Below are 57,671 nucleotides of genomic sequence, written 5' to 3' on the forward strand. Positions count from 1 at the left end.
CTGGCGGTCGTGCTGGGCGAGCTTGCCGGAGGACAGCAGGGGCGCGGTGTGGTCGTCGTAGCCGCACAGGCCGGTCGGGCCGTCGTGGTCGGCCGGGCCGTGGAAGGGCACCTCCAGGCGGCCGCGCACCTCGGCGGCAGCGGCCTGGGTCACCCGGCTGTCCGTGCCCGCGTACGCCTCGGCGCGCAGGACGGCGCGGCGCCGCTGGGCCTTCCAATCCTGGTCGACCTGCTCGGCGACCTCCATCACCTGGGTGACCGGCACGCCCAGTTCGCCAGCGATCTCGGCGACCTCCACGGGCCACGCCTGGGCCACGGCGTCCTTGGCGGCGTCTAGGTCGTGGTGGAACCCGACCTTGCCGTCGCGGCGCTCAGCGTAGGGGGCCCAGGCGGCGTAGCGGCCGCGGCGCATGCGGGCGCCCTCATCGTGGACGGTGCCCAGAAAGGTGCCGCCGCGGACGACGGCCCAGCGCGCGGCGCCGTCCGGCTCCAGGCGCACTGTGTCCGGGTCCAGGGCGGCGGCCATGCGCTCCAGAACCTCGGTGGGCTCGGCGGTCACCACTGCGATGTGCTCAGCCATGGGGGCGTCGTCCAGGCCGGTGCGGCGGGCGAGGCGGGCGGCCTGGTCAGCCTGCCACCGGTACTCGCTGCCGTCGCCCTGGCTGATGATGTTGCGGACGGACACCCAGTGGTAGCGGGCGCGGGCGCCGTGGCCGGTGCGGAACGTCCAGGCGATACGCTCGCCGTCCGGCAGGTCGACCGGCTGGAAGGCGTGGGCGGTGGCGTGGCTGGCCAGGACGAGCGTCCGGGCAGCGACCTCGGTCACCAGCTCCTGACGGCACGCCTGGTCGTCCTGGTCGGCGTGGTGAAGGACGTGGGGGGCGACCAGGTCGGCGCCCCCGTCGTCCCAGCGCACGGCCTGGTAGGCGTAGGGGGCGGCGCCGTCCGCCATGCCAAACGTGGTGCCGGTGCGCTCGCTGTCCTTGGTGCGCATGACCACCCGGGTGCCGTCCGCGTAGTAGGTCAGCTCCGGGTCGAACATGGTCGCGGCCATGACGGTGTCGGCATCCAGGGGGCGCACGCGCCGCTCGATGTCGGCGACCTTGGCGGCCTGGTCGTCCTCCGCCGGGGCGGCTGGGGCCTGCTCGGCGGCGTCGGCGGCGGGGGCCTCGGTTTCGGCCGGCGGCTCGGCGGCCAGGACCTCCACGGCGCGCTTGCAGGGACCGCACGCCTTGCGGTCGGCGGCCTCCTGGGCGGTCAGCTCCCGGGACACCAGTCGACCGCAGCCGATGGTGTGGGAGTGGGGGGAGGCGTCCTTGCGGACGTAGTGCACGGCCTTGCCATTGCCGACCTGGGCGGGGGCGGTGGTGATCGCAGACATGGCGCAGTTCTCCTGGTGGGTAGTGAAAGCAAAGGGGTGCAGGGCGCGCATGGTTCGTGGGGCGCGCGGGCCAGAAGCGCTTGCGGCGAGGCGCCCTCGGGCGACCTCCTAGGCCACGCGCGCCCCGCGATTTCGGTGTTCGGGGTCAGTCGGTGAGGTCGACGGCGAGGTCCGCGCCTTCGTCGAAGGCGCAGAAGCCCGGCGAGAGCGCCGAGCGCGGCTCGAAGGGTTCTCTTTGTGGTTACCGTCTTTATCTTTGAGCGCCTGGTTTTACCGCCTCATCAAGCTCGAAGCGCGCAATGCCTTCGGCTTCAGGAACCGAGCCAACCAGCGCCTGCGCTCACGCTGTGCGACCACTCGTCGCAACCGACGGGAGGCGCACCCCCACTCGTCGGTATCCGGCGGCGGGGCAGCGCGATGGCTGGTGCGCGTGCCGGTGCGTGGCCGGAGTCCGGGCACGCCTCAGCCGGGGCTAGACAGGAGCCGAGGCCGGTTTCACGCCTCCTCGGCGTCCCAGGCCGTGCGCGGTGCGGAACGGCGCGGGCATGTCCCAGGACCCATCGGTCCTGGGGTGCACGACGCCAGCGGCAGTGAGCTCTTCGAGGAGGTCGTGGTAGCGGGCCAGGTGCCGCATGCCGCTGGGGTACGGGTCCGCCGTGCGGGAGCCGAGACGGCGAAGACGGTCTGGCAGGCGCGCGCGGTCCCACTGGGCGATGACCTGGTCGGAGTCGATCGGCAGCGGCTGCCCGGCCAGCGGAGCGAGCGCCGCCCGCACCCACGGCATGGCTTGCTCAACCTCTGCGGCGCGCGCACGCGCTCCCTCCGGCACGCCCCGGCGGATGTCCTGGTGGTGAAGGGCGCGCGGGTGGTCGGGGTGATCGTCCAGGGCGTGGCGCACGGCCTGCCTCAGTGCGATGAGGAACGGGCGCGGGCTGAGTCCGCCGACGCCGTCCTGGAGATACGTGAGCATGAACCGGTACGAGGAGCCCCTGCGGGCGGTCGTGCCCATGTACGGGTCCGCGATCATGGTGAAGAGGCGTTCCTGCGCGGCGGGATCGGAGGTCAGCTGCTCGGGGGCGCTGAAGCGGCCGTCGGGGGTTAGCCCCCAGCCCGGGGTCAGAGAACGGAAGGCGGCGGCACCCTCACTGGGGTGGTTCGCCAGGAGGTGGAAGAACAACCCGTAGAGGTGCGTTCCGGTCACCTGGCCCCAGTGGTCCGGCGTGCTCCAGTTCAAGTCGGCCGTACGCAGAGCACGTCGGGCCTCGGACGTGAGCGCCCACAGGGCCGCGTCGAGGGTGTCGGGGCGGAGGAAGACCTTCGCCCTCACGCGCGGCCCGAGGCGGGCCAGGTCGGCAGCGAGCTGGAGGACTCCGGAGGCGAGGCGATCCGTAGTGCGCTGATCGGGGTGGAGCCGGTCCAGGCTGTCGAAGACAACCAGATCAGTGCGGCCCTGCGAGTTCAGGTCGGCCACGGCCTGGCGCAGGGCGTCGGGGTTACGCAGCAGCCACTGCACGCGGTCGCGCCAGCTGGGCAGGTGTGTGAGGTCGCATACGCCCAGGGCGATCAGGGCGACAGCGGTCCACACCGTCACGGGGCGGATTCCTTCGCCGAGCAGTGCCTCCAGCTCCGGCGCGGCCGGATAGCCGTCGCTGTCTCCTGTGGCTCCGTGGGCAGAGATCACCCGGGTATCTGCCAGGCGCGGCATCTTCAAGTCATGGGCGGCTGCCGCACGGAGGTCAGGGTCGGTCAGGACCCGGGTCCACAACGTCTTGCCGACTCCGGGACCGCCGCGGACCACGCTGCTGTCGATGAACAGCGCGGGGCGGCAGCCGGGCGTGTAGAGCATGGAGGTCGGCAGTGTGGCGGCGTCGCGGGTCAGCGCTGTGGTGAGCGCGTCATGTATGAGCGTGCGCAACTGGCCGGGGGTGGGGAGCGTCATCACAGGGTCCTTCCAGTAGGGGCGTGCGGCAGGCGGGCGTGGTGGTCGCCAGCGGGCGATCAGTCGAGATCCGTCTCGGACAGCCATTGGGAGCAGCCCTCCCGCAAGAACCAGCCGCGCACGTGGCGTCGTCAACCTGGGGTGCCGCATCCCGTGTCAGTCGCGGGTGCGTTGTGAAGTCAGTCGTCGTTGGTGGCGGGCGGGATCAGTACGACTGTTTCGCCGCCTTGGTCGACCCATTCGACGCGACCGGTCTGCTTCTTCAGTTCCACAGCTGCGGCATACAGGTCGTCCGGGGTCACGTGGAGAGTGGTCATGGGCGCGGCCATGCGTCTCCTTCAAGGGTGGTTGTCACTGGCACACCGGCGCCGGATTTCCCGTCCCTGGTGGGCCCCGATTCCGGCGGATTCTCCGGCGCCGGATTTTCATGCGCTGGTGGCTCGCCCTGAAGCTCCGGGTCATCGCACACCACCTGCTCGTGCCGGAAGGTGCCCTTGTCGGTGGGCTCCCTGGTCCGCTTCAGGTAGCCGAACTCCTCCAACGGCGGTCTGGGTGGTCTCGTATCCGGCCTCTTCGAGGTGGTGGTTGAGCTGGGTTGACCAAGTGCTGCAGGTTATGGGTCGTGCGAGCGCTGTCAGTCCTTGCTCTCCTCTTCGCCGGCCTTGCCGATCTCTTCGTCGATGTACGCCGAGAGAAACTTGCTCGACAGCGGGTCGAAGCCGTGCCGCTCTGACCAGCGCTTGAGGTATTCGACGGGCTCAGCGTTGCCGGGTTCGTCACGCACCTTGCCGATGGCCTCGGCGATCCACTTGAGGGTGTCCGTGCCGGGCCACTCCGGCGAGGTGCCCAGGCCGAGCGCGATCGCGTCGAGCACGTCGGTGTCAGTGAGGGGCGTGCTGGCCCCGCGGCTGTTCGCGCGGGAGAGCGGCTGCTCGTGGTCCGGGATGAAGCCCATGGCGAGGAGCACGCTCTCGGGCAGCTTGTAGGCGGCCCAGATCGCCTCGGTTGCGTCCGTGGGGGTGCCGCCGCTGGAGAGCCCGCCGGAGATGTAGAGCCTGTAGTCGGCGACCGTGAGGAATGTCGTCTCCCGGGAGTCGAGGGCCTCTTCGAGGTTGTTGATGATGACGAGACCGGCACGCCGGGCGTACTCGATGAGTACTTCGCCGTTCTCGTCGACGAGGTCGGACTCGCCGTCCAGATCCGGCAGCAGCTCCTCCAGTTCAGCCTCAGGCTCGTCGAAGGTGAAGAGCGAGGCGTCTGTGATCTCTTCGAGCAGCTGACGGCCTCGGTCGAAGTTCGGCGGTTCGGTGCTTTCGGCCGGGAAGGCGATGGTGGCGGTGAGCATGCTCGCGCCCATGATGATCTGCTCCTTCAGGATGGGGGAATTAGTGGGTCGGATCAGTCCTGGATCCAGCCGAGGACGTCGTCGACGTCCTGGTCGCAGCTGGCCTTGATCGCCTGGCGCAGGGTCGCGCCGGGGTTCTCGAGGTAGTGCAGCGCGGCGCTGTCGATGAGGTTGGCCGTGTCAGTACCTGCTCGTTCTCGAGCGCGAGATCGCTCACGTCGTTGGCGGCTCGGCTCACGGCGTCGCTGATACGCTCCTGGAAGAAGTCCTTCGTGCTGGCTGAGCCGTAGAGGCCGTCGCTGAGGGACCATCCGGCGCCCCCGTGCCCTACCCCTCCTCCGGCGAACGCGGCGGGCTTACTGTCGTGCGCGGCGCACGTCGCTGGGACGAGGTCCGCACGATCAGCTCCGTCGGTATCACCTGTTCGACGGGGTGGTCGGACTCCACTCCCTCGATGGCGTCGATGAGGGGCTGGACCACCGCCGTGCCGATCCGGCGCGGCTTGAGGGAGAGCGTGGTGACGGACGGCTCGGTGTTCGCGTACACGGCGGACTCGCTGCAGCAGACCAGAAGCAGGTCGTCCGGCACGCGCAGGCCGTAGCGGCGGGCGGCGGCGAGCAGATCGGTGCCGTTCGGGTCGAACAGTCCGTAGACGGCGTCGGGGCGATCGGGCCGGGCCAGCAGCCGGTCGGCGGCGACGGCGCCCGCGCACGGGTCGTGGGCGGGGTAGGCCTCGTAGACCGGGTCCTGTCCGACGCGCTCGCACCAATGCAGATAGGTGGTCGTGGACAGATGGGTGTACGTGTCGGTCGTGGTCCCCGTGAGGAGTCCGATCCGGCGGGCGCCCGCGTCGGCCAGGTGGTCGAGGATGCCGAGCACGGCGGCCTCGTGGTCGTTGTCGACCCAGGCGGTAACCGGGAGCGAGCCGGCCGGGCGGCCGTCGGATACGACCGGCAGACCCTGCCGGACCAGTTCGCTGACGACCGGGTCCTGGTCGGACGGGTCGATGACGACCGTGCCGTCGAGGGCAACGTTCGACCACACGTCGTGGCGCGAGGTCGCGGGGAGGATCACGAGGGCGTAGCCGCGGGCGAGCGCGGCGGAGGTGGCCGCGCGGGCCATCTCCGCGAAGTACGCGAACTCAGTGAAGGTGAACGGCTCGTCCCCGTACGTCGTCACGGTCAGGCCGATAAGACCCGACTTGCCGGTACGGAGTGTGCGGGCCGCGGCCGAGGGCCGGTAGCCCAGCCGGTCGGCGACCTCGCGGACATGGCGCCGGGTGGCGTCCGGGAGCCGGCCCTTGCCGTTGAGGGCGTCGGAGACGGTCGTGATGGAGACGCCGGCAGCGGCGGCCACGTCTCTGATCCCCGCCCGCCCGGGTCGACTGCCTCGGCGTGAGGTTTCCGCGCGGCTCACCTGGTGCTTCCCTGCGTGCGGGTCGTCCGAGGCCATGAGTTTGCTCCTGCTGTGTGTCGGGGTGGTCAGTACTTCTTGCGCCGGCGCGTGAGACGCCAGCGGTAGAGGGGGCTCGGCACGCGGTTGGACTTCCGCCGGTTGTGCCGACGGCAGAGCAACTGGCCGTTCCACAGTTCAGTCGGCCCGCCACGGCTCCAGGGGTGTATGTGATCGCCCTCGGTCCCCGGTGCCGGGCACCGGAACCAGAGGGGCGGCTTGTCCTCGCACCGGCCGTTGGCCTGGCGGATGAGCTGCTGCTTCTGGGACCAGCTGAAAAGCCGGGTGGGGTCCCGCCAGCGCCGCTTACGGCCAACGCCGGCGGCGAGGCACAGGATGCCGAGCGCAGCGACGGCCAGGCAGGCGAGCAGCACAGTCGAATCTGGCTGCATGGCGCTCAGTGCGGGTCGTTGCCGAAGGAGATCAGCTCACGCCTGGTCGCCCAGAACAGGTCCTCGGAGTCGATGACCGTGACAAGACAGGCCTTGCCGAGGCAAAGATTGGCCCTTCGGGGCTCACGATGCTCTGCGCCGATGTCGGGCTCGGAGACGACGCAGTACTTGGGCATGGTCGAAGGCTGCTTTCTGTACAGGAACGCGTGAGCCGGACAGCGAACCGCCGAGGAGACCGGAGTGGCTCCTCGGCGGTTCGGATGGGACGTCCTCAGAAGTCGATGGAGTACCTCGGGGGACGGCGCAGGGTCACCGAGGCAGCGCTCAAGTCCTTCTTGTCGACGGGCGACTTGTCGTCCTCGTCGCGGAGGTCGGTGAGCGTGAAGGCACCATCCGGGAGCTGGTAGCCGTCCTCGGACGGAACGGCGTCGCGCATGCGGAACTGCAGCCCGGTGCCGGTGTCCCAGTCGTTGATGGTCTGCAGGCTGTCGCTGTCGAACAGATCGACACGGCCATCGAAGACGTCGGTGTCGCCGTTCTTCCAGGTGATGTGGGCCTCGATCCGCAAGCCGGCGTGCTCGCTGCGCTTGATGTTCAGGTCACCGATCACCTCAGCGAACGACCCGCCCAGGCGCAGCTCGAAGGCGATCGCCCGCAGGTGGTCGAAGTTGATGTCGTACTTCCGGGAGAAGTCGACGATCTCGGCCACCTGCTTCTCGGCCGCTCCGGGCACCTGGTCGCGCATGTAGGTGGCCACCGTCTCGGGATCGGGGTAGGCGAAGCGCATGTGGTAGTGGAAGCGGCCGGGGCGGTTGAGCATGTAGTCGTTGACGCGGTGCAGCTCGTTGACCGACAGGACGTAGAGGCGCTTCGTCGTGCTCAGCCCGTCGAACAGGCTCAGAAACTGGTTCTGCGACTCGTCGTCCTCGTTGGAGAAGATCTTCTCGAACTCGTCGAAGACGACGACGACTTCACCCAGTTCGTCGAGGAAGGCGGCCAGCCCCGGCGTGTCGTGCTGCACGAGCACGGTGGGCAGGTGGTGTGCCTCGCGCATCCGCTCGGCGAGCAGGCGGAGCATGAGGCTCTTACCCATGCCCTTGTCGCCGGACAGGATGACGCCGAGCGAACGGTCCATGGCGGAGTAGCCGGTGACGATCCGCTGTACACGGGAGGCGTGGCTGCCGTAGACGGTCTCTTCGCCAGATGCCAGCGGCTCCGTCTGGCGCAGGCTGTAGCCGGTCATCTTCGAGAAGGCGATCGTGTAGGTGGCCACGGGCAGATCAGCGAAGGTCTGCACGGAGTCCCCGTAGAGGCGGAATTCCCCGCTGGAGGCGACGATCGTGGATGCGGGCATGAAAACTTCTCGCTTTCGCGGGAGTATGTGGGTAAAGATGGCGGCGGGGCAGCGGCACTCAGCAGATCGGAAGCCCGCTGTTGTCCGGGGGGTATAGGGAGGTTCCCCAGGGAGCTGTGCAGCTCGGCGATGCGGCCCTGGTGGGCGCCGAGTGCGACGTCGACGAAGCTCTGGGAGCGGCCCGGTCGCTCAACCGCTGGACGGTGCCGTCGGTGAAGTAGTTCTTCATCAAGTAGGAGCGGTCGATCACGAGCTAGACGGCGGCGCGGTCGCCGAGGCCGTCGCTTTTGCGGAGGCTGCTGCGCGCCGCTCGTGTGACATGACGGCGCGGATCTCCCTGCGCCGGGCCCGTTGCGGGCGTGCGGGGCGGTGCTTGGCTCAGTGGGTCAGAAGATCGTCGAGGAAGCTGTCGATGTCGACGAATTCGGACTCCCGGCCTGCGGGGACGACCTCGAATGTCTTGGCGAGCCATGCCTTGACGGAAGGTGCCGGTCCTTCAAGGCGGGCGTATCCGTCGGGGGATTCCAGTTCGATGCTGAGGCAGCGGTTCTGGTGAGGACCGATCGGAGTGATCTTCACGTCACCGATGCCAGCGGGTGCGGTGAGGCCCTGGTCGAGCAGTTCCCGGGCGAACGTCCACGGGACCACCTTGTCGGGCGTGACGTCAAAGGAGAACTGCACCGCGTAGGGGTCGGTGTCCTTGTAGTACAGCCGCACGGGGACGAAGACACGCGTGTTCGGGCCAGCCACGAGCGTCATGCGGATCTTCAGTTCCAGGCCGGGAAAGTCCATGGGGGGATTCCTGTTCTTCGGCGGGAAAGCGTGGTGGAGTCGGGCGGCGGGAGGCAACGCCCGGCGATACTCGAACACCGCCGTCCCGCCTAGGTCGCTGTGCGGGAGGGAGACATGGCGGGTGCGGCGTGCTGCGCCTGGCGTTCTGCCAGGGCGTTGACGGCGAAAAGGACCTCGCCGTGGAGGGCCCACTGGTCGAGGTAGCGCCAGGCTTCGGCGAGGCTCTCGACGAGCGATTCCTCGTACGCATTCGTGTTTGTCTCCGGAGTGGACCGCCGCGCCGTGCACCGGGTCCATGTTGTGGCCGATCACGATGCGCTTGGGCTCGCCGTCGCGGTAGAGGATCAGCGCCAAGTCGAGGTCGATGTCCTTCTGCCCACCGCCCAGGTTGATCTTGCCGCCGGTCTTGAGCGCGAGCTTGCGGGCGAAGCCGGACTGCTTGGCGGTCTTTCGGTCCCAGGCCGCGCCGAACACCAGCTTGGTCACGCCGTCGAGCGACGAGTCGACACCCTTGCGGAAGTTGATGGTCATTGTTCGAACTCCTTCTTGAAAATCGCTTGTTGCGGAACACGGAGGCCCCTGTTCTGATCATGACGATCTGGAACATGGGCCTCGCTGCGTCTTACTGCTCTTCGTCGCCGGGCGAGGATCCGTCCCTGCGGCATGGGGTGGTGGCGGCGGTTGGTCAGACCGCCGCAGTGACCGCGGAGCTGTCGTCGGCGCTGTCGGGGGCAGCGCTGTCGTTGTCGTCCAGGAGGTCCGGATCGATGCCTAAGGCGCGAGCGGCGTTCCTCTTGTCGCGCTCGGTCAGAGCCGTCACGATCTGCTCGTAACTGCTCTGGATCGGCGGGTTCTTCACGGTGCCGTAGCCGAGTACGTACTGGCTCTTCATGGCACGGGTGAAGGCGACATAGAACATCCGCTTGGCGTCTTGGGTCATCTTCGTGTCCTCCCTGTAGAGGACGACAGCGTTGTCGAATTCGAGACCCTTGGCACCGTGGATCGTCGAAACGACCAGGTCGGCCTTGGACTCGAGGTTCTTCCGCTTGCGCTCCTGGTTCTTCTGCTTGTTGATGTTCAGCTTCTGCTGGTTCCGCTGAATCTCGAAGGAGAGCAGGTTGTCGCGCAGCCGATCGAAGAACGCCTTGTGCGTGAGCGTGCCCTGGTGGCAGAGCGTGACCCAGCCGTTGATGGTCGCGCTGTTCTCGATCCACCACTCGGAGATCGTGCGCAGGATCGCCTTCTCAACGTTGGCGTTGGCAGCGTTCTTCGTCAGCTTGTCCATGTTGTCCTTGATCCCCTGGGAGACCACGAACGCGGCGTTGGCCGGCGGTGCCTGCAGGACGTCGTTCCAGAAGAACTTGATGTACTTCGAGAAGATGTCCGTGGCGTAGACCCGATCGCTGACCAGAGAGGCGACGCGGCGGTCCGGGTAGCGCTTTTCGAGCACATCCTGGATCAAGGACACCTCGCGGCGCGAGTAGGCCAGGAAGGCCAGTTGCTCGCCCCGGTCCAGGCACTTGTCCACGTAATCGGGGATGACCGTGTTGCGCACGATCGCTTGCAGGTCCTGGGTGACGAACCCGGTGAGTCTGGCCACCTCGCGGTACTCCAGGGTGACCTTCTCCTGGAACGAGTCGGCCGTGGGCATGGCGAGCGAGTTCGCCTGCAGCTGGATGTTGGCGAACTGGTTGGTCTCCAGTCCGCCGAGCACGACGTTCGCGAAGTCCAGGATCTCCTGGTTGCTCCGGTAGTTCGTCGTGAGCTTGAAGGTCGCGAAGACCCCCGAGCCCTCCAGCGTGTTGAGCGCGCGCGGGTTCGCTGAGCGGAACTCGTACAGCGTCTGCGAGGCATCGCCGACGATGAACAGGGACTGAGCGTGCTTGGTGATGTACTTCAGCACGTAGATGAACTCAAACACGCTGTTGTCCTGCACCTCGTCGATGATGAGGTACTTCGACTGCACGTGGGCCGGCTCGGCCATGTCGTCGATCTTCTGGTAGCAGATGATGATCTGCAGCTCCAGCGACGTCTGCTCGATGCGGTCGAGCAGGGCGATTACCTCGTCGAAGTGGCTCTCGACGAAGGTGTTCAGGGCCGTGAAGGCGCCGGTCCTGTTCTGGTCGACCTCCAGCAGGCGGTGGCGGAACGTCGCCGCGAACTGGCTGTTCGGGTAGAAGATGTCGATCGAGTTGATGATGGTGTCGATCGCCGAGACCTTGTGCCTCGGGTGGTTCATCGAGTAGATGTCGATGATCATCTTGGCGATCGTCATCGAGCCGACGTCCGGGTTCTTCTCCGTGATGTTGTCGGCAGCGGCATTGGTGAACGAGAGCACCGTGATGTCCGAGGCGGGGACGCCGCAGGCTTCGAGGTACTTGATCCGTTCGAGGATCACGGTCGACTTGCCGGTGCCGGCTCCCGCCTGCGTCATCACCAGCGGCTCGTGCGTGGTGAGCGCGTCGAGCTGCTGCTTGGACAGGTGGGGCGGCAGATTCGGAGGCGTGGCCGGCTGCGCAGGCACGATCAGCTGAGGCTTCATCTGCTCCAGGTGGTCGAGCGTGTGGTTCATGAGCAGGCTGAGGTTCTGCTTCGACAGCTTCGTGGCGATCTGGCCGGAGAAGGTCGCATCCAGCTGCTTGTGGATCTGGCGGTAGGCCTCCAGCGGGACGTTGTAGTTCTCCAGGTAGCGCAGCTGGACGGCGAGCATGTTCAACTGCTGCTCCGTCGGGCCCGCGGGCATGTCCTGGATGTAGCGGCAGACCTCGTCGGCAATCGCCTCGGAGTCCCAGATCTGGGCCAGGCGCGTGATGCGCTCGTAGATCGAGTACTGGCGCATCCACTCGTCGAACTCATCGCCGAGGTTGGGGGCCGTCAGGCCGGCGGATGTGAGCACGTCCTGGACGTAGTCACGGGCGTTCTCCAGCGGGCTGGTGTCCCACTGCAGGAAGACGGCGGCGGCGTGGTTGCCGTAGCCGACCGAGCGCGGGACGGCGGTCGCGTACTCCGGCTCGGGCAGCCCCTTCTTGAAGAAGTACAGCTCCATCCGGTACTGGATGACGAGGTCGCGCGTGGACTTGCCGCCGGACTTGTCCTCGTAGAACACGAGGGCCTGCGGGGTCATGTCGAAGACGACGTCCCAGTCGTCGAACCGGCTGGACGAAGTGTCCACAGCGAAGCGGTCGTCGGCGTGCGGGCTCGGCAGGGTGAAGGACCCGCCGGCGTTCAGGGCGCGGCGCGTGATCGGCGCGAGCGGGATCGACGTCGTGGTGATGTCGTGCTGCGTCGAGCTCTGCTTGACCTCGATGTCGGTGGCCATGGCGTAGGCGGTGTTGGTGGCAGTGTTGATCGGCCGCAGGGACTCGTTGAGCAGGCCGATCTTCTTGCCGTTGCCGGTGAGCTTCGAGGAGAAGAACTTCGGGTCGACGGCCTTCTGAGCAACGGCATTGGCCGAGAAGTCGAGGTCATCAAGCAGGACAGGCATGTCGTTGCCTTTCTTCGGCGGGTCGAGAGGTGGATTGAGAGAAGGCATGGATCATGTCGCATAGCAATTCCGACAAGGGGTGAATAGTCAGTCGAATGCTCGAAGGTGAGCGAAAAGCGCAGCGACAGGGCTGGGTCATGGGCGCAGGTACGAACACGGGCGGGGCTCTCGTCAGCCGACGAGCCCCGCCCGTATTCCTCTCAACCCACCCGTCAGGGGCCGTTAGGCCCCTGAATCCGGGGTATGTGGCGAAGCCACGCCCCGGACACCGCGCGCTACCCAGGCGCGCGGTCGTTCATCAGCGGCAGCTCACCTCACTTCGAGGTCGAGTCCGGGCGCCGGTCGGGACCATCGACGGCAGCATCGCCAGCATCGAGATCCCAGGGACAGGCCGTGACGAGGGATCCAGCGGGATCGACCTCGATCAGGCCAAGCATGAGGCCCAGTTCGCGGAGTTCATCGGTGCTCCGGACATGGGTGGTGAGGTTCGCTCGGGCCGCGGCAGAGAGCTCCATGGCTCGCTTTCGGTGCTCTTGGAGCAGAGGTGCGGGGAGCATGGTGGACATGGCTGTCCCCCTTTCTGAGCAATGAGGGCGTGGGGGTGAGGTACGCCGAGCGCTCCTGTTCCGACAACATCCGGAACAGGAGCGCTCGGTGTGATGTGGACGGCTGCTCAGTCGTCCGACGGGGATGCCGAGGCTGTGCCGCCGGGCTGGGCAGCGAGCAGGTAGTCCTCGATCCAGGTGCGAACAGCCTTGCGCGCCGGTCGCGCACCTTGGGAGTCCACGTAGGTGGTCTCTTCGATGGCTCGCAGTTCGTCGTCGGGCATCGACGCGGGCAGCGCCTGGGCCAGCCGCGGCTTGGCCTCGACGATCCGTTCACGCTGCCGCTCGTAGTCGGCGGCCATGATCTGCTGGTAGGTCTGACGGTCGATGGGGTTGAACCCCACGACCAGTGAGAACCGGCCCAGCAGCTCGGCGTCGAAGAACTGCTCCAGTGCTTTGTTGAGGCTCTGGTTCGAGATGGTCTTCCGGTTGTTGCCGAAGCCGATCATCTTGCCGTCGAGCGAATCACGGGCGGCGTTGGTCGTGCAGATGACCAGGGCCTTGGAGAAGTCCAGCATCTTGCCATGGGCGTTGCGGATGTAGCCTTCGTCGAACGCCGAGAGGAACAGGCGTTGCACGGCCTTGTCGGCCTTCTCGAACTCGTCGAGCAGGATCACCCGGTGGGGGTTGGACTCCAGCGTGTCGAACGGGAGCTCCTGGTTGGAGTCCGATCCGACATAGCCGGGAGGTGAGCCGATGATCTTCGACGTCGACCACTCGCTGTGGAATTCGGTCATGTTGAGGATGATCGGCTCGGTGCCGGTCGTTTCCTCAGCGATGATCTTGACTGCCTCGGTCTTACCCACACCCGAGGCCCCGGCGAACAGCCACGTCGTGGGCGTCTTCGTCGGGAACAGGCCGAGCTCTTCGCGGGCCAGACGGTCCGTGAGTTTGGCGAGCACATCGTCCTGGCCCTGCAGGCGGCTGGTGAGCGTGGCGCTCAGCGCGGCGACGTCGAGGTCCTTGCGCTGGGCGTTTCCGGTCATCAGGCGCTTGGCCACATCGAGCACACGGGTGCTCGTCAGCGGCACCTGCGGGATGGACCGCAAGGTCTGCGCGAGTGCCGTGTCGCCGGCGACCTCGGCCTGGACGATGAGCTTCTTCTGCTCCAGGACCCGGTCAGCCATCGCCCGGTCGAGCAGGGTGATGGCGTTGTCCGGCCGGTGCTGGCCAGCCCGGGAGTTCGCTTCGGCGATCTGCACCACCGAGGCCAGGACGTCGTCGGAGACCCCGATCTGGTGGCGGTAGTGCGCCATGAGGCCGGGCCGGACGGTGGTCATCACAGCCAGCGTCTGCTCCACGCTCAGCTCGTCGACGATGAGCCGGGTGAAGCGACGGGCGAAGGCCGGGTCCTCGTCGAAGGCCCGAGACTCGGTGCTGGTGGTCGCGCCGATGACGGACATGTCGCCGCGGGCCAGGGCCGGCTTGAGGATCTGCGAGATCTTGCGGCCGACGGCGTCGCCATGACTGCCGGATCCGCCGGTGATCTGGTGGATCTCGTCCATGAACAGGATGGCCTTGTTCTTGGGGTCCGAGGCGAACTCGACGATCGCCTTGACCTTCTCCTCCAGCGAGCCGACGATGCCTGTCCCGGCGATGATGTTGGTGATGGGCAGCTCGTAGATCGTGTAGTCCTTGAGCTGGTCGGGAATGAGGGCGTCGCCGAGCGCGATGCGCCGTGCGATGTCCTCGACGATCTTCGTCTTGCCGACGCCGGCGGAACCGACCAACAGAGCGTTGGGCTTGGTCTTGCTGATGACGACCGAGAGGACCTGCCCGATGAGCGTGTCACGGAACATGGTCGGATCGGCGTTCTTGAACTTCTCGTTGTAGTCGACGAGGAGCTCCTTGACGTCATCGGCGCTGCCAGCGCTGGACGGCAGTCCCCCGGACGGGAACTGCGGAGGGAAGCTGCCGCCACCGCCGTTGCCCTTGTCGTCGTCGGAGCCGCCGGGTGTGAAGTTGCTGAGACCCACCGGGTCCTCCTTCGGTGCAGGTCGCTCGGCGTGGTGGCGCGCTGGGTGGATGCGCCACGGTGTCCCGAGCAGGGATATGGATGAGTGAGAGGGAAAGTCAGGGGTCGTCAAAAGCCGCACTGCTCTTGACGGTTTTCGAGGAGCGGCATGGTCAGCTGACCTCGATATCGCCTGGCACGGTGGTGGGCGCAGGCTTGGTGAGCGCGGCGGCAACCTCTTCGAAAGCGGCGACCGCCTTGCGAAGATCAGCGACGATCTCCGCGGCGATGTCGGCCGGGTCTCCGAGTTCTTCCGCGTCCTGGGCGGGGATGCCGCGCGTAGGCCAGAGCGTGGGCCGTGCGTCGGCCGGACGGGTGGCAGGAATGGTGACGAGAACGGTGTCGACGGTCGTCCCGGACTGGGCGAACGCCCGGGCCGGAAGTGCTTCGACGAGACCACCGCGCTGTTCCACGAGCTTTCGGAAGGCTGTGGTGCTGCCGGTCTGTTCAGTGACGGTCCACGACATGACGGACACCAGCAGCCCGTCCGGCTTCAGGAACCGCAGGGCATGGGTGACATGGGCCATGTCGGTGCCGCGGGTGAACGGGGGGTTCATCAGCACCCGGTCGTAGCTAGGGTTGGCGGGGGTGGTGAGGAAGTCAGCGACCTGCACCCTGCGCGCCACATGCGTATCGGACAGGACGGTGGCGTATCCGGGGTCCCGTTCGATGCAGTCCACGATCGCACCGCGGGCTGCTGCGGCTGTGGCTATGGCACCGGAGCCCGCAGACGGTTCCAACACGGTCATGCCGGGCTCAAGGGCGGCCAGAGCGATGAGCTGGTCGACAACGGGTTCGGGTGTGGGGAAGTACTGAGCAAGGGTGCGTTTCTCCCCCAGGGTCATGACCTCACCGGTGGCAAGCACTGGGGCGAGCGCCTCGGCGGCGTGGACGGGGAAGAGGTGCGCACCCTCGGTCTTCGTCCATCGACCGCCGACCGCTTCGAGGACCTCGTTGACGCGCTGGTACAGGGCGGGAGTCAAGCGGGGGCCGACGAGCATCAGGCGATGGTCATCAGTCTTGGTACGGCCTGACAGGGCTGCCAGCACATCCGTGGGGATTCGCATCGGAGGTTCCTTGAGTGCGAGTTGCTCGGTGTGATGGATGAGAGAGAAAGGCAGGGTCGCCAGGAGCGGTGCCGGCCAGGGGGGTTGGTCGCACGGCACCGCTCCTGGCGGTTCTTGGGGGGCGCAGGGTCAGACGACCATGCCGAGGAGCCTCTGCCGGATGCTCGGGTCGATGTGCTGCATCGAGTGGGCGTAGCGTTTGGCCAGGTCAACCATGGACGACCAGTCCATGGCGGAGCACGGTGCGTAGTACAGGTTCATGGGGTGGTCCTGACGCGTGGACGGCGGCAGCCAGTCGAAGTCGGTGACCATGAGCGAGAGCCTGCGCTGGCGCACGCGGCTGGCGTTGATGTACTGCCAGATCTGCGTGTACTCGGTTCCGCCCGACACCTTCGGGATCCTGCGGAACTCCTTCCAGATCTGAGCCGTCGACTTGTTCTCCGTGCGCAGCATCACCTCCTGGGACAGGAAGTGGCTGAACGAGTTGAAGTACAGGTTGATGTTGAGCTTCTTGGCGATCCGGATGAGCATCATGACCGCCTCCTGGTAGTTCTCCTCGGAGATCGAACCGGAGGTGTCGATGTAGATGTGCAGGTCGGGCATGTACTGCACCGAGGTGATCCGGCCGGGCTTGTTGAAGTCGTCCGGATTCCGGCGGCTGGCCTTGAGGAAGGTCGCCTTCGTCGTGCGGAAGATGTTCTGCGACTTGTTGACCTTGCCCATCCGGCGCAGCACACGGGTGATGTCCTTGAACAGGTCGAGCTTGCTCGGCGGCTGCTTGCGGAACGCCACCTGGGCGCTACGGCTGCCAGGCTGGCCCGGTTGCTGCTTGGCTCCCAGGGCGGCGGCCCGGGCGGCGGCCCGTGGCAGCGACGTGAGCTTGGACAGCGACGTGTTCGAGACGACCTTCACCGGCGAAGCCAGCGACTGGTTGATGAGGTTCCACTCCCCCGTGATCTTCGCCGCGGTGGCCCGGGCATGGGCCTCGACGTTGACCAGGACGAGGGAACACGGGCAGAACAGCTCCCCGACCGTGAACGGCAGGACGCCGGTGTCCAGGGCGGTGTTCTGCTGGCTGGCCTGGGCCCGCTGCTGCTCAACGTAGTTCATGAGCATGTGCACGAGCACGCGGGCGAAGGAGTGCTCATCGTTGGCATCGGAGTCGTCCTTGCGCACCAGCAGCGACTCGGTGAGCCCCTTCAGGGACAGGGCCGTGAAGTCGTTCAGCAACTTGATGGTGGCCGGCGGCAGCGCGCTGGCCATCGCCTGCGTCTGCTGGGACAGCCAGACTTTGAAATCGTCGAAGGCCGCGGAGGACTGAAACCAGAACCCGAGGGTGTCGGGATGGAAGGTGTAGGCGACTGAGGCGAAGAAGGCGCTCTCGTCGCCGGTCCCCGCCAGCAGAGCCTTCGCAGCCGGGAGGACATCAGCCTGCGCGGTGTAGAGCACCCGCGGGGAGGGCGCGGGCATCTTGTTCTGCTGCCCGGCCTGGACGGCGAAGAGCTCGGCGACCGGCAGCGGTGTGCCCTGGTCGAAGTTGATCAGGGTCTGCCCGAGCAGCTCCTTGACGGTCTGCTCGCTGGCCACGTTCAGCGTGTCGCCGAGGCAGCTCAGGACCAGATCTGGGATGTCCCCCGTCAGATCAGCGCCCTGGGCGTCGGTGATGCTCGCCGGGGCGTTGGGGTGCAACGGCTCCAGCAGCGGGTCGATGAGGGTCTGCTGGATCGCCGGCATCGGGTCGTAATCACCGGTGCACGAGATGGCGTGCAGGGCGTCGAGTACGGCCGGCTTCTGGTTCGTGACGGTGATCGTCATGGGTCGTGGTCTCCTTCTGAGGACAAGGCAGCGGCAGAGCGCCGCCGGCGGTGGGGAGTTGCAGTAAGGACGGCAGCCCGCAGCAGTCCCCACCACCGGTGAGCGAGCGATCAGAGGAAGGCCGAGAGGACCGGCTTGGCCTGGTTGACGATCGGAGCGTCGATCTCCATGAAGGCCTCGAGGTTCTGGCGGTCGATCTGCTGGCTGGTCACCATCTCGATGAGCGTCCGGGTGTGCTCCGGCTCGATCTGGGTGATGGCCTGGGCCAGCTGCTCGATGAGGCGTGCGTTGTCCTTGCTCTCCTTGAGCGCGTACAGCAGCGACCCGGACTTCTCGTTGTCGGTCAGCGTCGCGATGACCGCGGCCATGTCGGTCATGGTCGCTGCGGCCTTCAGGCTCTGGTAGCAGTTCGGCTTCGGGACGTTCACCCGGTTCTGTTGCACGCCGCCGACGTTGTTCGCCAGGTCCTGGGAGATGGTGGCCACGAGCTGCGTGGTGAACATGGTGTCTCCGACGTAGGCCTCGATGGCCTCGTTCAGCAGCGAGGTCTCGCGGTCGCCGATCTGGATCGGGGTGGCCAGGTACTGCGCCAGCTGCTGCGGGTCGGCCGCGTTGAGCCACTTCGACAGGTTGTCGATGGTGCGCGGCGTGGTGAGCTGGTTCATCTCCTCGCCGCCGTCGAACAGATCGGCCATCGTGACGTTGCCGTTGTCGTCGTCGTCCTGGCCGTCGGCGACGATGGCCTCGGGCGTCGACTTCTGGAAGATGAGCCCGGGGTACTGCGTGAGCACCGTCTTCACCCAGGGGTTCATGTTGTCGCCGAGGACGGACATGAGGGTGGCGGCGTCGGGCTCGACGTGGAAGATCGCGAAGCGGGACAGGCTTGCCTCGTCGAGCGAGGTGACGTTGCCCCTGTCGTTGCCGGCCACGACGATGCGGACGTTCTTGGGCAGCTCGACGTACCCCATGCGGCGCAGCGTGACCAGGGTCAGCGCGCCGGAGGTGACGTCGGAGGTGGTGCGGTTGATCTCGTCGAGGAAGAGGATCGGCCACTCGCGGGGGTTCTTCTCGGCGTAGTCGATGCACTCCTGGATCACCTGGTGCGGGTAGAAGACCTGCTTGTAGCTCTGCGTGCCGTCGTCCTTGGTGTACGGCACCAGGCGCGCACCGGTGAGGTCGGCCTTGTCGGCGAGCTGGTTGCACGGCAGCGTGAAGGCCTGCGTGCCCATGGAGTAGGCCAGGTCCTCGACGAAGCTGGACTTGCCGATGCCGGGTTCGCCCATGAGAGCGGGCGTCGCGCCGACCTCAAGTGACTGCTTGATGAGAGTCGTCAGGGTGTCGTTGAACTTCATGTCGATGTCTTTTCTGTGCGCGGGCGAGGAAGAGAGAGAAAGACAAGAGATGTCGGAGGACGGCGCTGCTGCTCTCGGCGTCGCCGAGGCTGCATAGGCCGTGAACGGTCCTGTGGCGCGGGCCGCGCCGTCGGAGCCCGGCGGAGACCTGCACACCCGAACCGGCGGCGATGGAGCCCCGCTGCACATCGCCACCCGATCGCGCTCCGCGCGATCCAGCCCTGTCCCCCACCTGTGCTCGGCCCCGCCGCAGCACCCGTCACCCGCCCCACCCGCTGCCGGAGGCAGCAGATGAACCAGGAGCAGAAGCAGCAGGAACAGGCAGCAGAGCGTCAGTGGGTCGACGAGGAACGGGCCTCGCGGTCGGCCACGAGCGCAGCCGCCCGGTCGAGGAGGAAGGGCCGGCCGTTGCGCCGCTCGCTGTGCTTGGGGCGCGCAGGGATGACATCGACCGCCGCCTTGTAGAGCAACCACGCGGTGTCGCCCGTCGAGTACTCGACGCCGAGGGCGCTGTAGGCGCGCAGCTGCGTCCGCATCCAGCCGTAGAGCGACGCGAGAACCGAGAACTCCCAGCGGGACATGTCGTGGTTGAAATCGCCGGGATCCCGGAGCTGATGGCGTGCACTGGCCAGGGTCTGCTCGACGATCGCCTGTGAGTACGGGATGTCGGGCATGTCCTCGGCGGTGTCGACATCTGATGCTGAGGCTCCGGAGCTCTCGCTGGCGTTCACGGCCAGCTGCGCGTAGAGGTCCTCTATGGAGGCGAAGACCGGCGCACTAGTTGCTGCGTTGACATGAGCGACGATGCGATCGGGCACCGGCTGGCGGGTGAAGGTCGACCAGTGGTCCAGGAGCAGCTCGTACCAGCCGTGTTCCTCACGCAGGACGCGCTTGCCGGCGGCCACGGGGAAGTCGTGGAAGTTCTTCGGCAGCGGCATGACGAGATGGAAGCCCTGGCCGGACATCGACAGCTCCGAGTAGAGGATGCCCGGCAGCCGCAGCAGGTCTGTGGCCACACCTGGCGGGCAGTCGGCCTCGATGTCGAGGACGAGCAGCCCGTCAGTCTGGGCTTGGAGGTAGAAGGCGGTGTTCGCGGCCTTCGGTATCGCCGCGGTGAGTTCGTCGAGGGTGAGCAGGCAGGTCTCGTCCAGGGCGAAGGCTCCGCGCAGTGGGCCGGAGTGCTTGCAGCTGGAGGTGCAGCCGGCGAGCAGGTGCCGTACGTCGATCGGGGCCTTGCGCTTCGGCGGCTTGGTGGGATCGTCAGGGGTCTCTTCCCCGATCTGTCCCGAGATGGTCCACCGACAGGCACTGGCGAGAGTGCGGATCGCGGGGTTGCCGTAGAACTGCGGGAACCAGGCATGGGGGTCGGCTGGAGTCATCGTGGGACGCACGCTTTCGATCGGAGGCGTCAGGAGGGGAAGAGAAAGACAGGACCCCCGTACTGCACGGATGCGAGTACGGGGGTCTCATCGATGGTCAGCGTGGATCAGCCCTGGTAGGTGATCCCCGCCTGCTGGGCCGGGCCGGAGCCGTTCCAGGGGCCGGTGGCCACGGGCGAGCCCACGGGCGAACCGGCGTCCTTGAGGGAGGCGTTCTCGGCCTCCAGGCGCGCGAGCTTCTCCTCCAGGGTCTCCTGCTGGGCAGGAGCCGGAGCGGGAGCTGCGGCCGGAACAGCAACCGGAGCAGGAGCAGCAGCGACGGGCGCAGCCACGGCGGTCGCCGGGGCCTGAGCCTGAACCGGAGCCTGCGCGGCCACGGCCACAGGTGCGGACGCCGGCTGCGGGGCCGGGAAGGACAGGCCGTCCTCCACCTCGGTCGCCACCGGGACGGCGGCGGCCGGGGCAGCACTGGCAGGAGTGGCCTGAACGGGGCGCGGCGTGCCGTTGAGCACGATGCCACGCGCAGCCAGCTCAGCCTGGTCGATGCCGCCGGCATTGTAGTAGCGCGGCGTCTCGTGGACGATCACCTGTTCGAGGGCCAGGCCGCGGTTGTTGAAGTCCTTCGGCTTGTAGGTGCGCACCACGAGCGTGACGTCGAGGCCCTGCGCGAGCTCCTGGCCGGACTCGTCCTGGTCGTAGGTGCCGTCGCCCTTCGGAGAAGGGATCGCGATGACCGGCAGGGTGCTGCCCTTGGAGTCGATGGAGTAGTTGGGTCCGGTTTCGGGCCGCTTCGGAGAGTCGTAGCGGCGCTCGGAGACGAACTGCTCTTCGAGGGTGGGGTTGTTCGGATCGGCGAACTGGACCTCGGCGTGAATGATCGTCGCGGTGGTGTGCGGCTTACCAATGGGGTTCATGCCGTTCTTCGTCTTGCGCTGGTCGCTGGCGACGAGCTCGGCGCCCTCGATGAGGCGGGCGAGTACGGCGAAGCCGAGCTTCCCGCGGATGAAGACGTTCTTGCCCTCGGTGATCTGGCTGGCGGAGATGGAGTAGTTGGCCATGGTGGTGCGGTTCCTTCGTTCGGTCTGGCGGTCGGGTGACTCAGGGGCCCATTGGAGGGCTATCGGACAGGATTCGGACTGCCATCCAATCCCTTATTCTATCGACTTCGATTCAACTATGAGTAGGATGTCGATGTTGAACATGAATGGTTGTGCGCGCTACTCGCAGAGGAGTTGGGACAGGGATGACGGCTACGATTCAGAGGCCGGTGGGGACGGCGTTGAAGCCGTCGGCGCAGACGAGAGCAGCTGCCGGGAGTCACGCCGGCCCGATGGGCTTCGGCAACGGACCCGTCATCGCCGCCAGCGTCATGGTGGGCGGAGCGGCGCTCTTCGCCGGATGGGGCCTGACGCAGCTCGCGACGTCCGACGGCGGCTTCATCCAGGCGCTGCAGGGCAATCACGCCCCGGTCGAGGCACCGGTGAATCCCGGCGAGAAGAACGCCGGAGGCGGCAGCGCCCAGCAGCCGAGCGAGGGCGGCACGGGGAAGCAGGACGAGAACGGGGCGAGTCAGGATCCGACGCCGGGTCGCGGCGACGAGGACAAGCCCAACGGATCGGGTGCACCGGCTGAGGCGAAGCCATACAACATCAAGCCAGGCGATACGCTCACCGCGATCTCGGGGACGACGGGGGTGCCGATCGGCATCCTGGTCGAGACGAACAAGATCCAGAATCCGGATCTCATCTACGCGGGGGCTTCGCTGCTCATCCCGCCGGTATGACGACCCGGCAGGGCGGCACTGCCGCGTACCGAGCCTGATTCGATGCCCCGATCGCCACGAGGCGGTCAGGGCATCGTCGTCTTCTCAGGCGGCGGCCTCTGCTTCCCGGCGGGCCTGCAGTCCATCAGTCGCGTGCGCAGCTGGTGCAGCTGCTCGACCTCGTCGCTCATGGACCGGATGTCATCCGGCGCGTAGTCCTGCGGGTATTCGAGCTTGTACTCACTGAGCAGCTCGATCTTCGCATCGACGAGATCGAGCGCTGTGCTCAGATCGAGGACGCCGTCCAGCGTGAGCCCGGAATCCGCGGGGGTGGTCATGCTTCAGTCCTGGGCTCTGCCACCCAGTCGCTGCCCGAGGTCGGGGGAAGGTTCTGGATGTCCAGCCAGCGGTTCATCGCTTCATCCTGGTCGGCGACGCCGTCTGCTTCTTTGTGCAGGACCAGAAGGGTGATCCACCCGGTGGGGACGCAGGGGCTGAGCATTCTCAGCTGACGGGCGTGATCAGGTCGAGTGCGCGGTCGGGGCGTGACCGGTAGTGATCTGTGGCTTCCGCGTGGTTGCTCCAGCCGACCAGGTTGGCCAGGGCGATCGCGAGGTTGCGGAAGGTGGCCAGGGCTCGGGGAGCGTTGCCGGTACGGACGCGGCAGGCGTCCTCGCGGAAAGTGGTGTCGCGAACGTGGTGCAGGGCCTCGATCTGCCAGTGTCCGCGTACGGCTGCGGCGAGTTGGGCCGCGGTGGCCTGTTCGGCGGCCAGGCTGGTGACGGCGTGGACGCGCTCGATGGTCACTTTGCCGGTGCGGACGTCGCGGCGGCGGCGCACGATCTGCAGCACCTGCACGGCGTACGGAAAGGCGAGCCCTGCGACGGTCGCGGCCTTGAGCCGACGGATCTCGTCCCGGCCGTGACCGGCTGTCCGGGTCTTGTCCAGCAGCGGAACATCCCGCCAGGGGAGCTTCTTCAGCGCCGCCTGCAAGGTGGGGTGGTTGCCCTTGACCACCGCGATGTAGTGGGCCTTCTTCTCCATGACGAGGAAGCGGGCGTGCTCGGTCTGAGTGAGCAGCGCATCGAACGTGACGACGGTGCCAGCGAGTTCCAGCGGGGCGAGCAGGGGCTGGAACGCGGTGATCTCGTTGCTCTTGGAGTCGACCTGGCGCTGGGCAATCACCGTCTGCTCTCCGTGCAGAACCGCGGCGAGCAGGTGGACTGCGGTTCGCGTGGCGGTGCGCGAGCCGCGCAGAGACTTGCCGTCCACGGCCAGGGCCCGCAGTCCGTCGCCGGGTTCGAGCTGACCGGCGAGCCAGTCGCCGACGGCCTGGTCCAGGGCGTCGGCGTCGATCCGGGCGAGTAGGCGGCCCAGGGTGCAGGCGCGGGGGACCCTCGTTCCCAGACCGAGACGCGCCCGGATCTCGGGTGGGGCAGCGACCACGAACCGGGCGATCGCCACCAGGGTGGCGATCGCCGCCGAGTACCGCGACGGTGCAGAGGGCCAGCAGCGCACCGAGCCGGTAGCGGCGTCCCTGCCGTCGACGTGGATCAGGAAGAGCCTCCAACACCTCAGCGAGACAGACAAGTTCCTCCGGCTCGACGGCCGGCGAGTCCACTTCGCGGGCACGGTGGCAGGACAGGACTTCGATCGTGGAAACTGGCATACGGACGCGACCCCTGGACGATCAACGGCTTCAGACACCTTGATCATCAGAGGTCGCGTCCGTCGTCTGGCCACTGCCTCACCAGGCCGAACACACACGATCACGGCCAACCACTCATCTCGCCAGGCGAGAACGCTTCAGCCCTGGTGGGGACGAGCGTCGCGATCTCGAACTCGGCCGGGTCCAGACGCTGGACGACGCGGTAGAGACTTCCCTCAGGAGCCTGCCAGATCGTGGTCTCGCCGCGGGAGACGCTGGCGCGGTTGCTGTGGAACTTGACCGTGAGGTCCTTCGTGCTCAGCGGCTTGCTCATGGCCGCTGCTCCTGGAAGTCGACGGTGTCGAAGACGAACTGCGTGGCCTCGTAGGGCTCACCGCGAGGCTTCACTCGGGACCGGCGTGAGCCGGTCCACAGCATGTCTCCGCAAAGCACTCGCCCTTCGACACCCGGATCAGCTGTGCTGATCCCCTCGCCTGTTGCGAAAATGCAGCACTGTGACAGCGTCAGAGATCAGAAACCCCGCCGGCCAGGCTGCCAGCGGGATTTTCTGAGGTACGAGGTCATGGTCTCTCACGCCGCATCAGTGCCGTCGGACTCACCCCGGCCAAACAGGAATCCGCGGACCTCGCCGTTCTTCATCATGTCCTGCAGATGCGCCAGGAACACCGCGCGCTGCGTGGCCCGGCGATCGGCCAGGAGGTCGTACTCGCGCAGGGCCGTCATGTTGACGACCCAGCCGTTCTCACGGGAGATGGCCTGCTCAAGTGGGGAGTCAGGTATGACGTCCATGCAGGTGAAGTCGTGGTCGAACTCGGGTGCGGTGTCGAGGTGTTGATTCGGCTCGTCGATGTAAAGCGTGTCGACGCCGACCTGCTGGCCGGCCTTGTCGAATGCCACGAGGAACACACGGTCTGCCCTGGCGGTGTTGTTGACGTGGACCGCTGCAATGTTCGTGTCACCGATGAAGCTCGTCTGCTCGAACCGCTCGTACACGCGGGCACGAGCGTCATGGCACCACATAATGCGCCGGGCTTCGTTGAAGCCTTTAAACTCGTCAGAGTTAAACGCTTCTGGGTGGGGGTGGATCACCGGTGCGCTCCTTCATATGCGAGATCCGGGATGCTTGCGATGCCAGGGGGTGCATTGGCTATAACACACGCCTCGAAGCACGATCCTCAATCGTTCTTCACTGCGGCGCGGCAGGAGCAGCTGCTGGGAGCTCGCCTCGCTCCTGCTGTGCGTCGCTCGGTCGGGGGAAGCAGATCTTCCCCGGGCGGAAGGGCCGGGCATGGATCTGGTAAGTCCGCGACCGGCTTAGACACGCCGGCGGCGTGGTCGGTTGCTAGCCGCTCAGCCCGTCTGCGCCGAGGTCCTTCGTACGGTCCGGCTGGGCCCAGGAGCATCGGCGGCGAGCTGAGCCCGTCACTGTGGTGCGCGGTGCCCGCTGGTCCGTCGCGTGCTTGGAGGTCATGCAGTTCGCCCGTCTGGCTCGGGGGGCCTTCTCTCATGAAAGTCCAGCGGCCGCGCTGCTCTCACGCCGCGCACTGATCTATTGTGAGCACCGCGACGACTCGAACACGTCGGTGGAAGGCCCCAGTGGTTCCTCAGGTCTGCTGGTGGTGACTCTGCTGAGAGTCGTTATGCACAGGCCCTGGAAGGGCCTGGTTTTGCGCTGGCGAGAGGGGGTGCCGGGAGGGTGGTTGGAGCCACCCTCTGGTGCCCGCCTCTTGGTGCATGCGGCGCGTTCGCTGCCGCTCACCGGGCCAGGCTCGCCGCGGCCTGTTTGGCTCCCCCGCAAGCGAGTTCGGCTTGTGCCTCACTCGTCCGGCGGTGGGGCCGAGGTTGCATAGGCAACGCTAGGCATATGCTGCGGACGATGCCATTTCGCCGGTGCACAAAATGACCATTGACACCTGTTGGCATTGCACCAGTCAGCCGCGTGCCAGCGCGGAAGTGCACCTTCCTCATGACGGTCGTTTCGGGGGTGCACACATCCCGGTTCCCGCATGGCTCATCCGGCACTTGGCATACTTCGCACCACATTCACAACACCACGCCTCGACCGGCCACTTGGTCGACAAAGCGCCATTTCGCCAATGGGCCTTTGTGATCTCGGCAGGGTGAGTTTACCCCCCTCTCGACGAGCCACTTTCCTCGTGTCCTCCTTGGGTCGGTGAGGGGTTTGTGGTAGCCCCTCCGATGTGATCGAGCTTCCCGCCGAGCCGATGCTGGCGACACCCGTCGAGACGTTTGCCCTCCCGTTGAATTAGTTTGGCAAACCGAAGTGGGACGGCTTCCGGGTCTCGCAGCGCGGACTGCTGATGGTTCCTCAGTGCTGCGCTCGCGCAGGGGCCGTGAGCTGGCCGCGGCCTTTCCGGAGATCACCGTTGCCATCAGCCGGCTGGACTGCTCCTTCATCTTCGACGGCGAACTGGTCGTGTGGGAGGAGACCAGGCTCGCGTTCGAGCGGCTCACACAGCGGCTGCACCGACGGGGTGCCGCCGCGCAACGTGCCGCGGCCGTCTGGCCGGCTCACTGTGTTGCCTTCGACCTGCTCCATCTTGACGGCCGGAGCCTGCTTGTGGGGCCCTACCGCAGCTTCGGAACACTGCTTCTTCACCAGTAGTGCGTGCGCGACACCCTCGAGATGGTCGTCGGTGCGGTCACCGGAGCGCCGCGCTGCCCCGGGATCCTGCTGCTCGGCCGGAACGACTCGGAGAGACGACTACGACATCTGGGACGTACACGCCTTGCCGACCGCCCAGGCCCGAAGTGCGGGCGGCTTCCTACGCCCGGTGCAGACGGATCACCCGTGGGCCGGGCGGTCCTTCTCTGCCGGTTGGGGATCACAGCAGAAGCTGAAGGTGTCGCTGGTCGTGCCTGAGACGGTCGTCGAGGTCAGCGCGGATATCTCCCGGAACGCTCGAGGCCGTCTGCGCCACCCTGTTCGGTTCGTGCGGGTACGAGCGGACATGGCCGTCGGCGACGTGCCACCCTTCGAGGTCCTCAGGCCGGAGTGGAGAGGGGGATGAAAACCGGGACCCGCGCCGGGCGCTGGCGGCAACGGTCAGCAGGCGACCACGGACAAGCCCGGACGACCTGAGCGCAGATCAGGCTGGCCCGTGACGACGTGCAACGAGAACTGGAGATCGCGTACGCCGGCGAGGGTGGCCAGGTCGCGCTGCATGTGGCCTTCCAGGGCGCGCAGGTGGGAACGGACCGTGACCTCGGACAGGCCGAGCGCGCGGGCCGCAGGCTCGACATGGGTGTCGAACGTGAGCCAGGCGAGTGCCGTGGACACCAGGTCGCGTCTGTCCGCCTGGACCGGCCGGACCAGGGTCTGTGCCCAGGCGCGCACTTGGGGAGTGCCCAACAGCCGTGCGAGGGATGGCGCTTCCGAACCCGTCAGCCGCGGCGAAGCGGCCACCTCCCGCTGCGTGACCAGTTCCATGGCCAGGGCGACGGCGATACGGTCACTGATGGAGGCGAAGTCCATGCGCAGGAGCTCGGCAGCTCGTGAGGCGCGGCGCATGACGGTGTTGCGGTGCAGGCGCAGCCGGCGGGCGGCCACCGTGTACGGGTAGGCGAGGGCGGCCGGAAGGGTCTCCCGCATGGACTCCCACTGTGTCCCGTCGTGCGTCAGCGGATTCAGCAGTCGGCGGGCCCACTGCTGGGCTTCTGCCTGTGGCAGGAGGCTGACGAGGTCGGAGCCGTGCACGGACAGGGCCACGGAGTTTGGCTGAAAGGCGGCGAACCTCTGCGCGATGATGGCCTCGTTGAGCGCGTCGGCGAGCAGCGTCATGGAGTAGACGCCGCTGCCGCCCAGGGACGAGGGGGGTTCCAGGGCACCCGCAAGACGGGTGAGTTCGGCGGAGACCTCCGCGCCGGTGTCGTCGTCGGAGCGGATCGGATGCACGATGAGTATCCGCCGGTCGTCCCTCGGGTCGGGCACGACGAGGGCCTGCTGTCCGACGGATAAGCTGAAGTTGCGCGCAGCCAGGTCCCGGCGTGCCTGAGGGGTCTCCACAACGAAGACGCGGGCAGTCTCGGGTTCCAGGAGCCCGGGCGCCAGATTGGCCATGACGCGCCGGGCCTTTTCGACCTCGCCGTCCAGCAGCAGTTCGAACGCCGCGCTGCGCGCCGCGTGGGAGGCGCCGGAGGCCGCCCGGTACTCGCGGTGCGCCTGGTCCACGAGTCCCAGGAGCTTGGCCGCGTGCCGGAGCAACCGCAGGTCGGCCTCGTCGAATGGGGTTCTGCGGGCCACCGCGAGAACAGTGTCTGCTGCCGAGGCCGGGGCCAGCGAGATGAGCTGGGTGTGGGGTCCGGAAAGCGTCTCGGGGAGAATGCCGTCGACGGACTGGCGGATGATGGCCTGGGCCAGTTGCTCGGCGGCGGTGGCCGGTGAGGCAGCGAGGACGCGCTCCGGTTCGCTTACCAGAACCTGACAGTCCAGGACCCGGGCAAGCCAGTCCGCGATGCGCTGCATGGCCCGCGCATCGGCCAGCTGGGCTGGCAACTCCCTCACGAGCGAGCTGAGTTGGGCAGCACGACGCTCGGCGAACATCAGGCGTGCCTGCTGAATCTTTTCATGCATGCCTTCCCAGCGCTCGGCGGGCGCGGACGTGATCAGCAGGGCGATGCCCAGCCGGGCGGCCTGGTCCACGATGGCCGGGGGGAACGGCTGACGCGCCCCTGGAGCGGCAGTGACGGCCAGGCCAGCACTGCCGTCCCGGCTCATCCGCTGGAGCAACAGCTCGAGCACCGTGGTGATGCGACCGCGGAGGCGGAAGGGTGACGCGCCAGTTATCAGGACGAGCGATTCATCGGGCAGAGCCGATGGCGGCCCGTTTTCCAGCAGCTGCTCCGGCGTCACCGTCACCACGCCGGCGATCTCCGTCACCTGGGCGCGCCGGGAACCGTTTGCTAAGAATGCCAGTTCGAGTTCAGGCTTGTCAGTGGGCAGTGAGCCCAGGGTCGGCATAGCATGCTCCTCGGGAGTTGGGACGAGGCCGTGAAGTGCCCCTGACGGCGCCAGGCCGACATAAGCACACGCTGATCACGACCTCATGGCTCCACTCCAGTCGGCCGACAACGCTGGACCCGGAGAGGCGCCCCGGCCCACCTGTCTGCCGGCAAGAAGAAGCCGGGGATGGGACGTTGCCCCACTCTCGAGACGGGTCACCCGAGGTGCCGCGCTGCGCGGTCGGCGCCTGGGCGGCGGCTGCGGGACGAATCACGGGTGCTCCTGTGGGAGATGCGAGGCCGACCTCAGATTCGGCGGACGCGCGCACCACCACCGGTGACAACATGCCCGTCCACGAACCGAGCAACACCGGACAGCGGGGCGGCGGGCGACGGCGGTAGGCCTCCAGGGGACGACTGTTAAGCGGAACCAGCGCTGCAGCGCCGCTCGTCGGCGATACTGCTACGTGCGAACAGTCTCTGTCAACGATAGTTTCTAGCTGCAAAACAATCATTTATTCGGGGGATGGGACGGCTGGCTTCCCGGCAGCCGCCGAGGTGGCAGGTCTGCCCGCGCCTACGCAAGAGGGAGGGGGTTCACGATCGCTCACGGCCGGTAAACGATCGTTGAGCATCTGGTGGCGATGGGCGTACGCTGCCGTTCGACGCAGGAGAGCCGCCCAGGCCCCGGGGAGGATTCCGTTGGACCCACACATGTCACTTCCTGAGACACTGCAGCGCCTGGAAGAACTCATCCGCGAACACGGCTTGAATCGATCGGCCATCCTCGATCCGCAGGTGCTGGCAGCTAAGACAGCTCTGCCAGAGAGTACCGTCCGCCACCTGCTCGAGGGCTCAATGCCGTCGGCCGACACGGTCAACGAGCGAGTATGTGCACGCATGAAGGCGCTCAGCAACGCCTATTTGGCCCGCACCGGCAAGCGCATGGCCGACCTTGCCGCCGAGATCTCGGCGCGCACGGGGGTCTCCGATGTCTGGGCACGCTCCGTCTGCGACGGAAAGAAGACGCCCAACATCCAGCTCCTGCATCACCTGGTGGGATTCTTCGGTGTCGAAGGCGAGTCGTTCTTCACGGTTCCGGCCGAGGAAGGACTCAACCGCGCCTTGCTGGCCACCCTCGCCGCATATGAGCGGACAACTGATCACCTGGTCTCGGTCTTCCCGCACCGCGACGACATCCGCGGCATCGCCCTTCGGCAGGCCCACGACCTACCAGAGGAACGCTGGAAGGTGCTTAACGCGACCTTGGAAGCGTTGCTGGAAGTCGACGACAAGGAAGGCCACCCGTGAGCACCACAGCGAAGGCGATGCGCACGCTCAGCACCCGGATCCTCAGAAACTTACGGCCGCCCAGCGACGACGAAGGCGTCATCCCTCTGATAGGCGAGGCCCTGACCCAGACACGCGGTCGACCTGTTCGCCTACGTCAGGCGGCATTTCCGCCCGTAACGGCTAGCGGCCTGTGGGTGGACCGCACCGGCCACGATCTGATCGTCTACGAAGAAAACACTGACCCTGAGCATCAACTCGTGATCATCGGGCACGAGGCGTGGCACATGTTCCAGGGCCACTGCGCAGCCCATCATGGCCCCTTCGCATCCCGCTCCGCTCAGAGCGAGTCAGCAGTCGCACTCGCGGAATTCGTGACCGCGCTGTGCGAGGAGGATGACGCTGATCGCCCACTTCCTGAGCACATGGACGCGGCTCTGCACTTTGCCACACGCACCGACACCCGCGAGGCCCACGAGGAACTTGATGCGGAGCACTTTGGGTTCCGGTTTGCCACTGATGTGCGGATCGCCCTACAAGAAGCCCGCGCCCCAGCGGGGCCGCTCGACCTTGTCGGCCGCATCCAAGCCTCCATGGCGCACCGCCTCAGCCAGAGCTGACCCATCCGACACGGCCCTCCGGCCACACCACACCCGCAGTCTAGGAGAGAAGCTTCAAGGTGACATCCGGGCCGAGTGACATTGTCTACTACATCAGCGGGAGCGTCCTCTTCCTCGTCTGCGCGCTGAAAATCCCCGCGCTCGTCCGACGGCGAAACGACGCACTGCTCCGCGCGGCCATCAGGCTGCTCTTCGCCGGCGGCTGCATAATGTTTCTCGCTGCCCCGGACGCCATCCGCGCGCTCAACCGACTCACCGGGATCACTAACTTCTCCGCCCCCGTGGTCTACGCGACGCTGACCGGATACTCCGCCGCAAGCCTTCTGCTGATCATCAACTGGCGGCCAGCGCCCCCGGAGCAGACCCGCTGCATCTCGCGCTGGTGCGTGACCTGCTACGCCGCCGCCATCTTGATCATCTTCTTGCTCTTCTGGGCCGGGAGTGCTCCTGTAGAACAACTGACGCTATTCGACGCCTACTACGCCAACACACCCTATATTCGGGAGATGATCGTCACCTACCTCGTGGCGCATGGCGTGGCGGCGACCGCCAGCCTCATCCTGTGCTGGAGATGGTCAGGACAGCTCACCCGTGGGTCACTGCGTATAGGCCTTCGCCTGCTCGCCTGCGCCTATCTCCTCCACGTGTCCTACGACGTCGCCAGACTGATCGCGGTGGCGGCCCGGTGGGCACGCCACGACCTGGACTTTCTCATCGTTCAAGTCACCCCCCGATTCGCAGCACTCTCCGCCGTTGTCGGCGCGATCGGGTTCACGCTTCCGCTCGTCGGACCGCGCGTAACCGAGACCGTCCGGGTCGTACGACAACTGCAGCAGCTCAACCCCCTCTGGCGAGCTCTACAGCACGTGCCCACTCCCGGAGCTGTGCGCACCACCCTGCCGTGGTGGCGAACTCCCCCCGCCGTGCTCCTGACGAGCCGCAAGACAGCCTTGTACGACGCCATCCTGGCACTGTCTCCCTACTGCGACCCCGCCATCCGCGAGGCCGCCTACCAAACACTGCTGCATGCCGGCGACAACGAAGCCTCCGCCGCAGTCACCGCAGACGCAGCCATGATCCTCGTCGCTCGTAAGCGGCAGCTCACCGGTCTCGAGAACGAAGACAGTGCCCATCTCATGGCATGGCGATCGCAGGACCTCGTTCCTTTGTCGCTGGCGCTTGCTTCGCCTGTCGTCCGAAACCTCCACGAGCACCACCGTCTCCACGTAGAAAGCGGCCCGTCATGAGTCGAATAACGCCCCGGCCTTCCCGCCGCGCAGTGATCGTCGGAGGCAGCATCGCGGGGATGCTAGCCGCAGCCGCTATCCGGGACCACGTCGACTTTATCGACATCATCGAAGCCCATGACCTGCCCGAAGGACCCGAGCCGCGCCTCGGCGTCCCTCAGGCGGTGCACATCCATCTCCTGCACACCGGAGGCGCCGAGGCAATCGCCCGCCTTCTGCCCGGCACTGTCGACCAGTTGCTGGCCGCAGGCGCTCACCGTATACCGATGACCACCAACATGGTCATCTACTCGCCCGAGGGCTGGTACCGCCGCTGGAACAAGGCCACTCACTATTTGATTGCCGCGAGCCGGGACCTGACCGACTACATAATCCGGGAGCAGATCTGCAATGACCCCCGGGTGACCGTCCACACACGCACCAAGGCCATCGGACTGGTAGGAAGTCGCAGTCGCGTCACCGGCTTGCACATCAGCACCTCCGGGCAACAGGAAACGTGGGAAGCGGACCTAGTCATCGACGCATCCGGACGCTCCACACGCACACCGAAGTGGCTCTCCGAGCTCGGCATCAGAGGCCTTGTCGAAGACACCATCGATTCGGGTCTGGCCTACGCCAGCCGGATATACCGAGCCCCCGTACCCACTCACAATTGGCCCATGATCAGCGTCCAGGGTGACCCGCGCCTGCCCCAGCCCGCCAGCGCGGGAGGTATCTTGCCGATCGAAGGCGACCGCTGGCACGTCAGCTTGATGGGCGCCCCAGGCCGGCAACCGCCCCGGAGCGCGGACGCTTTCGAACCCTTTGCCCGCAGCTTGCGTCACCCCATCGTGGCTGACCTCCTCAAAAAGGCAGAGCCGCTCACCAACGTCAGCGTCACGCATAGCACCGCGAACCGCCGCTACTACTACGAACGGCTTAAAGCCTGGCCAGAAGGCCTGGTAGCGCTTGGAGACTCCGTCGCTGCCTTCAACCCCATGTACGGACACGGTATGTCCGTCGTCGCGCAGGGCGCGCTCGCCTTGCGCGACCTGCTCTCCAACGGTCTGACTCCGGGACTGACCCGGCGCGCCCAACGTGCCATCGCCCGCCCCATCAACGTTGCCTGGGCCCTTGCGGTCGGGCAGGACATCCACCTCCCCAACACCACGGGGAAGAGCCCGACCATCGCCGACCGTCTCCTTCGGCGTTACGTCAGCCGTCTCTCCCACACAGCAACCGGATCATTCCACGCCGCCACAGCCCTGACCGACGTGCTGACACTGCAAGCCCCGCCCTCGTCCCTAGTTCGGCCCAGCGTGCTGCTTGCGGCTGTCAACGGCCCCTTGCGTCAGCAACTGGACAGCCCTCAGTTCACCCCCGCCGAACGTGCCCTCCTCTCGGGCCTGGACGAGCAGCTGTAACTCAACCGGGCGGTGGACCTGCCCCGACTGTGGCGACGACGTTTGTGATGAGTGGCCAACACTGGTGCCGACAGCGCCTCCGACAGCTCACCTGTCGAGACCAGTCGGCTCACGGGTGACCACACACACCTTGTCGTAGCAGAGCGGGTCTCGGCTGCCGTCCTCGAAGACGAGCGCGTAGCCGGTCACCGGTGAGTTCGGCACTACTGCGGCGAGCCGCTTGAAGGCGAAGTTGTACGTGTGCGCGGGCTGGAGGACGCCTCGGGCCTCGTCCACCCCGTGCGGGTCGTGGCGCCAGTACGCACGGCAGACCAGCTTGCTGATCAGTTCCCTGCTACGGCAGTACACCTCGTAAGAGGTGTTGATGTACTCGTACGCCCAGCCCTCGGCCGCCGCCTTCGCCTCGATTTCCGCATGCCGCCTGCGCACACGGTCGTAGTGTCGGTTGTCGCTGCACCGTCGGCAGCAGCTCTCCCCGTTCTCCGGGTCGGTGAAAACATCTGGCCCCTGGAAGGAGAACAGCTCGTCCGGCTTGTGTCCGCAGTCAAGTATCTGGTGGTGGTTGCTGAGTTCCATGCCGCTCCTAGAACGTGCCCCGATTGCGGAGCATCTGCAGGCCGTCGTTCGGGTCGACCGTCGACATCTGGTGGCCGTTCAGCAGCGGGGCCGAGTCGAAGCCCATACCGCCCCGGCGCCCGTACTGCTTCCGCTTCAAGATCTCCCGCACGGCCAGGGTCTGTACGGTGAGTCGTGTAACTCCTGAGCCGGAAGCGGCAGTTGATGACTGACGTGGCGAGTGACATCGAGGCCGGGGAGGCCGTTGTGAGTGGGGCGGGTGCCCGTGGATGACGGGCTGGTCGCCGAGTGGCCCGCGCCCAGGCCGGTGGGGTGAAGCTCACCGGGGAGGGCGGTCTGCTGCAGCAGCTGACGAAGCGGGTGCTGGAGTCGGCGCTGGAGGGCGAGCTCACGGATCATCTGGGGCACGAGCCCGGTGAGCGGGCCGAGGGCGGCCGGGAGAACTACCGCAACGGGCACCGGTCCAAGACGGTGATCACCGAGTCGGGGCCGGTCGAGATCGCGGTGCCGCGGGACCGGGCCGGGTCGTTCGAGCCGCAGCTGGTCAAGAAGCGTCAGCGGCGTCTGGGCGGGGTGGACGAGATGGTCCTGTCGTTGTCGGCGAAAGGGCTGACGCACGGGGAGATCTCCGCGCATCTCGCCGAGGTGTACGGCGCGGAGATCTCCAAGTCCACGATCTCCACGATCACCGACAGCGTGATGGCCGGCATGACGGAATGGCAGAACCGTCCCCTGGACAGCGTCTACCCGGTCGTCTTCGTCGACTGTGTGAACGTGAAGGTCAGGGACGGGCAGGTCGCCAACCGGCCTGTCTATATGGCGGTGGCGGTCACCGCCGGGGGTCACCGGGACATCCTGGGCCTGTGGATCGGCGACGGCGGGGAGGGCGCGAAGTACTGGCTCCAGGTCCTGACCGAGATCAAGAACCGCGGCGCGGCCGATGTCCTGATGTTGGTCTGCGACGGTCTGACCGGCCTCCCGGACGCCGTGAACACAGTCTGGCCTGCGACGATCGTCCAGACCTGTGTCGTTCACCTTCTGCGGAACAGCTTCCGTTACGCGGCCCGGCAGGACTGGGAGAAGATCGCGAAGGCGCTCAGGCCCGTCTACACGGCGCCGACCGAGGAGGCCGCGCTGGAGCGGTTCGTGGAGTTCACCGACGCCTGGGGCGGGAAGTATCCGGCGATTGTCCGGCTCTGGGATGCGGCCTGGGCGGAGTTCGTGCCCGTGCCCTTCCTCCGGTTCGACGTGGAGATCCGCAAGATCATCTGCACCACCAACGCGATCGAGAGCATCAACGCGCGGATCCGCAAGGCCGTCCGGGCCCGAGGACACTTCCCAACCGACCAGGCCGCCCTCAAGTGTGTCTACCTGGCCGTCATGAGCCTGGACCCGACCGGCACCGGAAGCAAACGCTGGACCATGCGCTGGAAGGCCGCGCTCCAAGCCTTCGACATCACCTTCGACGGCCGGCTCACCGCCGGACGACGCTGAACAAGACCGATTGAGTTCCACCGTTCGCTACGCTATACAGACCCCGTGCCCGGTCGCGTCCCTGTCGTTGTCGAGGAAACGCTTGTCTCGGAACAGTTCCCACGGATCGCCGCCTCGGCGACCTTCGTCAGCGGCACTCTGAGCAGGCGGGACGTATCGTCGGCGAATCACCAGAGATCCGGGCATTCGGCCCGCGTATCCGCAATCAGCAGGGTCATGTTGCTCGTGCCGTGTTTCTCCGCGACGCGAAGGGCGACGCCGCAGCTGCCGAGGCCGCCACCCAACTGAACGACGTGTTACGTCATGTGTTGTTCCAGTCATCGGGGCGGGTGTTCGGTACATCCAGCCGGCACCGTCCGGCGCCTCTCTGGTCAGCTCGTGGACCAGCCTGGTAGAGCCTCCAGACGGCGGCGGCGGTCCTCGGGCTGCTTCCCCTCCCGGATCAGCTTCTTCTGCTGGAGCATCCACCGGTAGATGCCAATGCCGTTGATCGACTGGTCAAAGGGCACCTTGATATCGCCGTGTTCGGCCGCCCAGGCCGCGAGAACGTCAAAACTCGCTTCCCACTGAGCGGCGATGCCGTCCCAGACCCACTGAGGACGTTCCTCCAAGGCCTCTGCCTGCGCGGGGGGCAAAGTGCCCTTGCGGTAATCGGTGCGTTTCCTGGTGACGGTGTGACCGAGAGCGAAGACGATGCCGTCCTTCTCTACCTTGTATGCCTGCGGAACCCGGGCGTGCTTGTGCTCTGCGATATACGCGTCGAGATGCTGGAGAAACGCCTCGAACTTCGCGTCGTGCGCGTGCCACATCCAGCCCGGAAGCGCCTCGTAGTAGGCAATGTCCTCGGTATCCATCTGGCCAGCCCTGTGCCGGTTGCGCGCCAGGGTGACGAAGTTGTCCAGCCGGTAGCCGCTACCCGGCACGGTGTAGCCGCGTGGCACCCGGGCGTGGCCGCGCTCAGCGACGAATCGCTCAAGCTCAGACCGGCCGAGCTCGCGCTTGAACTCGCCAAGCCGCCATGTCCATCCGGGCTGCGCCTCCAACAGCGCCGCGCGCTTCGGCGGGAGTTTGCCGGCGGCGTACAGACGTCGCTGACGAGCAGCCCAGCTCTCCAGGGTTCCGGACTCGGTGGAGGTGGGCACAGCGGTGTGGCCGTGTGTGGCCGCGTACCGCTCCAGCAGCCCGTAGAAGTGATACCAGTCCTCGGTTGTGTTCTGCAGGACGTGTACGCCCAGAGCCGCCACGAATTTGGCATCGATGTTCGTGCTGCCGTAGATTCTCACCTTCTCCGGCAACACGGCCCGGGCGACGCCGGCGTTCTCGGCCATGTCACTGCTGAGGCGCCGCCGCGCGGTGGTCAACGCGGCGTCCATGCGCTCGTCCTGGTCGCGGAGGGTCGCCAGGACCCGCCACACGTGCTGGAAGGAGCTGGCTTCCAGGACGGCCTGCGGGCTCTCGCCGGGTACCACGTAGACGGGGAGGAGGATCAGCGCTGGGCGATCGTGATCGGGGTGGAGCCGCAGAGCACGTCCGACTGCCTGCACGATGTCGGTCTGCGACGACTTCGGGTCTACCAGGCAGATCCCGTCGACGCTGCTGACGTCCACGCCCTCGGTCAGGGTACGGACGTTGTTCAAGACGACGCGGCGGCCGCTCGCGGGACTGGCGAGCATCTCCAGCTGGGAGTGGCGCGTGGCCGCCGGGGTCTTGCCGTCCATGTGCAGGGAAGTGATCCGCACGTTGGCCGAGGTCGCGCCGATCTTCCCGAGAGTCGCTGAGAATGCCTTCGAGCGGGCTACGCGGCTATGGAAGGCGATGACCTGCCGGAGGTCGTGCTCGTGCATGGCCTGTGACAGCGCGATCTGGGCGGCCACCGTCGCCGCGTCGCTGGACCTGGAGCTTGCGTGTGAGCCGCCGTCCTGGGCGAGCAGGGTCGCGTGGACGTCCTGATCCGAAACCAGGACGATGGCAACTTCGTAGTCGGCAAGCAGTTTCCGCCGGATGGCGCTGCCGAAGGAGAGCTCGTAAACGCGCTTCCCGTACAGCTTTTCGTCGTCCATCGACACGATGTCCGTGGTGCCGTCGGAGCCCTCGTGGATACGGCTGGTCGCAGTCAGCGAAAGGCGGAAAACCGCAGGGATTCGCGCATTGTCGAGAACAGCGGAATAGGCCTTGCCTGCGCGCCCGGCAGTGTGGTGGGCCTCATCCATTACGACGAGATCAAGCGGCGGCAACGCGTGCAGTGCATAAGCCTCAGCTATTCGCCCCACCGAATGGTAAGTGGAGATCAGAAGGCGCATCCGTGTGAACTGGCGCGGGGCGAGGAAGGCGGCGATCCGCCCCGGCTCAACCGTGACCGGGGCAGCGGCTCCTCCCACAGCGGAATCCGAGCAGACGATCAGTGCATCCATACCGTCGGGAAAGCGCGAGGCCCAGCCCCGGTAGATCTGTTCGGCAAGAGCGAGGGTCGGCACGGTCACCAGGACCGTCCTCGCTGTGCGCGCGTTGGCCGTTTCACGCGCTACAAGGGACTTGCCTGTCCCACAGGCCATAACGACCAGTGCCCGGCCTTCCGAGGTCTCCCGAATGGCCCGCAGTGCTTCTTCCTGATGCGGGCGCGGGATCATTCGAGAAGCACTCTTGTGGCCATGCACTGGTGCGCTGCGGTCATTCACGTCAGCTCCGTTGATGATAGTACTGGGGAAGTTGAAGGGGCCGATGATGTGAGGCCCGGTGCATGGGACTTACTGCCGCGAATTCCGAAGTGCCGCGCTACTCGAACCGGGCATGAACAAGGGGTGTGAGGGCTCGACGCAGCTGGCGCCGTATAATCGCGAGATGAGACTGTGCAGCGAAATCTGAGTTTCGGTAGAACCAGCCGGACTTCATCTAACCCCATGCGTGCCCGGGAATGGTGGTGTCGCAGCCATCTTGCGAGCAGTGTTCGACGACTGACCGCTGCTTTTCGCGTCAACAGTCGGCGGACATGGTTCCCCCTTGGCTCGTGGCCCTGTGTAGTTCAGTGGGTAAGGGACTAGATGACCTCACCTATGTAGTGGGTGGAGTAGCGACCTCCGTAAGGAACGATGTCCAGAGCAATGCGGCGAGCCGCAGCCATAACGGAATCCCTACTTTCTCCCCAAACGGTGTGCCGCAGCTCCTCAGGGAGTTTCACGTCGCAGTCAATGACGACGTCTGTGTCCTCGGATTTTTCCGCGCACCCCTTGTGTGCGTGATCCGCGGTTACCGTGACTTCGTGGACGCCTTCCGCTTCCGGGGTCCACTGAATGTAGGCCCAATGCATTTCGTGCCCTCCACGGCTAGTCTCAGTAGGCGTAAAGCCCTATGTCGTCGCCAGTGTTCGGGGTCGTAATCCAGACACCGTCATTGCAGCAGTGACAGCTACGGGCCTTGATGTGGACCTCAAATTCGTCAGCTTCCGCTTCTCGATTACCTTGCGGAGCGCTTCCGCATGTTGCTGGAGATTCAATGGAGTTTCCTTGCCGGGAACACGGTGTTCCCGCACTGCACGTCGGCCTCGACGTAGGTCAGGGTCTCCCCTGATAGACCGAAGGTGGGAAGGACTCTCCTTCCTGAGCAAGCTCAGGAAGGAAAGCGCTTCAGTCACCGCTGTTCCAGGGGAATTCGTGGCCGTGCCGGGCCACAAACGCGTCGTACGCGGCGATGATGCACGGCCGATCGTCTCCCTGAGGGAACTGCCGAGCGGACCTGAGGTCGTCGTCGAGAATGAAGGCGCGCCGCCTCACGGTGCGCAGGTTCACAACACCGCGGACGGTTATCAGGTCCGTCTCCTCATGCCCGCTGGCCACGAGATTGCCGTGACCATCTCGCACGTACAGCGGTTTGCCACGCCGGTCGTGGCCGACCTTCTTGGCGACGGCCATGAACACCGGATAGTCGGCAGGGCCGTGCATCCGCTCCTGGCGCTTCTCCTGCTCGGTCTTCTTCCGCAGTGCAAGGGCGCTGGTCAGGACGTTGACGCCCGCGCCGACGAGGAAACTCTCCACGGGCAGGTCAACGCTGGCCATGATCCAGCACTCGTCGAGGATGTACTGGCGGAGCGCCTCATCGTCGGCGCCGGGGTTGGACAAGATCCCGTTGGGCAGGACCATGCCGATGCGGCCGCCGGGCCGCACCCATTCGATCGCCTTCTGGACGAACAGCTTCTCAGGTACCACGGAGGAGGTCGGCTTCCCGCGTCGGAGAGTGCCGTCCTTCTCGCGAGTCCAGCTGAAGGCGACGCTCGGCTTCTCGACTTGTGACGGGCCTGTGCGGAACAGCTCCAGGACAGGACCGGTCACGGAGATGTCCGAGCCGAAGGGAGGGTTGGTGAGCAAGACGTCGACTGCACCGGGACCGATGCGGTCGAGATGGCGTCTGGCATCGGGGAGCCCGGGTAGGGCGCCGCTCGTGGGGAAGGCCAACGAGTCCATGTGGAAGGTGTTGCCGACGCTGCCGGTCAGCATCATCACGGCGAACGCGGCGGCACGGGCCATCATGGGGTCGAGGTCCGCGCCGAAGACCCGCTCTTGTGCATTCCTGCTCAGTTCCTCGTGGTGAGCTGCTGCCAGTCGGGCGTGCTCCTGCGTGGTCAGGAGGGCGGCCGCGGCGGCCTGTTTGCGGCTGAGGGCTGCGAGGCTTTCGCGGAGGAAGCCGCCGGTTCCGCAGCACGGATCGAGTACGGTCTCGCCTGGCTCGGGGGCGGTGATCTCCACCAGCAGGCGGACCACGCTGGCGGGGGTGAAGTACTGACCGTGGTCGCCGCTCAAGGTATCGCCGAACAACTCGTGGTAGGCGGTGGTGAGGTTGTCCAGGGGCGTGGTGCAAAGGCTGTAGGCGGCCAGCTCGCCGACGAGGAAGCCGAGAGCTTGATCGCTGAGAGAGAGCTCGTCGGTCTGGTCGAACAGGTTGTAGTGGGCGTAGCGCTCCTTGACCTCCCCGAAGAGTTCTCTCACGCGTTCCGCCGCGGCGGAACGGTCTGCTTCACCTGGAACACGGTCCGACGTGTCGCGGCGGAGGTAGAAGCGGGGCTCCCTCTTTCCTTCGCGGACCAGGTCTTCGTCATGGAACTTGGCGAGCAGGACGCACAGGAACTGCCAGAAGGCCGCGTTCTGGGGCTGCCCCTCGTTGACGTGGATGGCGTTGCGGCAGCGCCGGAAAGCGAGCCTCAGCATCGTCTCGTTGGCCGGTGTGCTCCCGGTGGTGCGCGAAGGAGGCGCGGGTGCGGTGTCACGCTGGTGCGCGACTGCAGTTGGCCAGTTCGTCAGAGGCAGGAACTTTTTGTTCCCCGCGGACGTGGTGTCGCGGCCGATGAAGATCAGGTCGTTGCCGTCGGTCCACAGGCCGTACCGGCAGGCGGGCCCAGCCGCCTGCATGAGCGCGGAGACCTCGCCGGCCGTGCCGTTCTGGTGGTGGGCGTGCGTGTAGGAGCGGATTTTGGCTGAGGCCCAGTTGCCCCTGGGGCGGACGCTCGTCACGACGACACGGCGGATGTACTCCTGCTCATGCGGCCTGCCGTGCTCGAAGACGGCGAGGCTGACACGTCGCCGACGCGGACGGCCGCCTTCTGGGTCCGTCACGTGAAGGGGGACGTCGGCCGCCACGTCGCGCGGGTCGATGCCGTACTGATCGACGAGAGCCCGTACGACGCTCTGGCGTAGCTTCTCGGCCTCGGAGAGCCGGATCACCGTTGTGCCGGTGATGTAGTCGAAGTCTTCGTTGTCTGCCAGGTCGTGTGGTCGCGCGGGCTCCGTGAGGGCCGCCGCCTCCAGCTGCGCGATCGGCATTTCTGCGTCGCGGACTGAGGCTATGGGAAGTGTGGGGGCACTGGGGGCTGTGCATGCCTTGGTCATCTATTTCATCTCAGCGATCTCGAGGTACCTGTGTGTGCTCGGTGCGGCAGCCGGCGGCCATCAGCCGGAGGAGGCTGGCGGCCCGCGTTCAAACAGCGGTGAGACGGACGGCGTGCGCCACGAGGGCGGTCGCTGTGAGCTCGCCTTCGTGGGACTCCCAGTTGATATGGACAGTGGATGCCGGGTAGTCGCGGGAACGGCCCAGGCGCAGCACGCTGTGAGCGCCGTCCTGGGTGATGCTGATCAACGGCACGCCTGGAAGGCTCTCGGGGATCACGGTCACCTCGCCCGAAGGCGCAATGCCGTCAGCGAGGCCGTCGAGGTCAGCGGCCAGCTGCTGCAAGTGATACGTCTCGTGAGCGCAGGCGCCGTCGCAGGTCAGAATGGCCGTACGGGCCCTGTCTCGCCCGCTGTACAGCTCGTGGCGCGTACGTTCGCCGTCATGCTCGCTGAGGACCGCCGTGGCGTCAGACTCGGAGTGGTTGCGGACGATCCAGAACGCCTCGCTCTCCTCGTCCTGCCATCTCCAGCTGATCTGAACGCCAGGTGTGTTGAGAACCTCCTTCCAGCCGGTTGTCGCTATGGGCGGATCGCCCCTCCAGGCGGACAACTCCAAAGTGCTGCGCCCGGAGGCCTGGTCTGCGAACAACGCGTCAGGAGTGGACGGCCATGGCCTGACGCGGGCCAGGAGAAGGGGCGTGTCTGCCGGCCAGTCGAGCCCGCCGTCGTGCGTGAGGCGGCGGTGCTGAACCGGGCACGCTGCGCACGCCCCGGGTCCGTCTCCAGGACAACGCTCGTAACCGCCCCAGCGCTGACGGCCGGTCAACGCCTCGAACAGCGAGGTGTGATGCGTCGGCCGCCACCCACACTGATGCAGGTGGTCGAAGTGGGCGCCGAGGGTGAGGCGGGTCCAGCCGTTGCCGTCTGGGCCTCCTGATCCGTAGGCGGGCTGCTCCAGGAATGCCGGCATGCAAGGTACCTCCAGGTCCGTCATGAAGGTGAAGTGGAATCAAGGGGCTGAGCGGGCCCGTGCACTCGCGCTGGCGTTCGGGCGTTCCCTGCTCATAGCGAGGAGCGCAGCGTGATCGTCAGCGTTCTCGGGCGGGTGGGGCCGGTGGGTGAAGGGGCTGCACGTTCCTGGGTGTCCTGCGCCGGACTTGCAGTCGAACGGGATCGGGCGGCTATGGCCCTTGTGGCAGACACGGGGGCTCATGGCGTGTGCCTACGGCAGTACGGCGCGAAGCCCGTTGGTGAGCAGGGCCACGGCCGCAGACAACTCGCGGGGCGTGGTCAGCGCGCCCAGCTGAGCGGCCGCAGCCGAACTGCTCTGCCCAGCAGCGGCATTGAGTGCCGCCTGAACGGCATGACGGACGGGTTCCGTGACGCGCATCTGGACTTCGGTGTCCTCCAAGTCGGCAGCTGTGACCTGCCCGCGTCCCATGAGGCGGTTGGTCTTGGAGGCGACCTCAAGGGTGGTGAGCGCGTCGTCGTCCGCTGCGGGGGCGAGAGCGGAGAGGTTCGCGCCGCCGAAGGCAGTACGGAAGCGTGACGGGCAGTGGGTGTGAAGGTTCATGGCGAGCTCGGCGGCGAGGCCGCGGACGGCTACCAGACCGTACGTGTCGGCCAGTTGCGTCATGAGTCCGAGCGCTGCGTGAAGATCACCCAGCCTGAGGGCTATCAGGTAGGCGTCGGTGACGGTGCGTATGACCTTCTCGGGAACCGCGGTACTGGACACGGTGTTTTCCCCGTTCGAGTGTTCGGGTGGCTGCGTGCCGACGAACTCGCAGGTGATGGGGTTGTCCCAGTCGTGATCGGTCATGAGAGCGCTGCTCCTTGAGCTTGTTGGGTACGGCAGCTGGCTGGGGCCAGCAACGAAACTGCCGGTGGAGCTGGGCTGGTCGTTCCAGCACGGCCCCACCGGCAGGCGGGTGTCTCATTGGCTCCCGAGCCGGCTGTGCCGGCCCAACGCTTGTGCTTCAGAGCGGGTCGTCCAACTACCCATCGTGGTCGCTGAGGTCGATCACCTCTGATTGGCCCGTCACGCTGTCGGTGACGGTGAAGGCGCAGTCGTCCCCGTCAGTGGCACCGTCGCGGCCGAACTGGTCTGCCCAGACCTGGCGAGCCGCCCCGAGAGCTGTGCTTCCTTCAGCGTCGATCTCCCAGCTCACGCGCCACCTGGTGTCGCGCGCTGCTGTCGAATCGAGCCCTTCGGGCACAGCCTCTTCGTCGTCCTCGAAGTTCTCGCGGAAGTGCGCGAGCGCTGCGCCAGCGTCGTTTGCGTAGATGTCGGAGGCTCCGGCCTCGTGGTCGGGGCTGACTGTCCAGACGTCGCCGAAGGCCCACGTGCGGACCTGGTCAATGCGGGACTCGGGTGTCCCGTGGCCGTCGAGGACTGCGGCGAATACGTCGAGCCAGTCACCACCTCGATGTGGAAGATGGCGAGCCAACGGCCCGCCCTGCCTCATCGGCTCCCGGGGTTGCGGTCAACCCTCCTTGGTGTCTTCGTAGATGGGCTGAACGGTGTCCAGGTCAACGAGCTGGCCCACGCGAAGGGTGTTCAGCCCGCGGAGCATCGCGATCTCCTGCTTGCGCTCCGCGATGCCGGCGGGGCTCAGCGGCCGGCCGTCCTGCCTGAAGTCGCCTTGCTCCAGAAACATTTCCAGTGTCATTTTCCATTCGTCGACCTGGTACTGCGTGATCCTCTGCTTGCGGGCCATGCGTCAGTCGCTCCTTGTAGGGCGTGATGTGGGTTGGTTGCTGTGCGGCACGACCTGGCCCAGCACGAGCAGGTCGTCGATGACACTGAAGTTTCAACTTCAGGTGGCCGGCGGTTACGGGATCTCTTCCCGTGAGCCTGAAGGCACACCAGAACTCGAGAGAGTCCGCTTTTTCTGCGTGGACCAGGGCGTCTCGGTACTCCTCCAGTTCTTGCTGGGACGTCGTGCGGGGTCCGTAGAGTCAGCCATCGGAGGCGTCCTCGGCGGAGCGGCTCTTGCGGGCCGAGCTCCGGCGGATGCTGGCGGCGAGACGGTCGTACTCTCGACGTGCCTCACTCGCCCTGGCACGGTGGTGCTCCGCCTGACGGTTGTGCTCTCCGATCATCTTCCCGAGCCGGATCAGCTCCCGGTGGGCGCTGTGCGCTTTTTCGCTCCAGTACATCTCGCGCACGGCGCTGGCGAGTTGAGACTCCTGCATCATCAGCCACTCGCCGGGGATCCAGGCCATCACGTAGGGCTGCGTCCTGCGGTCCATCTGGAGCATGATCTTGCCGTCGCCCGTCATGGACGGTCGCGCGAACGCGACTCTCGGCGCGCCGAGGAACGGCCTGAGTATCTGAGGCACCGTCTCCGCGGGGAACTTCGCGAGCACGCGCGAGATGAGTCCGGCGACCTCCTGGAGGTCGGCGTACAGCTGGACCGTGGCGTCGACGAGTATCTCTGTGGTCTTGTGCTTCATCACTTCTGGTCCTTGAAGATCGGGTCCTGCTCGGGGAACCGGGACAGGGCCGTCCCGCCCTGATGGGCCTCCCCCGCATGACGTGGAGGAAGCCGCTGCCCTTGACGCAGAGGATGGAGGCGCGCTGTTCCTTTGTGTCCATGGCCAGACCCGTTGCCAGGGCGCGCTCGTGAGAGGCCGTCAGAGGTTTGGTTGGAGGCCGATGCGTGTCCCAGCTGGTGCATTGACGGGTCTCACCGGTGTCTCGCTCGGGGCTTCGGCGATCAGCGTCGTAACCGCGTACGGCCGGTGGCAACAAAACGTCCCCTCAGGGACACCGCCGGAACCCGGGGATGCCTCTGACGGGACGCCGACGTATCAACGCGGACCGGCCGGGTTCACGAACAACCGGCCTGTTCCGGTATCGATCCCGCCCCCGGGTCGGTTATGCCGACCCAGACCCGCGGGGCCAACGCCCATAGGGGCCAGCGCCCATAGGAGGCGACGCCGAGAGGGTCACGCTGAGCGCGACGCATAGTGCTTGTTCCACCGGGCGAACCTCCGGCTGTTGAACTTGATCTGTTGACGGCCACGGCTGCTCGGCGCAGAGCTTCCTCGCGGCTGAACAGGCAGCGCGCCCGCCCGTTGTCGTTGCGCAATGACGGCGGCGGATCGTACTCCCAGGCGCAGTCGGCAGCCAGGCACGCGCCTATGTGCACCACGGCCCAGAGGTCTTCGCCGCTCTCGGGGTCCATCCCGCGCCAGGAGACCCGATGCTCAAAGTGCTCCTTGCCGAACACGGAGGACTCGCGGTAGCCGATCGGCAGGATGCGGTAACCGGATGATCTCCGAGCTGGGCGGCTCGACGGCGGGAGCAGCAGTGTTCTCAGCGATCGGTCCGCTCCTCCCCCGGCTGAGTGACGCTTCGCGTCGGATCGACGCTGATGGGGATCTCCTGCGAGAAGAACTCTTCGAGGACCCTGGTGTTGTCGTCATCGGCGAGCCGAACCTCGATGACCAGGTCCTTGTCGTCACCGAAGGCGGCGACAGCACGGTGCAGATGGCTGGCCAGGTCCTGCATCGACTCGTAGGGGCTGGGCACATCGGACGCGGTGACCTTGGCGCTGCGCGAGAACGCGTGGCGCGTGCGTCCCTCCGGGACGATCACTCTGGGGTCATACTCGCTGTACAGCCACTCGGTGCGCGCGGCGATCCGGACGGGCTCAGTGCGCATGCCGTCGGTCCAGCGCTCCTCGATCGGCGGGCGGTACTTCTTGTGGTTGGTGGCGGTCACGGCTTGTCTCCCTCTCCGGGCTGGTCGTCGGATATGGCTCGGTCCACACGATCCGCGATGTCGTAGTACGTGCGCGCCGCGGCGGCATTGGCTTCAGCCTGCTGCGGGTTCGTCGAGGTCCGGGCGATCTTGCTGTACTGATCGCCGAGGTCACGGGCCCAGGCACCGCCGGACCGAGGCAGGGGTGCAGGGGCGGCGCTGGTGACGACGGCGGCAGTGTCGTTGTTGGTGCTGGTCATGCGACGGCCTCGTATCCTGAGTCAGTTCGGTGAAGCGACGCAGGTACTGCTCCTGCGCGCGGGATGGGAGCCATCCCGCGATGTCGATGCCTAAGAGGGGCTCATGACGCGACGACGGTGACGCTCTCATCGATCATCTGGCGCAACTCTTCGATGCGGGCTTGCTCATCGGTGGTTACGGGCGTCGGGATCAGGGCTGCGTCACGGAATCGGTCTTTGCAGTCGGCTGACGCCTTTTGATCGGCGTGCTGGCGGCGGCGTCGACGACTATGGCGCGCACTGCGGTATCGGCGCCGTCGTCCGGGTTGGGCAGTAGCTCGGCCACGAAGTGGCCTTCGTCGAGGCCCAGCTCCTCATCAAGCCGCCAACCGGTGATGTAGGCGGTGCTGGTGTGGCTCAGGCCCTTGACATTGTGGACGTGGTCTCCGGTAACGGTGTCCTCAGTGCGCTGCAGCTTGATCTTCTTCGCGTCGCGGTCGATCAGGATGACGAGCTTCATCGTCGGCTGGTTTGCGGGCCACCGTGCCTCGCTGCGACCGGGGGTCGGCCGCAACCAGTCGCGTGCCGCGGCGGACAGCGCGATCTGCGAACGCCCGTTCTCGGCGTGGGTGACGGTGATCTTGGCGGGACCCCTGGCACGACGGCCCTCGTTCGGGTTGGGGTGGTAGATCTCGAACGACATCGGGGGGATCCTTCCGTCAGCGCTCTTCGCGCCTGTTGATGAATGTCACGGGTTTGCCGCGCTCCTCGGCGTAGGCGATCTCACGGTTTGTCGACTCCCCGGCGTATCCGCCTGGGTCGATGACCAGCACTTCGTCAGCGAGATCGGGACCTGTCCCAAGGCCCATCGATCTTGCGCAGGTGGAGCTCGTCGAGCATCTGTTTCTCGGTCCCGGTGATCTCGTCACCGTCATAGGTGAAGAGGCCGGGCGCGAAGACGATCACGTGATCGGCTCCGGTTGTGCGCGATGGCGACGGCCCGGCCGTGGGATCCCAGCCGGGCCGCCGCCGGATGGGCGTGGGTCAGACTCGCTCGGAAGCCCAGAGGTTGTTGAGGTCCTCGCGGATCTCTTCCTCCAGGGCGGCGAGAAGCGCCTGCTCGGCGTTGAAGTCCCCGGAGACGGCCTCGATGAGGTCGTCCTGGACCTGCTGCTTGCCAGCGAGCACAGAGGGCATCCGCTCGTCCTGCGTGCCCCTGGCGATGAGCCGGTGGATGATCACCGGTTGCTGTTGGCCAGGGCGATGCAGCCGACCGTTCGTCTGCATGTAGTGCTCGAGCGAGAACGGCAGGGTGTACCAGATCATCGTCGAGCCGCCGTGCTGCAGGTTCAGGCCGTGCCCCGCAGCGGCAGGGTGGAGCAGCATCACCGGGATCTGCTTGGCGTTCCACTGGCGGACCATGTCGCGTGAGCCGTCGAAGGCCTGCGCGTCGACGCCGGCCTTCCGGAGCCGCGTGAGCAGTTGCTCCTTGTCGGACTTGAAGTGATAGGCGATGAGCACGGGCTCGCCGCCGTTGTTCCGCACCAGGTACTCGGTCATCTCGATCTTCTTGTCATGGATGACCTCGTACCGGCCCTTCGTGGTCGGGTCGTCAGGATCCGCGGTGTAGAGCGTGCCCGAGGCGAACTGCATCAGCTTGCTCGTCAGCACCGCCTGGTTCGCGGCGACGATCGATTCGACGCTGTGCGTCAGCTTTCCGTCGTCGTCGGTGTAGCTCTGCACGATGTCCAGGACCAGGTCGCGCTTGAAGTCCTTGTAGGCCCGAAGCAGATCAGGCGGGAGCGTGACGTTGACGTCTTGGATGGTGAGCGAGGGCAAGACCAGCGTGGTGTTCTGTGCGCTCATTACCAGGTGCGCAATCGCATCGTAGATCTCCTGCTCGGCGTTGGCGGTGGGGATCCACTTCGCCGGCGTCGTCGTACCGGGCACCATCTTCGGCGTGAACCACCGGTTGCGGAACTGGGTGATGTCCCGACCGAGCGCCTGGCCCTGGTCGAGCAGGAAGATCTGGCTCCACAAGTCGTGGAGACCGTTAGGGCTGGGCGTTCCCGTCAGCTCGATGAGTCGGTTCATGGCCGGCCGCACTGTCGCCAGGGCCAGAAAGCGCTGTGAGTCGTGCGACTTGAAACCCTGGGACTCGTCGATGATGACCGTCTGGAAGGGCCAGATGATGGTGTTCTGGCCATTGATGTTCTGGACCGGCATCTGGTCGACCAGACCGAAGCGGCACTGAGCGCAGCCTGCGCCGGAACACGTTCGGCAGTCATAGGCTTCCCACGTCACCAGGGCCGACTTGAGCAACTCCTGAATCCAGGCGCGGATCTTGGTCTTGGCGGGGATCCGGTTGTTGGCGTTGCCGGCGACCAGAGCACGGTACTCGTCGATCAGCGCGTCTCGGTCCAGTGGCCCCCGCGCCTGGAGCAAGCTCAGGATCTCCGTCGCCTCCGGTGAGACGGTCGGGGTAGGCACTGCGCCCGGCACCGGCGTGAGCAGCTTCGTCTCTTGGGAGGGCTGGGTCAGCAACTCCTGGTTGATGAAGTACATCGTCGGCGGATCGGTGAAGACCTCCCGGAAGCGCTGCAGGCGCTTGACCTTGGAAAGCTTCCTGTCGTTCTTGTCGACGATGAGCGACTTCGTCCTGATCGGGAAACCCCACTTCTCGATCTCGTCGATCCAGGTGGAGCGGGCGATCGCCACAGGCGCGATGACGAGGATGTGTCCGATCGGGCGCACTGTCTGCAATACCGCGAGGGTGCTGAGTGTCTTCATGCCGCCTACGGACACCCATGCACCGGCGAAGGGGTGGTCAACGAGGAAGTCGTGGATCTGCTGCTGATGCGGCATCAGCGAGATCGGGGACGGAGCAGTAGCCGTAGTCATGTCGCTGGTCATCCCTTCTCTTCGAGTGAGTGGTCAGGCATGGAATGCCTCTTGAATGAGAGCGAGTCGGGCATAGGCCTCGTCGGCTCTCTGTTTTTGCTGCGCGACCTCGGTCTCCAGTTCGACAACTCTGACTTCGAGTCGTGTGACGTGCGGGTTGGCTCGGAGGGCTTCACACACGCGCTGTCGCACTGATGCCGGGGCGTGAGTCGCCCGTCCCTCTGGCCCCTGCCCAGTTCGGCGGGGTGTGCCCAACCTCGGAGGGCCTGGCGGTGCTGTCAGGTGACATTCAGGCCGCAGCGCGGCAGCACAGTGTTGGATGTCGGGGCCGTTGCCGATCCACAGTGTTCGTCCTCGACGGCCCTGCGGTCGCGTTGGTCAGTCTTGTGCGGGTCCTGTTCGTCGTGGGTCATGGTGCTGCTCGCTATCGGCCGGGAGGCCTTGGAGAAGGTGCGCGATGAACGCGTCGACGCCCGGTTTGTCGTCGACGACATGGACCTCGGCCCCATGGCGGCGCAGCTTGGCGTGCGTGAGTTGTTGCAGCTTCCGCAGCTGGCCGCCAGGGCGTTTGACCTCGACGAACACGGTGCCACGGGGGGCGACGACGATCCGGTCGGGCACTCCCCCGCGTGCCGGCGAGACGAATTTCAGGCACAGGAGGCCGTGCGCCCGGCACTGGCTGAGGAGGTAGTCCTCGATGACACGCTCACGCGAGGACGTCATCGGCTTTCAGTCTTCTCGTCCGAAGAGGCCGTCGGCGCACCGTACTTCAGCTCACCGGGCTCGACGAGCCGGAAGCCCGTGGAGTGCCTGTACATTCGGGAGACGCTGAGGGTGGTGTGCTTCGTGCCGTAGTGATCCCGGGCTTGGGCCTCCCCGTCCGCAACGGACTCGATGACGACGCGGTGCTTGCTCTGCCGGGTGTCGAGGTCCTCCCAGATCTGGCCCCGGCGGACCAGGATGCCCTCGCGGGTCGTGTTCTTCTCCTGCTGGGCCTGGGCGTCGTCGTCCTGGGCGGAGGTGCTGGTCGCGGCACTCACAACTCGTCGCCCCCCTCAACGGTGCGGACGGGAAGTGTGGTCTGGAACATGACGTCTCTCGATTCTCTTGCCATGGCGAGCCAGACTCGCCTTCATCTGAAATTCGAATCGGGCACCGAGCAGCGTCGTGTCGGCACGGCCCGGCACCCTGCGGTCCGATGGTGGGGCGGGGAGCTGGTCAGGCGGCGTTCTTCCAGTTCTTGGTGAACGTCTCGTCGAGCATCCGGGTGTAGATGTCGAGGTCGAGCGCCCCGATGAGCTGCTCGATCCGGGCGGCCGGCAGCGTGCGGAGGTCGTCGTTGACGACGATCACCGACCAGTGCGGGGCGATGCCGTTAATCCGGCGGATCACGACGTCCTGGTCATCGGGCAGCAGCGTGAGGCCGTCGGAGGTGCTGGCCTCGCTGCGGTTCTTCGCCCATCCGTGGTGGCGCAGGATCTCCAGCGCGATCGGGTCACGTCGCACCCCGGCGCTGCCGGACTCGCGCCGCTTGCTCTGGCTGGCCGGGTTCACCTTCCATGCGCCGGCGTTGTGCAGGCTCACGGCACCATCGGTGCCGTCGTGGACGATGAAGACCCGGTTGACCATCTGCAGGGCCCGCGGGTTCACCAGCTGTGCATCGGCGTCCTCGTTGTCGTCCCGGTCGGGCCCGGCGCTGACCGGGTCGGCGGCGAACGGGTAGGTGATCGATCCACGCGAGGCGGCGAGGACGTTCTGGAACAGCAGCAGCGTCCGCACGGGATCGGCCGGGTCGATCGCCTCCTCGATCATCTTCCGGCCCAGCACGGGATCGAACGGCTCGGCGAGAGCCTCCTCTCCCCGGTTGGCGACAGTCTGCAGGTAGCGGGCCAGGGCGAAGTCGATCACGGCCGGGTGGGCCAGCGACTTCGTCGGGGTAGGACCCGCGTGGCAGGCCAGCGTCCCGCCGGAGGCGGTGATGATCGGGCTGTCGGCGACGCTCCGGTCCTCACTGGGCGACTCCAGCTCGAGCCGGTTGTTCGAGTCCTTGCTAATGAGGAACATCAGCTCCGGTTCGATGTCGATGCCGATGGCGGCCTGCTGCTCGGCGAGTACCCGGTTGTTGGTGGTCTCGTCGAAGCCGTTCTCGCCGCCGACGACGGAGTAGAGGCCGTCGGTGTTCGTCGAGATGATCCGCGCGCCGGCCAGCGTCTGGGCCTGCCCGATCCGCCAGCTGAACAGCTGGCCGATGATCCGCATCGAGATGGTGCGGTTGTTCATCCTGATCGGGGTCCGGTGCGCGGCGTCAGCAGCGCCAGAGGCCGAGTTGAGGATCAGCTTCGTGCCGTTGCGCAAGGTCGTGAGGCGGGCCTTCTCCTCGGCGGAGATCCCCGGCTTCTTCATCTCGAAGCCCAGGCGCTCCTTCTCGAAGAAGATCGTCGTGTAGCGGTCCTCGCCCAGTTCGGGATTGTAAAACGCCCTCATGTTGCGCAGCAGGTTCGGGTAGTAGCTCGTGAAGTCCTCGTGGACGACGAGGCCTGCCGAGGTCCGTGCGAACCTCGGGTGCAGCTTGGTGGACTTGTCGGCCTTCGCAGTGAACAGCGCGGGTGCCTTCTTCGCCGGCTCATCGCGATAGACGGCCTTGATCGCCGAGGTGACGGCCAGGACGACCTTGCCGTCGAGCACGGTCCCGTCGGCCAGGCGCACGTGCATCGCCTCGGTGTCCGGGCGCTGAGTGTCCAGCAGCTGGGCCGGATCCGGCACTTGGGCCTGTGCACGCGCGAGCTGCTCGGCCTGGTCCGGGTCGTCCTTCTTCGGCTTGCGGTACTTCACCTTTTTCGGGTCCGAGCCCAGCAGCACGAGCCGCTTGTCGACGGTCGTGCCGTCGGGCAGCGCGAGCAGGTTGTGCTGGCGTTTGGCCTCGGCGACGAAGTCCTTCGCGTCCGGGTAGAAGAGCTTGGCGAGGCCGATCATGGCTGCCTGTTCTCGGTGCTCGAAGGAGTCTGCGTCGAAGACTGTCATGTCTGCCTCGGCTCCGTGGATGCCGCCTGTGCTGAATGTGGCGAAGCACGACGACGGGGAGGCGTCACGGTGGAAGTAGGGCACGTTGTTCGGTGTCTTCGGCAGTTCGCGCAAGGACTTGGCCGGGAGGTCGAACAGGTCGCGGTACTCCTCGGAGTCGTTGAAGTTCTGTCCCTCGATCGAGCGGTAGTAGTTGACGACCTGCATGAACTGGCGGTGCGCCTTCGCCTGTGCCGGCGTCGTGGCTGGGTCCTTGGCAGGGTCGGGGGCCACGTTCTCCTCGAAGAAGCGCACGCACTCGTCGAGTACGTTGACCTGGGAGATGCCCTGCTCCTCGGCCACCTCCTTGGCCGGATAGAGGAACGACACGGCCTCGATGTCGTTCAGCGAGGTGTACGGCGCAAGGATGCGGCCGACGAACTTCGCCGAGGACGAGTCGATGGTCAGGCGGTCCCGGCGCACCGAGCCGTTCTTGGCGTAGACGGTCTCGGAGTACTTCGCCAGCAGGCCGGCCTTGAGGTCGAAGTTGCTGGCGTAGGCCGGGTGCTGGAAGAGCTGGGCCAGGCCCAGGCAGTCGGAGACGTTGTAGGCCAGCAGCTCGTAGAGATCCTCGATCGCGGCGATCGAGGTGTCGTGGCTGAGTTTTTCGGACTCCTTGATCTGGCGGCCGAGCATCCCGAGCAGGCGCTTGAGGCTCACCTTGGTCTGCAGTTCGTTGAGACGGGCGACGTCCAGGTGCCGGCCCGAGTGCATCATGGCGCGGCGGATCTTGGCGGCCGGGCCGTCCCAGCCGAGGTAGCCGGGCATGTACTCGACGTGCTCGTTGAACAGCTTGTCGTTGTGCTCGCGCATCTCGCGCGCGGTGGTCGGCTGGACAAGACGGCCGGAGTGCGGAGCCGGGAAAGTCTCCATCAGGTACAGCGCGAGCATGGTCGTGTCGTAGTTCAGCGAGTTGTACCCGGCCAGGAACGGGTGCTTCAGCGGGTCGTACTCGGGATCCGTGTCGCAGACCGGGCGCAGGCTCGCCGGATAGGACGAGACCTCGCTGCGGTCGTTGACCTGGTCGGCGTTCGAGAGGCCCATCAGCTCGGCGAGGCGGAGGTTGCCCCGCTCGCCGCGCAGGTTCCACAGCTGGACGCTCACCGCGGGCAGGCCCGGGTTGGAGCGCACCACGGCTTCATAGAGCGCCTGCGGGTCCACCGCGTCGGAGAGCTGCTGGTCGTCGGCGAGGAAGAAGATCTCCAGGTCGTCGACGGCTCTGCCGGGCCGCGGGGTGTAGGCGCACAGAGTGAAGACGTCCGGCAACGACTCGATGTCGTAGAAGGTGAAGCGCGCCTTCGAGGCCGTGACGGGTGTTCGCTGTGTGGTCATGATGGGATCTCTTTTCGTCGGTCCGACCATCACGGCCGGCGTCTGGGCAGAAGGCGCGCCTGGCCTCAGGAGGAGTCGAGAGGACAGCGCCGGCGCGGGGTATCCATGCGCCGGGACGCCTCACTCATGAGCCGGGTCTTCTCCACGGGGTCTGCCGTGATCTGCGAGCGGACGATGAGGTTGGTGATCCGCTGCTCGCGCGCGACGTCGGACATCGCCGTGATCAGGCGGCCCTGGCCGCGGGCGAGTTCGAGTACGGCCTGAGTGAGTTCGCCGAGTGCGCCAGCAGTTTTAGCCATGGGTGCATCAGTCCTGTTCGCCAGCGGAGTCGTCGGTCGGAGTGGATGCGCCCATGTGCCGGAGCAGTCCGCGGTAGTTGGCCTGCAGCATCGGCTGGGATTTCTTCTTCGGGTCGCTGCCGGTGTAGCTCGGGTGCATCCACTTCTTCAGCTCGTACTCGGCGATGAGCACCTCGGGGTTGCTCATCATCTGGCCGGGCCGGATCTTGCGGTTCTTGTCCGGGCAGTGCCACAGGGCATCCGGCCGGACGATCGCCACGAGGTCCGTGATGAACTGCTTGTTGCTCACCGGGGAGCCCGACGGCGAGACGTCGGCGAACCAGGCCTTGTACAGGTCGTAGAGGAACGTGAACGGTGCCAGGTCCCAGACCAGCCGCCCGCGGAACTCTTCCCAGAAGGCGCGAACAGGGTCGTTGGCCTCCTTGTACTCGGCCAGGACCGCCTTGGTGGCCACCGGCTCTGAGAGCTGGTAGTAGTCACCCGGAGATGACGCGCCGGCGCGGTTGACCGCGTACCAGAAGACGTATTCCAGGACCTCGTGGCGCTGGAGGTAGTCGTCCTTGATGTACTTCTTCTCGGCTCCGGTGAAGCTCTTGGTGAAGGGCACGAAGAGCTGCCGGCGGTAGAACGACTCGGACTTGTCCTTCACGCGCGGGAACTCGTTCAGGCACTGGACCATGAAGCCGAAGAACTGGTAGGCGATCGGCATCCGGTACTTGCGGTTGATCTGGATGACGTCGTTGGTCACGATCGCCTTCAGATTGGCCGCCTTGTCGATGAAGGTGCCGACATCGTTCTCGTCGACGATGATCGCGTTGGCGCGCACCAGCGGTTCGAGCGCGAAGTCCTTGCCGAAGTCCGAGAGCGGGATCGAGGTATGCGCGCCGCTGCCAACGAGGTTGCGCATGAGCGCGCAGAGCGTGCCCTTACCGTTGTTGCCCTGCTCCGAGTAGAACCAGGCGGTCTTGCCCCAGCGCACGTGCGGCCGGATGATCGCGCCGATGATCTCCCAGATCAGGTCGGCGAGGCCCTCGTCACCGGGCTGGTCGAAGAGCTCCTCAATCCAGGCGACGACTTCCCAGTCTCCGTCCTCAGGGTGCGTGATGACCTGCTGCGGGGCCTCGTCCACGTAGTCGACGTCGTTCTTGGTCAGCAGCACGATGGCGGGGTCGAAGGGGTGGACCTGCTTGGGCTCGAAGTGGAAGTCCTTGCCGAAGATCGTGACGTCCAGCGGCTCGGTGCCGTAGAAGACGATGCCGTTGCGCGCGGCGATGAAGTCGCGGTTCGTGCTCTGGTGCCGGCGCGGGCTGTCCTCGCGCAGAACGGCCAGGACCTCGGCGAACTCCTTGAGGGTCAGCTGGGTGTTGTACATGCGCGCCGTGGTGCGGATGTCGTCCTCGCTGGTGGTGTACGTCCCGCGCGCGCGACCCGTGGCCTGGTACATCGCCAGCAGGTCGTACTCGCGATCGGTGTCCTTGGCGTTGGGCGCGATGCGGATGACGTGGTGCAGACGCAGGAGGATCTGCGCGACCTGCCAGTACGTCAGATATCTCGGCAGGGGGTACTTCTCGGCGGCCACGGCCGCCTTGAAGTTCTCGGCCTTGATGACGCCGCCCACGATCGCCAGCAGTTCCTTCTCCAGCACGCGAGGCGTCGGAGGATCGGTCGGGTCGATCTGGTCGAGGTAGGCGGCCGTGACGTAGGTGACGATCTCGTTCTGCGGAGCCATGTCGTCGCGGTTCGAGAAATACCCCATGACGCCGACCAGGACGTCGGCGACGGGGTTGGTGCGCGGTCCGGCGCTGGAACCGGCGGCAGGTACGGATGTGGGGGCATCAGGAGGCGTCATGCTGCTGCTTTCTCGATCGTGATCGAGTTCCTGCCGGCGATGCGTGGGAAGCCGATTGGACTCGTAATCGAATGGAACGCGATCTTGACCCTACGTCATCCAAGTAGCCTTTCGCAACGATTGACCAACCAGTCAACAAGAGGGTCAACTGAGGTCATGGATCGTGGCCAACAGAGGACCGAAAGGGCCACCAACAGGGACTGCAGAGGGCGCACAGCCGCCAAGGCCATACCACACGCGTCGCGAGCCTGGATGAGATGCGAGAAGCCAGTGGCTCCGTGGGGCATGCACCCGACGGAGCCACTGGCTTCTCGTGCTCGACCACGCACCCGCGGGCGGCGTGAGCCGCCCGGCCCATGGTCGAGGTTCGGAGGAGTTCTTCTGACCGGCCGAGCCCGCCGCCACCAGAGCATCAGCTGGACGCCCTCCAGGAGGGTCCCGAGGGTCACATACCGCCTAGGGGTATGTGAGACGTGTACCACTTGACGTGGTACACCTGTTTCCCCAGGTCAGAGCAGGAATTTCGGGAGTTCAAGAGCAGGGTGTACCACGTGGCATTTTCTACGTGGTACAGGTGCTTGCCCAGTTCAGGCGAGGTTTACATACCCCCTGTACCACTTGTACCAGGAAATAGGGACTAGATACACGCGCAGGGGGATAAGAGAGCAGACTGGCGAGCTGTGGCTGGAGCTGTCTGGATTGCTCCCGAACGCGCCCCCTATGTAAACGGTCAAAAAGACGTGGTACTCGTGGTACATGGGCGGGAAACGCTGGCTGACCAGGCAAAACGTCGTACCACGTCGGCGCGCCCACGTGGTACACCCGATGCAGGGAAGAGCCTCACGGTACAGCTGTTTGCCCAGGTCAGTCGGTGTTTTCAGGGGTGTACCACGTCTCGTGGTACAGCTGGCAGCTCGAGGCCCCCTGGCGACCAAGTCGAGACGGACTTCCGCGCCGAGCCGCCGTGCGGCTCCCAGGCGGCGCGGCCGAACCCCAGCGGGACTGGAAGCCGCATGGAACATCCTCGGCGTCCTGAGGCTCACAGAAGGCTCCTGACGGGTCCTCCGGACGCGACTCAGAACTCTGTCCGAGTCGTTCATCCATGAGACTCCACTGGAAGCGAGAGGGCAATGGACTGACATTCGCTGCCCATTGCGAGTGATCCACGATAGCTGCTATCGTTGACGCCAGGTGATCGATGTTGCACTGGAACGTGAAAACAGAGAGGCCGGAGAGCATCCCCGTGGGAAGGGAGCTCTCCGGCCTCTCTGCATGTGCTGATGAGCGCGAGGCCTGGATGGTGCGAATCACCCAGGGGTGACCGTGCTCCAGCCTCGCTGGTGTCCCGCATTGGGGGACTCGGGACTGCGGCTACCGGATCGCTCGTCTGCTTCGACGACGTAGAGGATCTCGTAGGAAATCGTGGTGTTGAGGTTGAGCCGGTTCTTGCTCTGGCTCTTCTTCATCGTGATCTTGCGGAAGCCGCGAACGGCCTCAGCGCGATCGAAGAACCGGCACAGCCTCACGTTCACGCGCTCACGGGCCTGTTCGGCCGTGACGCCCATGTCGGAGACGACGAAGACGTGCGTGTGACCGCGGTCGAAGGTGGGCTTCTCACCAGTGTCGAGGTCCAGACGGATCTTCGCACGGCTGATGTCGAGCGCGTCGGGACGGACGAGCTGTCCTCGTGAGTCGTACGTGCAGGTGCTGACGATAGCCATGATGAGATCCTCTCCTCTCCTGATGAGTATGACTGAATAGTTACTTTCAGTCATACCCCCGGTGACCGGATCACCCCGGTCACCACGAGCATGCCCTCCGCACGAGGGACCGGCGGCTGAAAGGCCGCCAGGTCCCGCACGGAGGGCACCATCGTTTTTCAGAAGAGGCTGAGTACCTCGATCACTGCATCGCGGACTCGCCTCCCGCGCCCTGGACTGCGCCCGGCGCAGTCCCGCCTGCGATCCGCCGGTAGAACCCCGAGGCACAACCGGTGAAGGCCAGGCACAGGAACACC

The 57,671-nt window shown here is 66.1% G+C and carries 50 protein-coding genes (2 of these 50 cut by a window edge); 7 read left to right on the forward strand and 43 right to left on the reverse strand.

Going from position 1 to position 57,671, the window contains the following annotated elements; all coding sequences use genetic code 11:
- From ACIP67_RS29580 to ACIP67_RS29660, 17 genes are all read right to left on the reverse strand, one after another.
- Window positions 1–1,380, reverse strand: partial view of a hypothetical protein gene (locus ACIP67_RS29580; protein WP_401695930.1) — the 5' portion only. It extends 273 nt beyond the left edge of the window; 1,380 of the gene's 1,653 nt are visible here — the first part of the coding sequence; its start codon is at window positions 1,378–1,380; its stop codon lies beyond the left edge, outside the window.
- Window positions 1,381–1,852: 472 nt separating this feature from the next.
- Window positions 1,853–3,319, reverse strand: a complete 1,467-nt coding sequence (locus ACIP67_RS29585) for a hypothetical protein (RefSeq protein ID WP_401695931.1) — start codon at window positions 3,317–3,319, stop codon at window positions 1,853–1,855.
- A 179-nt stretch (window positions 3,320–3,498) separates the two neighbouring features.
- The gene (locus tag ACIP67_RS29590) at window positions 3,499–3,648 is read right to left on the reverse strand and encodes a hypothetical protein (protein ID WP_401695932.1); all 150 of its coding nucleotides are present in this window, start codon (window positions 3,646–3,648) and stop codon (window positions 3,499–3,501) included.
- Window positions 3,649–3,953: 305 nt separating this feature from the next.
- Complete coding sequence (locus ACIP67_RS29595) at window positions 3,954–4,676, reverse strand: hypothetical protein (RefSeq protein ID WP_401695933.1); 723 nt, start codon at window positions 4,674–4,676, stop codon at window positions 3,954–3,956.
- A gap of 315 nt (window positions 4,677–4,991) precedes the next feature.
- Window positions 4,992–6,116: a LacI family DNA-binding transcriptional regulator gene (locus ACIP67_RS29600; RefSeq protein ID WP_401695934.1), complete on the reverse strand. Its 1,125-nt coding sequence runs from the start codon at window positions 6,114–6,116 to the stop codon at window positions 4,992–4,994.
- Between the two features lie 29 nt (window positions 6,117–6,145).
- A complete protein-coding gene (locus ACIP67_RS29605; protein ID WP_401695935.1) occupies window positions 6,146–6,508 on the reverse strand; it encodes an HNH endonuclease in 363 nt (120 codons plus the stop codon).
- Between the two features lie 5 nt (window positions 6,509–6,513).
- Window positions 6,514–6,684, reverse strand: a complete 171-nt coding sequence (locus tag ACIP67_RS29610) for a hypothetical protein (protein ID WP_401695936.1) — start codon at window positions 6,682–6,684, stop codon at window positions 6,514–6,516.
- 95 nt (window positions 6,685–6,779) lie between these two features.
- Window positions 6,780–7,862 (reverse strand): AAA family ATPase, encoded by a 1,083-nt coding sequence (locus ACIP67_RS29615; protein ID WP_401695937.1) that lies wholly within the window; start codon window positions 7,860–7,862, stop codon window positions 6,780–6,782.
- Window positions 7,863–8,240: 378 nt separating this feature from the next.
- Entirely contained in the window at window positions 8,241–9,185 is a 945-nt protein-coding gene (locus ACIP67_RS29620) for an SsgA family sporulation/cell division regulator (protein WP_401695939.1), read from the reverse strand.
- Between the two features lie 154 nt (window positions 9,186–9,339).
- Entirely contained in the window at window positions 9,340–12,138 is a 2,799-nt protein-coding gene (locus tag ACIP67_RS29625; RefSeq protein WP_401695941.1) for an AAA family ATPase, read from the reverse strand.
- A gap of 314 nt (window positions 12,139–12,452) precedes the next feature.
- Window positions 12,453–12,704 (reverse strand): hypothetical protein, encoded by a 252-nt coding sequence (locus ACIP67_RS29630; protein WP_401695942.1) that lies wholly within the window; start codon window positions 12,702–12,704, stop codon window positions 12,453–12,455.
- 107 nt (window positions 12,705–12,811) lie between these two features.
- The gene (locus ACIP67_RS29635; RefSeq protein ID WP_401695943.1) at window positions 12,812–14,719 is read right to left on the reverse strand and encodes an AAA family ATPase; all 1,908 of its coding nucleotides are present in this window, start codon (window positions 14,717–14,719) and stop codon (window positions 12,812–12,814) included.
- 151 nt (window positions 14,720–14,870) lie between these two features.
- Window positions 14,871–15,824 (reverse strand): methyltransferase, encoded by a 954-nt coding sequence (locus ACIP67_RS29640; protein ID WP_401695944.1) that lies wholly within the window; start codon window positions 15,822–15,824, stop codon window positions 14,871–14,873.
- A gap of 129 nt (window positions 15,825–15,953) precedes the next feature.
- The gene (locus tag ACIP67_RS29645; RefSeq protein ID WP_401695945.1) at window positions 15,954–17,639 is read right to left on the reverse strand and encodes a hypothetical protein; all 1,686 of its coding nucleotides are present in this window, start codon (window positions 17,637–17,639) and stop codon (window positions 15,954–15,956) included.
- A gap of 110 nt (window positions 17,640–17,749) precedes the next feature.
- A complete protein-coding gene (locus ACIP67_RS29650) occupies window positions 17,750–18,991 on the reverse strand; it encodes an AAA family ATPase (protein WP_401695946.1) in 1,242 nt (413 codons plus the stop codon).
- A gap of 332 nt (window positions 18,992–19,323) precedes the next feature.
- On the reverse strand, window positions 19,324–20,370 hold the full coding sequence (locus tag ACIP67_RS29655; protein WP_401695947.1) for a hypothetical protein: 1,047 nt from the start codon (window positions 20,368–20,370) through the stop codon (window positions 19,324–19,326).
- Between the two features lie 107 nt (window positions 20,371–20,477).
- Window positions 20,478–21,428, reverse strand: coding sequence for a hypothetical protein (locus tag ACIP67_RS29660; RefSeq protein ID WP_401695948.1), 951 nt, complete (start codon window positions 21,426–21,428; stop codon window positions 20,478–20,480).
- 272 nt (window positions 21,429–21,700) lie between these two features.
- Between ACIP67_RS29660 and ACIP67_RS29665 the strand changes: the two genes are divergently transcribed.
- Entirely contained in the window at window positions 21,701–22,153 is a 453-nt protein-coding gene (locus tag ACIP67_RS29665) for a LysM peptidoglycan-binding domain-containing protein (RefSeq protein WP_401695949.1), read from the forward strand.
- A 65-nt stretch (window positions 22,154–22,218) separates the two neighbouring features.
- Here ACIP67_RS29665 and ACIP67_RS29670 read toward each other — a convergent pair whose 3' ends face one another.
- From ACIP67_RS29670 to ACIP67_RS29685, 4 genes are all read right to left on the reverse strand, one after another.
- Window positions 22,219–22,470 carry a hypothetical protein gene (locus ACIP67_RS29670; protein WP_401695951.1) on the reverse strand — a complete coding sequence of 84 codons (252 nt, stop codon included), beginning with the start codon at window positions 22,468–22,470 and terminating at the stop codon, window positions 22,219–22,221.
- Window positions 22,471–22,636: 166 nt separating this feature from the next.
- Complete coding sequence (locus tag ACIP67_RS29675; RefSeq protein ID WP_401695952.1) at window positions 22,637–23,722, reverse strand: ISAs1 family transposase; 1,086 nt, start codon at window positions 23,720–23,722, stop codon at window positions 22,637–22,639.
- A gap of 179 nt (window positions 23,723–23,901) precedes the next feature.
- A complete protein-coding gene (locus ACIP67_RS29680) occupies window positions 23,902–24,114 on the reverse strand; it encodes a hypothetical protein (RefSeq protein WP_401695953.1) in 213 nt (70 codons plus the stop codon).
- A gap of 257 nt (window positions 24,115–24,371) precedes the next feature.
- On the reverse strand, window positions 24,372–24,890 hold the full coding sequence (locus tag ACIP67_RS29685; protein WP_401695955.1) for a hypothetical protein: 519 nt from the start codon (window positions 24,888–24,890) through the stop codon (window positions 24,372–24,374).
- A gap of 1,243 nt (window positions 24,891–26,133) precedes the next feature.
- On the opposite strand from ACIP67_RS29685, the gene ACIP67_RS29690 reads away from it, so the two are divergent.
- Window positions 26,134–26,427, forward strand: coding sequence for a hypothetical protein (locus ACIP67_RS29690; RefSeq protein ID WP_401695956.1), 294 nt, complete (start codon window positions 26,134–26,136; stop codon window positions 26,425–26,427).
- Between the two features lie 441 nt (window positions 26,428–26,868).
- On the opposite strand, the gene ACIP67_RS29695 is transcribed toward ACIP67_RS29690, so the two are convergent.
- Window positions 26,869–28,782 (reverse strand): helix-turn-helix domain-containing protein, encoded by a 1,914-nt coding sequence (locus tag ACIP67_RS29695; protein WP_401695957.1) that lies wholly within the window; start codon window positions 28,780–28,782, stop codon window positions 26,869–26,871.
- 695 nt (window positions 28,783–29,477) lie between these two features.
- On the opposite strand from ACIP67_RS29695, the gene ACIP67_RS29700 reads away from it, so the two are divergent.
- The 4 genes from ACIP67_RS29700 to ACIP67_RS29715 are packed head-to-tail and all read left to right on the forward strand — an operon-like array spanning window position 29,478 to window position 33,323.
- Complete coding sequence (locus ACIP67_RS29700) at window positions 29,478–30,074, forward strand: hypothetical protein (protein WP_401695958.1); 597 nt, start codon at window positions 29,478–29,480, stop codon at window positions 30,072–30,074.
- Window positions 30,071–30,673 (forward strand): toxin-antitoxin system, toxin component, encoded by a 603-nt coding sequence (locus ACIP67_RS29705; protein ID WP_401695959.1) that lies wholly within the window; start codon window positions 30,071–30,073, stop codon window positions 30,671–30,673. The genes ACIP67_RS29700 and ACIP67_RS29705 overlap by 4 nt, the downstream gene beginning before the upstream one ends.
- A gap of 59 nt (window positions 30,674–30,732) precedes the next feature.
- The gene (locus ACIP67_RS29710) at window positions 30,733–31,920 is read left to right on the forward strand and encodes an MAB_1171c family putative transporter (RefSeq protein ID WP_401695960.1); all 1,188 of its coding nucleotides are present in this window, start codon (window positions 30,733–30,735) and stop codon (window positions 31,918–31,920) included.
- Between the two features lie 59 nt (window positions 31,921–31,979).
- Complete coding sequence (locus ACIP67_RS29715) at window positions 31,980–33,323, forward strand: NAD(P)/FAD-dependent oxidoreductase (RefSeq protein ID WP_401695961.1); 1,344 nt, start codon at window positions 31,980–31,982, stop codon at window positions 33,321–33,323.
- An 87-nt stretch (window positions 33,324–33,410) separates the two neighbouring features.
- On the opposite strand, the gene ACIP67_RS29720 is transcribed toward ACIP67_RS29715, so the two are convergent.
- On the reverse strand, window positions 33,411–33,899 hold the full coding sequence (locus ACIP67_RS29720) for a hypothetical protein (RefSeq protein WP_401695962.1): 489 nt from the start codon (window positions 33,897–33,899) through the stop codon (window positions 33,411–33,413).
- 7 nt (window positions 33,900–33,906) lie between these two features.
- Window positions 33,907–34,050, reverse strand: a complete 144-nt coding sequence (locus ACIP67_RS29725) for a hypothetical protein (RefSeq protein WP_401695963.1) — start codon at window positions 34,048–34,050, stop codon at window positions 33,907–33,909.
- A gap of 137 nt (window positions 34,051–34,187) precedes the next feature.
- Here ACIP67_RS29725 and ACIP67_RS29730 point away from each other — a divergent pair, with 137 nt between their 5' ends.
- Complete coding sequence (locus tag ACIP67_RS29730; RefSeq protein WP_401695964.1) at window positions 34,188–35,393, forward strand: IS256 family transposase; 1,206 nt, start codon at window positions 34,188–34,190, stop codon at window positions 35,391–35,393.
- A 371-nt stretch (window positions 35,394–35,764) separates the two neighbouring features.
- On the opposite strand, the gene ACIP67_RS29735 is transcribed toward ACIP67_RS29730, so the two are convergent.
- From ACIP67_RS29735 to ACIP67_RS29825, 19 genes are all read right to left on the reverse strand, one after another.
- Entirely contained in the window at window positions 35,765–38,020 is a 2,256-nt protein-coding gene (locus tag ACIP67_RS29735; RefSeq protein ID WP_401696090.1) for a Helicase associated domain protein, read from the reverse strand.
- Window positions 38,021–39,013: 993 nt separating this feature from the next.
- Entirely contained in the window at window positions 39,014–41,200 is a 2,187-nt protein-coding gene (locus tag ACIP67_RS29740; protein WP_401695965.1) for a class I SAM-dependent DNA methyltransferase, read from the reverse strand.
- Window positions 41,201–41,354: 154 nt separating this feature from the next.
- The gene (locus ACIP67_RS29745) at window positions 41,355–42,260 is read right to left on the reverse strand and encodes a hypothetical protein (protein ID WP_401695966.1); all 906 of its coding nucleotides are present in this window, start codon (window positions 42,258–42,260) and stop codon (window positions 41,355–41,357) included.
- 228 nt (window positions 42,261–42,488) lie between these two features.
- Window positions 42,489–43,085 (reverse strand): hypothetical protein, encoded by a 597-nt coding sequence (locus tag ACIP67_RS29750; RefSeq protein ID WP_401695967.1) that lies wholly within the window; start codon window positions 43,083–43,085, stop codon window positions 42,489–42,491.
- Between the two features lie 175 nt (window positions 43,086–43,260).
- A complete protein-coding gene (locus tag ACIP67_RS29755; RefSeq protein WP_401695968.1) occupies window positions 43,261–43,713 on the reverse strand; it encodes a hypothetical protein in 453 nt (150 codons plus the stop codon).
- A 36-nt stretch (window positions 43,714–43,749) separates the two neighbouring features.
- A complete protein-coding gene (locus tag ACIP67_RS29760) occupies window positions 43,750–43,983 on the reverse strand; it encodes a hypothetical protein (RefSeq protein ID WP_401695969.1) in 234 nt (77 codons plus the stop codon).
- Window positions 43,984–44,224: 241 nt separating this feature from the next.
- Complete coding sequence (locus ACIP67_RS29765; protein WP_401695970.1) at window positions 44,225–44,722, reverse strand: hypothetical protein; 498 nt, start codon at window positions 44,720–44,722, stop codon at window positions 44,225–44,227.
- A gap of 865 nt (window positions 44,723–45,587) precedes the next feature.
- On the reverse strand, window positions 45,588–45,995 hold the full coding sequence (locus ACIP67_RS29770) for a hypothetical protein (RefSeq protein ID WP_401695971.1): 408 nt from the start codon (window positions 45,993–45,995) through the stop codon (window positions 45,588–45,590).
- Window positions 45,992–46,234, reverse strand: a complete 243-nt coding sequence (locus tag ACIP67_RS29775; protein WP_401695972.1) for a hypothetical protein — start codon at window positions 46,232–46,234, stop codon at window positions 45,992–45,994. Before ACIP67_RS29775 ends, ACIP67_RS29770 begins: the two co-directional genes overlap by 4 nt.
- A 190-nt stretch (window positions 46,235–46,424) precedes the next feature.
- Entirely contained in the window at window positions 46,425–46,916 is a 492-nt protein-coding gene (locus ACIP67_RS29780; protein WP_401695973.1) for a hypothetical protein, read from the reverse strand.
- Window positions 46,917–47,050: 134 nt separating this feature from the next.
- Window positions 47,051–47,179 carry a hypothetical protein gene (locus ACIP67_RS29785; protein WP_401695974.1) on the reverse strand — a complete coding sequence of 43 codons (129 nt, stop codon included), beginning with the start codon at window positions 47,177–47,179 and terminating at the stop codon, window positions 47,051–47,053.
- Window positions 47,180–47,257: 78 nt separating this feature from the next.
- A complete protein-coding gene (locus ACIP67_RS29790) occupies window positions 47,258–49,126 on the reverse strand; it encodes an SNF2-related protein (RefSeq protein WP_401695975.1) in 1,869 nt (622 codons plus the stop codon).
- 366 nt (window positions 49,127–49,492) lie between these two features.
- Entirely contained in the window at window positions 49,493–49,837 is a 345-nt protein-coding gene (locus ACIP67_RS29795; protein ID WP_401695976.1) for a VRR-NUC domain-containing protein, read from the reverse strand.
- On the reverse strand, window positions 49,834–50,154 hold the full coding sequence (locus ACIP67_RS29800) for a hypothetical protein (RefSeq protein ID WP_401695977.1): 321 nt from the start codon (window positions 50,152–50,154) through the stop codon (window positions 49,834–49,836). The genes ACIP67_RS29795 and ACIP67_RS29800 overlap by 4 nt, the downstream gene beginning before the upstream one ends.
- Window positions 50,155–50,332: 178 nt before the next feature.
- Window positions 50,333–53,506 (reverse strand): hypothetical protein, encoded by a 3,174-nt coding sequence (locus ACIP67_RS29805; RefSeq protein ID WP_401695978.1) that lies wholly within the window; start codon window positions 53,504–53,506, stop codon window positions 50,333–50,335.
- 65 nt (window positions 53,507–53,571) lie between these two features.
- Window positions 53,572–53,805, reverse strand: a complete 234-nt coding sequence (locus tag ACIP67_RS29810; RefSeq protein ID WP_401695979.1) for a hypothetical protein — start codon at window positions 53,803–53,805, stop codon at window positions 53,572–53,574.
- Between the two features lie 7 nt (window positions 53,806–53,812).
- Window positions 53,813–55,654 carry a phage/plasmid primase, P4 family gene (locus ACIP67_RS29815; RefSeq protein WP_401695980.1) on the reverse strand — a complete coding sequence of 614 codons (1,842 nt, stop codon included), beginning with the start codon at window positions 55,652–55,654 and terminating at the stop codon, window positions 53,813–53,815.
- A gap of 1,307 nt (window positions 55,655–56,961) precedes the next feature.
- Window positions 56,962–57,375: a hypothetical protein gene (locus ACIP67_RS29820; protein WP_401695982.1), complete on the reverse strand. Its 414-nt coding sequence runs from the start codon at window positions 57,373–57,375 to the stop codon at window positions 56,962–56,964.
- A gap of 181 nt (window positions 57,376–57,556) precedes the next feature.
- Window positions 57,557–57,671 carry the final stretch of a lysostaphin resistance A-like protein gene (locus ACIP67_RS29825; protein WP_401695983.1) on the reverse strand. 689 nt of this gene lie beyond the right edge of the window, so only the last 115 of its 804 coding nucleotides appear in the window; its start codon lies beyond the right edge, outside the window; its stop codon occupies window positions 57,557–57,559.

The organism is Streptomyces sp. NPDC088812 (assembly GCF_044750285.1).
Taxonomy (GTDB): domain Bacteria; phylum Actinomycetota; class Actinomycetes; order Streptomycetales; family Streptomycetaceae; genus Streptomyces.

Excerpts from the sequence above, each read along its gene's own strand:
- ACIP67_RS29640 (WP_401695944.1), bottom strand. The coding sequence starts at position 15,824 with ATGCGAATCCCCACGGATGTGCTGGCAGCCCTGTCAGGCCGTACCAAG.
- ACIP67_RS29790 (WP_401695975.1), bottom strand. The coding sequence starts at position 49,126 with ATGACCAGCGACATGACTACGGCTACTGCTCCGTCCCCGATCTCGCTG.
- ACIP67_RS29615 (WP_401695937.1), bottom strand. The coding sequence starts at position 7,862 with ATGCCCGCATCCACGATCGTCGCCTCCAGCGGGGAATTCCGCCTCTAC.
- ACIP67_RS29720 (WP_401695962.1), bottom strand. The coding sequence starts at position 33,899 with ATGGAACTCAGCAACCACCACCAGATACTTGACTGCGGACACAAGCCG.
- ACIP67_RS29670 (WP_401695951.1), bottom strand. The coding sequence starts at position 22,470 with ATGACCACCCCCGCGGATTCCGGGCTCACGCTGGACGGCGTCCTCGAT.
- ACIP67_RS29700 (WP_401695958.1), top strand. The coding sequence starts at position 29,478 with ATGTCACTTCCTGAGACACTGCAGCGCCTGGAAGAACTCATCCGCGAA.
- ACIP67_RS29590 (WP_401695932.1), bottom strand. The coding sequence starts at position 3,648 with ATGGCCGCGCCCATGACCACTCTCCACGTGACCCCGGACGACCTGTAT.
- ACIP67_RS29625 (WP_401695941.1), bottom strand. The coding sequence starts at position 12,138 with ATGCCTGTCCTGCTTGATGACCTCGACTTCTCGGCCAATGCCGTTGCT.
- ACIP67_RS29610 (WP_401695936.1), bottom strand. The coding sequence starts at position 6,684 with ATGCCCAAGTACTGCGTCGTCTCCGAGCCCGACATCGGCGCAGAGCAT.
- ACIP67_RS29775 (WP_401695972.1), bottom strand. The coding sequence starts at position 46,234 with ATGACCAGCACCAACAACGACACTGCCGCCGTCGTCACCAGCGCCGCC.
- ACIP67_RS29820 (WP_401695982.1), bottom strand. The coding sequence starts at position 57,375 with ATGGCTATCGTCAGCACCTGCACGTACGACTCACGAGGACAGCTCGTC.
- ACIP67_RS29630 (WP_401695942.1), bottom strand. The coding sequence starts at position 12,704 with ATGTCCACCATGCTCCCCGCACCTCTGCTCCAAGAGCACCGAAAGCGA.
- ACIP67_RS29600 (WP_401695934.1), bottom strand. The coding sequence starts at position 6,116 with ATGGCCTCGGACGACCCGCACGCAGGGAAGCACCAGGTGAGCCGCGCG.
- ACIP67_RS29805 (WP_401695978.1), bottom strand. The coding sequence starts at position 53,506 with ATGACCACACAGCGAACACCCGTCACGGCCTCGAAGGCGCGCTTCACC.
- ACIP67_RS29585 (WP_401695931.1), bottom strand. The coding sequence starts at position 3,319 with ATGACGCTCCCCACCCCCGGCCAGTTGCGCACGCTCATACATGACGCG.
- ACIP67_RS29665 (WP_401695949.1), top strand. The coding sequence starts at position 21,701 with ATGGGCTTCGGCAACGGACCCGTCATCGCCGCCAGCGTCATGGTGGGC.
- ACIP67_RS29765 (WP_401695970.1), bottom strand. The coding sequence starts at position 44,722 with ATGAAGCACAAGACCACAGAGATACTCGTCGACGCCACGGTCCAGCTG.
- ACIP67_RS29660 (WP_401695948.1), bottom strand. The coding sequence starts at position 21,428 with ATGGCCAACTACTCCATCTCCGCCAGCCAGATCACCGAGGGCAAGAAC.
- ACIP67_RS29795 (WP_401695976.1), bottom strand. The coding sequence starts at position 49,837 with ATGACGTCCTCGCGTGAGCGTGTCATCGAGGACTACCTCCTCAGCCAG.
- ACIP67_RS29715 (WP_401695961.1), top strand. The coding sequence starts at position 31,980 with ATGCTAGCCGCAGCCGCTATCCGGGACCACGTCGACTTTATCGACATC.
- ACIP67_RS29740 (WP_401695965.1), bottom strand. The coding sequence starts at position 41,200 with ATGCCGATCGCGCAGCTGGAGGCGGCGGCCCTCACGGAGCCCGCGCGA.
- ACIP67_RS29655 (WP_401695947.1), bottom strand. The coding sequence starts at position 20,370 with ATGACTCCAGCCGACCCCCATGCCTGGTTCCCGCAGTTCTACGGCAAC.
- ACIP67_RS29745 (WP_401695966.1), bottom strand. The coding sequence starts at position 42,260 with ATGACGGACCTGGAGGTACCTTGCATGCCGGCATTCCTGGAGCAGCCC.
- ACIP67_RS29760 (WP_401695969.1), bottom strand. The coding sequence starts at position 43,983 with ATGGCCCGCAAGCAGAGGATCACGCAGTACCAGGTCGACGAATGGAAA.
- ACIP67_RS29650 (WP_401695946.1), bottom strand. The coding sequence starts at position 18,991 with ATGAAGTTCAACGACACCCTGACGACTCTCATCAAGCAGTCACTTGAG.
- ACIP67_RS29735 (WP_401696090.1), bottom strand. The coding sequence starts at position 38,020 with ATGATCCCGCGCCCGCATCAGGAAGAAGCACTGCGGGCCATTCGGGAG.
- ACIP67_RS29750 (WP_401695967.1), bottom strand. The coding sequence starts at position 43,085 with ATGACCGATCACGACTGGGACAACCCCATCACCTGCGAGTTCGTCGGC.
- ACIP67_RS29680 (WP_401695953.1), bottom strand. The coding sequence starts at position 24,114 with ATGAGCAAGCCGCTGAGCACGAAGGACCTCACGGTCAAGTTCCACAGC.
- ACIP67_RS29815 (WP_401695980.1), bottom strand. The coding sequence starts at position 55,654 with ATGACGCCTCCTGATGCCCCCACATCCGTACCTGCCGCCGGTTCCAGC.
- ACIP67_RS29605 (WP_401695935.1), bottom strand. The coding sequence starts at position 6,508 with ATGCAGCCAGATTCGACTGTGCTGCTCGCCTGCCTGGCCGTCGCTGCG.
- ACIP67_RS29620 (WP_401695939.1), bottom strand. The coding sequence starts at position 9,185 with ATGACCATCAACTTCCGCAAGGGTGTCGACTCGTCGCTCGACGGCGTG.
- ACIP67_RS29695 (WP_401695957.1), bottom strand. The coding sequence starts at position 28,782 with ATGCCGACCCTGGGCTCACTGCCCACTGACAAGCCTGAACTCGAACTG.
- ACIP67_RS29780 (WP_401695973.1), bottom strand. The coding sequence starts at position 46,916 with ATGTCGTTCGAGATCTACCACCCCAACCCGAACGAGGGCCGTCGTGCC.
- ACIP67_RS29810 (WP_401695979.1), bottom strand. The coding sequence starts at position 53,805 with ATGGCTAAAACTGCTGGCGCACTCGGCGAACTCACTCAGGCCGTACTC.
- ACIP67_RS29595 (WP_401695933.1), bottom strand. The coding sequence starts at position 4,676 with ATGGGCGCGAGCATGCTCACCGCCACCATCGCCTTCCCGGCCGAAAGC.
- ACIP67_RS29645 (WP_401695945.1), bottom strand. The coding sequence starts at position 17,639 with ATGACGATCACCGTCACGAACCAGAAGCCGGCCGTACTCGACGCCCTG.